The organism is Streptomyces sp. NPDC046925 (genome assembly GCF_040644915.1).
Lineage (GTDB): Bacteria > Actinomycetota > Actinomycetes > Streptomycetales > Streptomycetaceae > Streptomyces.
This window is the reverse complement of sequence record NZ_JBEYWZ010000005.1, coordinates 226,873-283,360: the sequence shown is the minus strand read 5'-3', so window position 1 is coordinate 283,360 and position 56,488 is coordinate 226,873. Positions and strand designations below refer to the sequence as shown.

Below are 56,488 nucleotides of genomic sequence, written 5' to 3'. Positions count from 1 at the left end.
GCCGACGAGCGAGGAGACGACGATGCGCTTGCGGCTGGGCCTGTTGCTGGGCTTGTTGCCGGGCTTGGACATGGGTGTGCCTCCTGAATGCGGAAGGGGCTGGAAGATGTGATCAACGCTAGGGCGCCACGCACCCCCACGGCCTCGGGCCACCGGACGATTGCCGTCTCGAACCAGAGATAGAGAAGCGGCCGGACGACATCGACCGCTCGCCGGATCCGGGCCGCTCACCTGCGGACATAGCCTTGATCCGTCATGTATCGAGTCATGTGCCGAAACGACGACGGCCGGCTGTCCCCTGCCTCGCTGTCCCCGGCCCCGCTGTCCCCGGTCCTGCTGATCTGCGCCCAGGCCGTGGTCTGGCCCGGCGCGGCGCTGGTGCGCGGGGACCTGCCGTCCGGGCCCGCCCTTCTCGTGGCGGCGCTGGTCGCCGGAGTGGTGACCGCCGCGCTTGCCCTCCGCCGTACCCGCCCGGTGGTCGCCCTCGTCGTGGTCGCCGCCGCCTGCGCGCTTGGTGCCGGGCCGCTGCCCGCCGGGGCGACGGCGGTGCTCGGAACGGCGGGCGTCGCGCTCGCCCTGTGCGCCGTGGCGATCGAGCGCGACACCTTCACGGCCGTGCTGTGCGTGGTGGCGCTCGCCGTCTGGCAACTGCTCCAGGGCATCACCCTGCACGGCCTCACCGACCCCGGCGGACTCGACCTCGTACTGACCGCGCTGCTCTACGCGGCCGCGTGCGGCGCCGGTCTCCTCGTACGGCGGAGGAATCGCGCACGGCTGGCCGCCGGGGAACGGTTGAAGCGGGCCGAGGCCGAACGCCACCGCCTCCCGGCAGTCGAGCGGCGCCGTATGGAGCGGGAGTTGCACGACGTGAGCGCCCATCACCTGACGGCGGTGGTGGTCACGGTCGGGGCGGCGCTCGGACTGCGCGAACGGCGCCCCGAACTGGCCGCGGAGGCAGCGGAGTTCGCGGTCGACACCGGCCGTGAGGTCAGCCGGGCGCTGGGCGCGGTGCGCGCGCCGGCGCCCTCGCGGGGAGAGCTTCCGTCGCCGGAGGACCGGCTGCGGGGCCTGGTCGCGGGCTTCGGCCGCCTCGACCAGGAGGTGGCCCTGGACCAGCGGGTGGACCCGGAGGTCGGCCCGCTGCCGGACGGCGCCGTCGCGGACGCGGCGTACGGAATCGTCCGCGAGGCACTGACCAACGTGGCACGGCACGCTCCGGGCGCGCAGACGAAGGTGCTGTGCCGGTACGGCGAGACCCGTACGGACGTGGTCGTCACCAGCGCGCCCCCGCGTTCCGGTTCGGCGGCGCGGGCCCACGGCGCCGGGCTGGGCGGTGGACGCGGCCAGGGGTTCCTGCGGTCCCGGGCACGGGAAGCGGGCGGCACACTGCACAGCGGGCCGACGGCGGAAGGCGGCTGGGAGGTGCGTGCGGTCCTGCCCGGCCGTACCGCGGCCCCGGTGGAGCGGCCGGAGACGCGCAACTACCGCCTGGCGCAACTGACGGCGGCGGCCGGACTCGTCCTGCAACCGCTGCTCCCGGCACTGGTGATCAGGGATGACACGGCATCGAACGCGCAGCACGTGTCCGCGGGCGTGCTCTTCGCGCTCCTCGCGGCGGCCCAGGCGGTCGCGCTGCTGTGGCTGCGCCGTGCGCCCCGTACCGCCGTCGGCGCCCTGCTCGGCCTTGCCCCGCTGTGGCCGGTGGCGATGGCTGCGGGGGACTACACCGGGCCTGCGGTACTGCCGCCTGCCCTGAGCATGGTCGCCACGCTCGTCGCCTGCGCGGCGCTGGTCGCGGGGCGGGCGCTGGTCGCGGGGCCGGTGCGGGTGGTCGGTGACGTGCGTGCGATCGCCCTATCGGCCGTGGTGGTGCACGCGGGGGTCGCGACCGCCGCCGTCCTGGTTCGCGGGACGACGGCTCCCGCCTGGGCGGTCGCCGTGTGCGCGACGGCCGGGGCGGCCCTGGCGGTGGGCGCGGCCTGCTGGACCGGGGGCCTGGCACGCCGACGTGACGCGGCAGCCAGGGACGTACGGGAGGAACGCCTCGCCGCTTGGACCGAGGAGGCCGTCCGGGACGCGTGGGCCGAGCGCCGCCGGATCGCCGCGGGCCTGGAGACCACGGTCCTCGCACGCACCGCCGACATGGTCACGGAGGCGGAGGCGGGCAGGCTGGAGGAGACGGCGGAACGGGCCCGGGAGGCCTTGGCGGCGATGCGAGCGCTGCTCGATGCGGTGCGGGGTGGCGGTGAGGGTGAGGGTGAGGGTGAGGGTGAGGGTGAGGGCGAGGCGGAAGGCGGACCGGAGGGTGCCGACGGGCGACGGCCGCAGCCGACCGTCCAGGCCCTGGACCTCCTCGCCCACCAGGTCAGGGCAACGGGCCGCGACGTGGAGATACGGCTGACCGCCCGAGTGCCGGACCGCCTCCCCACCGCCGTGGACCTGGCCGCCTACGCCGCCGCCGAGGCCCTGCTCGCGGCCGGCGGCGATGAGCCCGCGGTGCTCGAACTGGACTCGGAGGGCGATACGTTGACGCTGACGGCCACCGGAGTGCCGAGTTCCGCGGTCCCTGCCGTACGGGAACGGCTGGCGGTCCGGGTCGAGGCGCTGGAGGGCACTCTGACCACGACCCCGGCGGGCGCGTTCCGCCTCGGCTGGCCCCTCACGCCGCCCGACGAGAAGAGCGAACGATGAGCCTGAAAGTGCTGGTCGTCGACGACCAGGGCATCGTACGGGCGGGGTTCGCCGCCGTGATCGACGCCGAGGACGACATGACGGTGGTCGGCGAGGCGGCGGACGGAGTCGAAGCGGTGCGGTTGGCCGCTGACCTGGTGCCTGACGTGGTCGTCATGGACGTACGGATGCCCGAGCTGGACGGTATCGCCGCCACGCGGATCATCACGGGCCGCGAAAACGCACCCAGGGTCCTGGTCCTGACGACCTTCGACCTCGACGCGTATGTCTTCGACGCGCTGCGCGCGGGGGCCTCGGGGTTCCTGCTCAAGGACGTACACGCCGCCGAACTGCTCCAGGGCATCCGGGTGGTGGCGGCGGGCGAGAGCGTGCTCGCGCCGTCGGCGACGCGCAGACTGATCGGCCACTACGCGTCAGGAGCCGAGCGGGCCCGCCCCGGCAGCGACAGTGGCGGCCCGCAGGACCTGGCCACCCTGACCGGCAGCCAGCGCAACGTACTCACGCTGCTCGCGTCCGGCCTCAACAACGCGGAGATCGCCGAGGACCTCGGCATCACCGTCGGCACGGTGAAGTCCCACGTCAACGCGCTCCTGCGGAAACTCGGCCTGCGCGACCGCGTGCAGGCCACGATCCTCGCGTACGACCTGGGCCTCACCCGCCCGAACCCACCGGGCGGCCACCTCTGAAGTGCCGACGCCCGCACGCAGCGACCACCGCAACGGAGGAGCCACCACCATGCCCGGCAGCCCCGGACCTCGCCGTTCCGTTCGCCACCGCTTCCGCCGCCCCACGGTAGGCACGGCCGTAGCCCTCGCCTACCTGGCGATCTGCGCCGCGCTGCTGGTATGGGCACTGGTGGTAACGGCGACCGACAGCTCGGACGAGTCCATGGCGGGAGTGATCCCCCTGCTCGCCACGGCCCCGGCAAGCTTCGTACTGCTGCTGCTCCCGGGCGGCACCGCGATGGTGATCGTGGCGGTGGCGGCAGGGGCGCTGGTGAACGCGGCGATCATCAATTGGTGCGCGCGAGCACTGAGCAGGGGGAGCGGGCGATAGAAGAGGCACGGCTGGCGAGAGGGAGGGTGCGACTCACTGCTTGCCGGTGCCGACAGGGTCGACGAAGACCTCGCCGTCGGCGCCGACCGGGAGGTTGAGGTCGGTCGAGAGGGACTTGGAGTGGGTCTCGTTGGGCGGGGTGACCTCGATGGCGCTGACGAACACGCCGTCGTCACCGTCCTTCTTCGGCGGGGTGTGCAGGGTGAAGCGGGTCGTCTCACCGGTGTTGAGCACGACGGCCGGGGCGGAGACCTTGCTGCGCTCGGCGCTGAGCGGCCCGGAGGCGTCCTCGGACCGCAGGTCGACGCCGGGGAAGCCCTTGAGGGAGCAGGTGTCGCTCGTGTTCTTGAGGCTGACTATGAGATCGCCCTCGCCCATGCCGTGGGCGGTGCCGAACTCCAGGTTGGCGGTCTTGCAGTTGCCGGTGGTGACCTGCCCGCCGCCACTGCCGGTACCGCTGCCGCTGCCGCTGCCCTTGGAGGCTTCGGTGGAGGCGTTGTCGCCGCCGGAGCCCGAGCCCGAGGAAGAGGATCCCGAGTCCGAGGAAGAGGATGAGGAAGAGGCCCCGGAGTCCTTCGAAGCGCCACCGGCGTTGGAGTCCCCGTCGCCGTCGCCATTGCAGGCGGTGAGCGAGAGACCGGCGGTGAGGACCAGGGCGGCGAGGGTCATCTTCTTGGCGCGCATCGTTTCTTCCTTGCGGTCGGTGCCGAGGGTCCGGCACGAGCGAGCGTTACTGATCAAGAGGACCCACTTGCCGGTAGGAAACGTTCCACTCACCGGCCCACTAATACGTGCCTGTTACAAGCACCCACAAGAAACCCCACCTGGGACAACCCCGTAACCGAATGCCCCTTGCGCCAATTTGCGACAGCAGACTCACGAAACGAGCTCCGCGTCGGCACCCAGCACTCGAATCCCTTGACCTCAAGCGAGGTTGAGATTCCAGCATGGTGCGCATGGATACCGAGAACGCGGACATCAAGGCCATCGAAGAGATCGTGGCCACCGTCGAGCAGGCCCAGCGAGCCAAAGACGCCGAGGGCTTCCTCGCGCTCTTCCACCCCGACGCCCTCTGGACGACCGCCCACGGCAAGGTCCTCATCGGCTTCGACGCCATCGCGGAGTTCACCCGCGCCGTACTGCCCAATGCAGAGTGGGACGGTGAGGTCACGTACGAGGCAGTGCACATCCAGTTCCTGCGCCCCGACGTAGCGGCCGTCAAGATCCGCCAGATCTACCACGCGCCGGCCGGCGACACAGAGGGCGCCCCGCTCTACATCATGACCAAGCAACCCAACGGCAACTGGCTCCTGCACGCCGCCCAAAACACAGAGGTCCAAGCCGCCTGAAGCAGCCCACCAGCAAAGCCAACACACACCTTCCACACGGACGTTGAGGCATGAGGAGGGGGCCGGAGCCGGGTTACCCGAGACCTTCGCAGGGAAAGATCTCGCAGGCATCTCGGTGAGCTGAGTCGGAGGGGGCTGCTCATGAGCGACACAACACGGTCACGCCAGGCCGAGACAGAGCCGGAACCGGAGTCGGAGCCGGAGCCGGACCCGGAACCGGAGTCGGAGCCGGAACCTGCGTCGGAGTCGGAGTCGGAACCGGAGCCGGAGTCGGAACCTGCGTCGCCGCCCGAGCGCGCCCCCAACCGTTTCAGCGACGGCCCCCCTGACCCTCTCGCCTCACAGCTGGCCAAGATCAACAGGGGGGAACGCATCCCGACTCCCGGAGACAACCCGGACGGCGAGGACCGCGACCCCGAGGACGAGCAACATCGGGAACACGACAGCAACGGCCGCTTTGCACAGCGTCGTAAGCGGAAGAACTGACGCGCAGAGCGGACGGCCAAGAATCCCCGGGTTCATGACCGGTTCAGATCTGGCCGAGGTCGATCTCCGCTGCGAAGGGGGCGGTGACCTTCAGGGTGCCGGTGAACACGTCCCCTTCGCGGTACGTCCTCGTCGCGGGATCGAGCAGGTACGTATACACCAGCGGTGTGCCCGTCGCGGCCTGCTCGATCCGCCAGTAGAAGCCGATCCCGGCCCTGGCGTACTGGTCCACCTTCACGATCCGGTCGGTGGTCTCCGAGCCCGGCGACACCACCTCGACCACGAGCAGAACGTGCTCGGGCCGGGTGGGCGTGATGTCGATCGTGTCCGCACGGTAGACGATGACGTCGGGGCGGCGATTGGTCAGCGGGACGTCCTGCAGCCGGACGTCGAAATCAGTGTCGGCGTTCCAGTCCGGGCCGGCCGCGGAGTCCAGCTCGTTCGCCAGGAGCCGGGCCAGTCGATTGTGCCGCTTGGACGCGCTGGGACTCACGACGACCATTCCGTCCACGATCTCGATGCCGGCGCACTGCTCCTCGGACCACGACTCGTACTCCTCCGCCGTGATCTGCTCGTGCATCCATGCCGGGGCCACCATCTCGGCAGTCATGACACGCCTCCCGGACGCTGTGCGGCGGGCCCGATCCCGCTGTGCTCAGCGTACTGTCCGCACGGCGCAGACGTGTCGGACGCGGCGGGTGCGTTCACCCGGCCGTTCCCTCTACGGGTGCCAGACAACACGAAATCCCCAGATCTTCGATCTGGGGATTTCTATGGAGCGGGTGACGAGAATCGAACTCGCACTCTCAGCTTGGGAAGCTGCGATCACTTGACGCCGGTCGGGGCGGTGACGAGGGCGAACGGTTGGGGCGCGGTCTCGTCGGACCTGACCGCGTTCACCGTAATTCCCCGCTGTTCCCTGCCCGATCTGGTGCGCTTGTGGTGCGAGCCGCAAAGCATGAGCGATGGTCCTCGTGGGCGGACACGTTGTCAGTGCTGATGACTAGGGTCTCGAACGCGCGGCCGACTTCCGAGGTGTCCAACTCTGTAGAGCAGCTGCATTCCCGACTCTGTATGGGGGCGGCCTGGGTACGGCCCGGGACCTAACCGACGGTCGGGCTTCGTCGATGGCTAAGAAGAGACCTGTCAGCGCCGTCTCTTGTACCTCTCACCTGCCGCAGTGGTCCGCCGGCGGGCCGTGCGCGTATCGGTCAGAAGGGAGGTTCGAGATCGCCGCGGCCATCGCTGTGTGGCCCCCAGTCCCGGGGCTCCTCCCGAAAAGGCTCAGGGGTGGGGGCGTCGTGGCCCCATGCTTCGAGTGCCTTCCGGGCAACATGCCGGTTGGGGTTGTCGCTGCCGGTGTCCAGGATGGCGCGCGCGTGCACGGCGAGGTGATCGCGGTGCTCGGCGAGCGCGGGGTGCTCGGCGAGGATGAGCGCGGCGATAACGGCGGCTTCGCGCACGTCCTCGTGGCTGTCTCGGAGGAAGGGCGCGACGGCCCGATAAAGCATCGGGCGCAGATCCCGGAAGGCCGCCACGATGGTGCCGGGGGTGAGAAAGCCAGGGAAGTACTGCTCTGTGCGGCCCACAATCTCATCGGAGGCGTCGTAGGCCGTGGAAACCAACCAGTTCAACAGCGTCGCGCGGATGGGGACGTTGCGATAGGGCCGGAGGGTCATGGCCGCCGGGTGGGTGAGGATGCCGGCAACATACATGGCGACGGGGGCGGTGGCCTCGTAGATGGTGTTCTGGTGGCCGACCAGCTCACCTAGCTCCGACAAAGCGGAAACCTGAACCTTGGGATCGGGCTCCAACAGCCGTGCCAGAACCTTGGGAAGGTCCTCACCGCTCCCGAAAGCCGTCTGGAGCGAATCCCAATCAGTCTCCGCCAGGACCACCTGGTAGGGCGGCAAGTCAGGCTCGTGGGGCGTCTCGACGTTGGGAAGGCTGTGGTTCACAGGCCAAACCTAGACCCAGACCCGCCGGAGGAGCGGGCCGAAGGCAGGAGCGTCGCCCGGAGCGGAGCCGGGGCAGGAGCCCGGGGCGGACGACCCCGCGACCTAGTGGTGCGGTGGCTGCCCGCCGGTCCAGACAACAAAGAACCCCCGGGTCCATGACCTGGAGGTTTCTATGGAGCGGGTGACGAGAATCGAACTCGCACTCTCAGCTTGGGAAGCTGAGGTGATCTACGGGCGGTTGCTCGGCTGACCTGGGGCGGAGCCGATGTCGGCGCCGGACCGCTCGTCGGGTTGGCACCCGGTGTTCCCCGTGGTTCCCCGCAAGGTCTGGCACGGGTATGGCACGTCTACTCTCAGAGGAGCTGGTGCCGTTCCCTATCTGCGGCGGTGTGTTGTGGGCTGCGTACGGGGTCGTTCACCCTACGTTCGTGGGTGGCCAGCTGCCCAACCTGCGGACTGGACGGGGCCTCTCCCGTATGGCCTTGAACGGGTCCGAATGAGCCGAGGGCTGAGAAGGTGCCGCTCTCCGAGTGGGACGCAGTGCCCGACTGTTTCCCGCGCCCGGCGCCTGCCCGTCTCGACGATGCCCATCATGCCTTCGGTTGTGAACGCCTTTGGTTGCCGCGCTCTTGGCGAGGTGTGAAGTGATGACCCGTCGTATCTGGTTTCTCCGCAGCACTTCTCACTGTGGTGTGTGGTAGGTCACACTTGGGGCCTGGTCGAAGCAAGGGGGGACCGTGAGCAGTTCGCACCTCAACGCGCCTATCCACGCCCGCATGTACGCGAAGACCCTGCACAAGGTGATCTGGGTCGCTGCGATCGTGGTGTCGGCTGGCCTTCTGGCGCCGCCACTGTTCTTCATTGCGGCTAAGAAGCGTGTCGTCAGCATGGCCGTGCCAGCGATCTACGCGGTCATCATCTATGGCTCGGTCATTGTCGCGACGATCCTCGGTAACTCGAAGAACTGGGAGGGGCTCGTTCTGGCAATCACTCTGATCGTCGCTGCCGTACACGCTGCCATCCTTGACACGCAATGGAAGCCGGGCCGGTGACCGCCTAGGTGCCATGGCGATATGTGCGGACCCGGCGACGGTAGTCGATCACGCATCGACACCTTGGGGGAATGCGCGGTACAGGTTGGCGTGCGGAAAGGTGAGGCGTTTACGCCGGGCCTCGTCATCCGTTGATGGCAGCGTGTGAATTAGAGGGGCTTTCGAATGGAATTGGCTAGTCTGATTGTAGCGATTTTCGCTGCTCTCATTTCGCTACTAGCCGGGTATGCCGCCTGGCGGGCGAACCGCCCTAAGCCGAAGATGGCCGGTTTAATAACGATGGGGTGGAGGCAGGAAGTCGCTATGAATGTAGTTGGTGAGATGTGCGGAGATGCTATAGGTCTGCACGTAATACTCACCAACGCGTCATCCCACCCCATACATCCGCTTCATTTTGAACTTGAGGTGTCAACAGGAGGAGTGTGGCTAAAAGGGAAAAGAATGCAAAACTACCAGACTACGTTACCTGAGCTAAGGTTCAGCGGTTATGCCGCGAGTCTAGATTACAGCCATTTGGTTGACTGGCCTCCACGCGCGGTGAATCATGGGGCGCCGCTGATGGGATTCATCTATTACGTAGTTCCTGGGTTGGCTCCTAGCGCAGTGATCAAGGAGTATCGCATTACAGTGACGGACGTATTTGGTGGGGCTATCACCTTTAAAAAAAGCCAGTTTGACCTCGATGCTTATCACGGGAGAGAAGGTTCCCACACCACGCTCGAACTCCTAACGCAGGCCGGAGTTCCGGTGCGCAGAGTGTAGTCTCATCCTGGAGCAGTGCTAGGAGAATGAAAATCCTCCACTGTATTGGTGTGTCACATTTCCTGAAATCCGAGTTTGATACCTTTCCAGGTAGATGTGGTCAGGATGAACTTCAACTTGGAATCCATCATGGCAGAAAATTCCTCGCGTGATCACGATGGCACTTGGTGTGTGGAATTCCATCTCTGCCAGGATTTTGCGTAGGCCGCCACGAATTGTCAGCCTTTTCCCGACCAGTTCGATGTCCCACGTGCTGGCAGAGAATACCAGCTCGTTTTCTTCGATGTCGACGAGGGGATTTCCATCGCGATCGAAAACGCGAAGAGTGAGCAGAATTTGCTCGTCTTCCTTTTTGACTTGGAATACGGGGTAATCTCTAACGGCTAGTGGGGTTACCAGAGTATCGTGCTCGAAGTTCGAGACGAATCGATTCGTTCCCATATTGATCAGGCATGAGTTTCCGGAATACCTCAACGGTAGGTTCTTGGAGATTCCGAATTTTTTATTGTGAGGATTCTTGTCAGCCGAGACGACATCGGATACGGGCAGAAGCCCCCTGGTCTTCTCGCTGTGATGAGTTGGGCAGAGAAGTGTGATCTCTTCAGCGTTGTGCTTCTTTGTCTTCGCCCATTCGGTCATGTGTTCATATTCGTACAGTGGGAGTCCGCAAATTACACAGCCGAAACCACACCTTTGCCGAACTTGACGCTTGATAGGTTCAGGGATTTTCCTGCTCACGGTCACGGGGTGAATCCTCACTCGCGATGTGCTGGCTTGACAGTCGAACAGTGCGCCCGCTGGGACGCGCTTATTCCGGACTCCTTGGGAGTTCGAGGGGAAGAAACATACGCGGTCGGCGGAGCGGCTTTGGGCTGGAGCTGCTTTGGGGCGAGTGATCATGGCCCCTTAAGCTTCCGGCGAGTCGGGCAGTCTGTGGACCTGCCCGTTAAAGCACGACGTTGGGGCCATGATCTTAGAGGCTCGCCCCAAAGTGGCTGCGTAAAGCCGTGGAGCCGACCGCCCCAGCCACGATGTACCCCTTCTCTGAGGCCAGTTGGCCGCCAGCTCTTGTCGCGCGGCCTGGTGGACCGGGCCGGAGCGGGGCGGAGACAGGAGCGGCGGCCCAGGGAGCCGGGCCGCGCGCGGGGAGCGGAGCGAGCCGCCTTGAACCAGTAGAGAAAGTTGTAACTCAGTCCGTCTGCTGGGGCTTCAAGTCGTATGCGCACGGTGGGAGTTCCGCGGCCTGGTGGCGGGCGAGAGGCAGGAAGAGTACCGGGCGGATCGTCCAGGTGATTCGGGTGTCTGCGTGCGTCACGGAAATCGTGCACGGCTGCATGCGGAGGAGCTCTATGCGGGTGTGGATGCGGCCCTCGTCCAGCCACGACCACGCTTCATCCGCGGCCTCGGCGTCCAGTGCCGGTGTGATGGTGCGGAGTGCGATCGCCACCCACCTGTCGGCCTGCTGTGCCGAGTAGGCGTCGAACGATCCTCGTAACTGCGACCCGGACCGCTGCTGTTGCTCGGTGGTCGTCTCCGTCCAGCACTCGCACCAGTAGCCGCGGCGGGGCCTACTCATCCGCACGGTTGGCCCCCAGGCCGGCGCCCGTGTAGAGCGCCGCGGTCACCGTGTGGCCCTCGTCGCTCTCGTGGACGACGACCTTGTGCGCGATCGCGCTGACCATGTCCAGGCCCCGGCCGTGTTCCGCCTCCTCGTCTTGGTGCTCGACCTTCGGGGCAGTGCCCGTGCCTCCGTCGTCCGTGACCGACAGCGTGATCACCTGCGGCGCTACCGCGATGGTCAGGTAGAAGCTGTCCGACTGGTGTCCGCTGGCCGTATGCAGGATCGCGTTGGCGCTCAGCTCGCTCACGATCAGTTCGGCGTCGTCAGCCAGCGGCCCCCGCAGGATGTCTCTCGTCCAGCGACGGGCCCGGCTGACCTCTTCAGGGAAACCTGGGCAAGTGAGGCCCCAGACTCGGATAGTTCTCGTATACTCGTGCATACAAGTTCCTTCGTGCTGGTAGGCCGCCATGTGCAGCGGGTTCGGGCTAGACGAGTTTGACGCCGTCGTGGGCGCGGATGGCCGGCGGGGAAGCCGCGTCGAGTGCGTCCAGGACGCGGATCGCGTATGCCTCGTCGGCGAGTTCGGTGACTTCGTCGCGGGTGGCCCAGCGCAGAGCTCGGGTCTCGTCGCCGGTAGTGGGCGTGCCGTCGGCGGCCTCGCAGCGGAAGACCATGGAGACGATCAAGCCCGTCATGTTCTTGTAGATGCCGGTGAGGGTCGCAGGAAGTGCGATCTTGATGCCGGTTTCTTCGAGGACTTCGCGTTGCAGTGCCTCGGGGATGGTTTCCTCTCGTTCGAGGACGCCGCCCGGGGGCTCCCAGTGGCCGTTGTCGCGGCGCTTGATCAGAAGGGCCCGGCCCTGGTCGTCGACAATGACTCCGGCGACGCTCACGGAGTGCGGACGGTCAGTGCTCAAGGTCCTCGGCCCTCCCGGATGGCTAGGCTTTCCACCGTAGCAACAACACTCGCCCACTCGTCTAGATATCTAAAGGAGTACGCGTGACGTCACTCCCGAGCCTGCTCGGCGATCTCGACCCCATGAGCGATCGTGCGGTCTTCCGGCAGATCGCCGACCAGCTGCGCGAGGCCATCGGCCGTGGGCGATTCAAGGAGGGCGAAAAGCTGCCCTCCGAAGCCGAACTCGTCGAGCATTACGGCGTCTCCCGGATGACTGTTCGGAACTCCTTCTCGGTTCTCACGGGTGAGGGCCTGGTCCATGCCGAGCATGGAAGAGGCGTATTCGTGCGGCCCCGGTCGCCCGTCCGGCGTCTGGCCTCCGACCGCTTCGCCCGGCGTCACCGTGATCAGGGCAAGTCCGCCTTCATCGTTGAGGCCGACGCTGCGGGCGGGCATCCGCAGGTCGACAGCCTGGAGGTCAAGGAAGAGAAGGCCACGCAGGACATTTCCACCCGGCTCGGGTCGGTGCGGCGCGTGCTGGCTCGTCGGCGTCGGTATCTGCTCGACGGGCGGCCGGTCGAGTTCGCCACCTCCTACCTCCCGCTCGACATCGCGCGCGGTACGCAGATCGCCGAACCCAACCCCGGCCCCGGTGGTATCTACGCCCGCCTCGAAGAGCTGGGGCATCACCTCGACCACTTCGAGGAAGAGATCCGGGCCCGGATGCCCGCGCCCTCGGAAGTGAAGACGCTCCGGCTGGCTCCTGGCGTGCCCGTGATCCATCTGGTCCGCACCGCATATGACACCGAAGGGCGGGCCGTGGAGGTCTGCGACACCGTCATGGCGGCGGACGCATACGTGCTGTCGTACCAGCTCCCGGCCACGTAAGACCCTGAGGGCCGTGGACGCGACAATTCGTCGGGCCCGGCGAGCAGCTTCGGCCGACCAGCCGGGAGGCCAGCCGCGCGAGGGCCCTTCTGGCGCGCACCTGGCGCGGATTTGGCACGCGGCGAGTGATCAGCAAGGACAGCAAAAAGGCCCAGGTCGCTGACCTGGGCCTCAAGTGTGGAGCGGGTGACGAGAATCGAACTCGCACTCTCAGCTTGGGAAGCTGATGTTCTACCACTAAACTACACCCGCGAAAGACACCGTCTGTGGCGGTGTCGTAACGTCGCACACTCTACCCCATTCCAGGCCCCGGACGCTTTTGCCCCGGGGCCCTCGTGCTGTCCGGGGCCTGGATGGCTCTGCGGGGCGCGGGAGTTGGGGCGTACGGTGAAGAGCCGGAGTGCCGCGTGCAGGAGCGCCCTATTCGTCCCGTAATGTGGCCTCTCGTCGTCGCCTCGCACGCGAGCATCATGCGGCGAGCCACGAGCTCAACTACGGCTTTGGGGAAGGGACTCGAGGACTTGATGGAGCGCACCGTCGTCCGATGTGCCGAAGGGCACGTGTTCAGCACTGCTTCGTTCCCGATGCAGAAGGCCGACCGGCTCGGACCCGGCCGCCTCATCCGCTGTCCACGCTGCGCCCGATTGCGGCATGCCGTGCCGGTCGCGTCGCAGAAGCGGTAGCGATGCGGCGGTAGCGAGCCGCGGGGGACGCGGAGGAACGCCGGGAACGCGGGCGAACGCGGAAAACGCCGGAAATACAGAGAACCGCAGCGCGCGGGGAAGTCCGATTGGGGCGGGCCCGCGCGCTCTGCGTATCCTCGGTGCGTGCTTCTCTCAGACAAGGACATCCGGGCCGAGATCGACGCCGGACGAGTGCGGATCGATCCGTACGACGAATCCATGGTGCAGCCCTCAAGCATCGACGTGCGGCTCGACCGCTACTTCCGGGTGTTCGAGAACCACCGCTACCCCCACATCGACCCCTCCGTGGAGCAGGCCGACCTGACGCGGCTCGTCGAGCCCGAGGGCGACGAGCCGTTCATCCTGCACCCCGGCGAGTTCGTGCTGGCCTCCACGTACGAGGTCATCAGCCTGCCCGACGACCTCGCGAGCAGGCTGGAGGGGAAGTCCAGTCTGGGGCGGCTCGGGCTTGTGACACATTCCACGGCCGGGTTCATCGACCCCGGTTTCTCCGGGCACGTGACGCTTGAGCTCTCCAACCTCGCGACGCTGCCCATCAAGCTCTGGCCCGGCATGAAGATCGGCCAGCTGTGCATGTTCCGCCTGACGTCGCCCGCCGAGGCGCCCTACGGCTCGGAGCGGTACGGATCGCGTTACCAAGGGCAGCGCGGGCCGACCGCCTCCCGTTCCTTCCTCAATTTCCATCGGACCCAGGTGTGACATCCAGCATGAGTGACGTGCGCGAGAACCTTACGTACGAGAAGTTCGGCGGCGCGGTGCGCGAGCTCGCGCAGGCGATCGCCGACGACGGCTACCAGCCCGACGTCGTGCTCTCCATCGCCCGCGGGGGCGTCTTCGTCGCGGGCGGGCTCGCGTACGCGCTCGACTGCAAGAACATCCACCTGGTGAACGTCGAGTTCTACACCGGCGTCGGGACCACGCTCGAGATGCCCGTCATGCTCGCGCCCGTCCCGAACGCCATCGACTTCACCGACAAGAAGGTGCTCATCGCCGATGACGTCGCCGACACCGGCAAGACGCTGAAGCTCGTGCACGACTTCTGCCTCGATCATGTCGCCGAGGTGCGCAGCGCCGTCATTTACGAGAAGTCGCAGTCGCTCGTGAAGTGCGAGTACGTCTGGAAGCGCACCGACGATTGGATCAACTTCCCGTGGAGCGTCGAGGCTCCCGTCGTGAAGCGCGCCGGGCAGGTTCTCGACGCCTGATAGGCCGTGCGCCTGAGAGACCGTGCGCCTGATAGGCCCTGCGCCTGATAGGCCGTGAGAAACGTGAGATAGGGGCGGGCCCCGGCGGATACTCCGCCGGGGCCCGCCCCTATCTCGCAGGATGCGTCAGAACGTGCCCAGCTTGATGATCGAGAGCAGTGCGAGCAGCTGGATGGCCGACGCGCCGAGCGCCTTCGGCCACGGCAGGTCGTGCGACTTGCTCACCATCATCGTGAGCAGCGCGCCCGCCGCGACCCAGGTCACCCAGCCGAGCAGCTGGACGAAGGACTGGCCGCCGCCGAGGAACATGGCGACGATCACGCGGGGCGCATCCGTGATCGACATGATCAGCATGGAGAGGCCGACCGTCGGCTGCCAGGCGCCGTCGCCGCCGAGCTGGCGGGCGAGGGTGTGGGTGACCACGCCGAGGATGAAGGCACTGATCGTGATCGCGATCGCGGTCGTCAGGACGTACGGGACGGCCGTGGAGATCGTCGCGTTGATGGCGTCCTCGCGGGCGCCGTCGAAGCCGAAGATCGCGAGCAGGCCGTAGAGGAACGTCACGATGAGGGCCGGGGCCCACATCGCGTAGTCCCGCATCTGGAGGAAGGTCGGACCGGGGCTCAGCACGATGCCGCGCAGGAGGTCCTTCCAGTGCAGGCGCGGGCCCACGGGAGCGGGGGCCTGGCCGGCGCGGTAGGTGTCGCCGTGGTTGTACGGGTCCTCACCTACGGAGAAGGCCTGGGTGTGACCGGGGTTGTTGGCGGCGTACGGATCGAAGCCGCCCTGGCCTCCGCCCTGACCCTGGCCGCCGTGCCCCGGGTCTCCGTGGCCGCCGCCGAAGTACTCCGGCTCGCCGTGGTTGCCCTGGTGGCCGCCGGCCTGCGGCCACTGCTGCCCGCCGTAACCACCGCCATGGCCGCCGCCCTGGCCACCGCCCTGACCCTGGCCGTAGGGCGGCTGACCGCCGTACTGCTGGGAGGGCGGCTGAGGGTAGCCGTACGGCTGCTGCTGGCCCCGGGGGGCCTGCTGTCCGTACGGCTCCTGCCGCGGTCGTTGTTGGGGGCGTGCTTGCGGGGTGCGGTTGTCCCGGCCGCGTCCGATCCTGAATCCAGCCACGAATCGAACGTACCTGGTCTGGAGGGCCGGGGTAGTCCCTCCTCGGGAGGAGAGCGGCTTTGCCGCTGACCTGTGACAACCCTTAGGGGGACCCTGAGGGGTTTACCCCAGGGTCCCTGGGGTCCATGGGGTCCCTGAGACCCCTGGGCTCCCGCAGACCCCTGAGGTCCCCGGCCCCCCCGAGGTCAGCGACCGAGCACCGCTCCGTACGCCAGCGGATCCGAAGAGGCGGGCGCGCCGATGGAGTTCGGGGTGATGGCCTTGCTGCCGATCGCCTTGGCGCCGGGCAGGCCCCAGACACCGCCGGACGAGGAGTTCTCGCCGGGGGAGGCGACGGACAGGTCCGGGACGCCGTCGCCGTTGTGATCGCCGAAGGCGAGGGCGGCGCCGAAGAGGTCGCCCGCCTCGGCGACACCCGGGATGTCGGAGGAATCCTGCTGGTAGGCGATCGCGCTGGCCGCGCCCCCGGCATCCAGGATGCCGTTCGTACCGCCCTTGAGGACGGTGACGCTGCCCGCACGGGACTCGCTGCCGATGGCCTCGCCGGGGGCGCCCGCGACCAGGTCGTCCTTGCCGTCGCCGTCGATGTCGGCGGCGGCGAGGGCGTTGCCGAAGTCGTCACCCTTTTCGGCGACGCCGGGAACGCCGACGGTGTCCTGGTTGAGGGTCTGGCCCTCCCATTCGAGGCCGTCGCCCTTCCCGTAGTGGATGTGGATGCCGCCGCCCTTGGCGAGCTCCTCCGGGCCGCAGGGGTCGTCGATGTTCTCGTCGGCGATCTCGCGGCAGTTGCCGAGGGCGAGGTCGTCGCGGCCGTCGCCGTTGAAGTCGCCCGCGGCCAGCGCGTTCGCGGCGCTGTTGTCGCTGCTCCAGGTGAGGTGGAACTTGTACTCGTCCTTGCTGTAGGCGAAGAGCTGGACGTGCGACTGGGTGTAAGGCTGGTTCTGGGTGTAGAAGGCGGCGGCGAGCTCGGGGCGGCCGTCGTCGTCGAAGTCGCCGGTCGTCATGACGGGGGCGCGCCCGCCCATACGGTCGCCCATGACGGGTTCGGTACGGGCGGCCAGGGGGTTGAAGTTGGCGACGATCTGGTCCTTGCCGCCGATGGCCAGGTCGACGTCCGTGTCACCGGTGAAGTCGGCGGCGGCGAGGGAGATTCCGTACGCGTCCTTCGCCTTGGCGCCGCGGGCCGCGGTGTTGGCCACGGCGAAGCCGTCGCCGGTGCCGTACAGGACGGTGACGGAACCGGCGTCGGCCTTGTCGTCGATGTCCTCGCCGGGGGCGCCGATCACGAGGTCGGCGTACTGGTCGTCGTCCACGTGCGCGGCGACGACGGAACCCCCGAACCGGTCACCGGCCTCCGGGGTGCCGGGCACCTCGACGGTGGCCTGCGTGATGCGCCGGACGCTGCGCGGCTCCCCGCTCTTCGCGCCGAACACGACACTCACCCAACCGGCCTTGGCCTTGCCGTCGACGGTGCCGTTGGGCAGGCCGACGAAGAGGTCCTCGTACCCGTCGCCGTTGAAGTCGGCGGTGAGCGGCGCGGCGGCGGACGAAGGCGCGGACACGGGCGCGGGCGCGGCGCTCGCGCCCGCCGCGAAGGGGAGGGTGAGGCCGGTGGCGGCCAGAGCGGTCGCGGTGGCGGCGACGGCCAGAGTGCGGGGGCGCAGGGGCACGGGGGTCTCCAACTCGGTCGTATAGAAGAGGAGTTACGAGGATTCACGAGGTGATATGAGGTGATACGAGGAGTTGCGCGGCGGCATCGATCGCGGGCCGCTCGGTCGAGCGGACCGGGCCCGCACGGAGGGGTGCGGGCCCGGCGTTCGGGGGTGAACCGGTGGCTCAGTCCGCGAAGTTGGTGCCGAGGCGGGGGGTGCCGCTGGAGGAGATGCCGACCGTGGACGTGTAGGTGCCGGTTGTGCCCTTGAGGGTGCCGTCGGTGTGGGAGGTCAGGGTGTAGAACGCGCCGTTGGAGCCGTTCTCGCCCGATGCTCCGGCGATGACGTCGCCCCGGCCGTCGCCGTTCAGGTCGTCGATGTGGACGTCGTGCCCGAAGAAGTCGTTCTTCTCGTTGGAGTTGGGGACGCCGGGCGAGTTCTGGCTGTAGAGGGCGGCGCCCTTGGTGGAGAGGCCTGAGCCGTCCGCCGCGCCGTAGATGACGGTGACCGAGCCCGCGTCGGTGACGCCGTCCAGGTTCTCGCCGGGGGTGCCCACGACCAGGTCGAGGTGGCCGTCGCCGTTGATGTCGCCGAGGTCGAGTTCCGCGCCGAAGGAGTCGCCGGTCTCGCCGCCGCCCGGGACGCCCGCCGTGTCCTGGGTGATGGCCTGGCTGTCGCCGTACGGGCCGTTCGCGTTGCCCTTGACGACGTACACCGTGCCGCCCTTGTGGGCGCCGTCGATGCCATCGTCCCAGGTCAGGCCGATGATGACGTCGCCGTAGCCGTCGCCGTCCGTGTCGCCCACGTCGGTGATGTAGCCGGCGGGCAGGCGCTGGACGCCGTTCGTGGTGACGCCGTTCGCGCTGCCGGGCAGCCAGAGGTTGGCGTTGTAGTCGTCCGCGGTGGAGTAGCCGTCGACGAGCAGGTCGTCCTTGCCGTCGCCGTTGACGTCCCCGGAGTGCAGGTTGAAGGCGCCCGCGCCTTCGCCGCTGTGGATGGGCGGGAGCACGGAGTAGCGGCCGCCGGTGGCGCCGGAGCGCTTGATGCCGCCGTCGAAGATGTCGATGGTGGCGGCGCCCGAGGCGGCGGCTACGGCGAGGTCGTCCTTGCCGTCGCCGTCGAAGTCACCCGCCTGGAGGGGGCCGCCGAATCCGTCGTGCTTGGTGGGGCGCGGGTCCGTGATCGTGGAGCCGCCGGAGAGGCCGCTGGGGGAGCCCCACAGGACCTGGACCGTGCCGCCGTCCGCGTCGCTGCCGACGTCCTCGCCGATGGCGCCGACCGCGAGGTCGTCGTAGCCGTCGCTGTCGAAGTCTCCGTACGCGGTGTCGGCGCCGAAGATGTCGCCCTTCTCGGCGGTGCCGGGGACGCCTGCGCTGTTCTGGCTGTAAGTGACGTGGCGCTGCTGGGTGCCGCCGTACGTGACGACTACCTGGCCCGCCTTGTCCTTGCCGGACACGTTGGCGTGGGGGGCGGAGGTGGCGAGGTCTGCCGCGCCGTCGCCGTTGAAGTCGGCGTCGTCCGGTTGTGTGGCGGGGGCGGCGGGGGCTTTGGGGGCCGCGGTTGCGGTGGTTGCGGTGGTTGCCGTGAGGGTGAGGAGTCCGCCTGTGAGGGCCACGGCGGTGGCTGTTGCCGTGGCCAGGCGGCTGGGTCTGTGGGAGGGGGTGCGCTTGTGCTTGGGCATGCGTGCTGCTCCTGGGGGTGGGTGGGTGGTTGGTTGCTTGGTGGGGTGGTGCTTGGTGCGGGTCCGGGAGGGGGGCGGGGCTTGGGCTTTTTTTAGTCCCCAACCCCGCCCCTTCCCGAAAACTCGCTGGCGCGAGGGCCTTGGGCTTGCGTGCCCTCATCACCGGCTTCGCCGAGTTCGTCCTCAAACGCCGGACGGGCTAAAACGACCGCCGGGTGGGCTGAAACGACCGCCGGGTGGGCTGAAACGACCGCCGGGTGGGCGGGAAGCAAGGACGAACACGGGCCAAGAGGGACCGCTCAGCTCAGCGCAGCGTTCTGCCGAAGTCCGCGTCCCTTCCGCCGACCCCGAAGTCCGAGCCGTTGAAGGATGTTGCGTACGACGAGGTCAGGCCCGTGGTCGTGCCGCGCAGGAGCCAGACTGCGCCGGCGTTCTGCGTCGTGCCGATGTCCTCGCCGGTCGCGCCGATCGCCAGGTCCGCCTTGCCGTTCTTGTTGATGTCCTTGAGGCGGACGGACGAGCCGAAGCTGTCTTTCGCCTCGGCGACACCGGGTACGCCCGCGGTCTCCTGGTGCCAGGCCTTGCCCGAAGTGAAGGCGCCTGAAGAGGACTTGAGGAGCGTGACGCTGCCTGCCCCGGCGATGTCGCCCACCGTCTCGCCGGGCGCGCCCACCGCGAGGTCCGGGAGGCCGTCGCCGGTCACGTCACCCGCGGCGACGGACGAACCGAAGCTGTCGCCCGCCTCGTCGGCACCCGGCACTCCCGCGCTCGCCTGGTTGTACGTGACCGGGGCGCCGAACTTCCGGTCGCCGCCGAACCGCACGGTGAACGAACCGCCCTTGCCGCCCGCCCCGTCGGAGGAGTTGCCGGTGATCAGGTCGTCGCGTCCGTCGCCGTTGACGTCCCCGGCGGTGGCCGCGTCGCGCGTCGCCGTCGGGTCGGCGCCCTCGCCGAGGACCTCGGCCTGGTAGCCGTAGTCGCCGGCGCCGCCGTTCATGTGGGCGGTGTACGCGCCTCCGTCCGCGCGCTCCCCGTACAGGACGAAGCCGATGCCGTCCTTGACCTTGAAGTTGCCGCCGACCATGCCGTCCAGGCGTACGCCTTCGGGCAGGAAGTCGACTTCGAGGCCGTAGACCTTGCCGTTCTCGCCCGCCCCGGAGTAGTAGAACCAGTTGTCGCCGCTGATCACGGCCAGTTGGGGCGAGCCGTCGTCGTCCAGGTCGTTCCAGGTGGTGGCCTCGCCGAAGCGGCCCGCGGTGTCGGCGGGGGCGTTCAGGACCCTGCCGCCCGTGGTGAGGCCGCGCGAGCCGCCCCAGACGATGGTGACGGAGCCGGACGGCTTGCCCGTCACCTTCTCGCCGGGGGCGCCGACGATGAGGTCGGCGTAGCCGTCGTCGTTCACGTCGCCGCTGGTGATGTTCTCGCCGAACTCGTCCTCGGCCTCGGTGACGCCGGGTATCCCGGAGGAGTCCTGGGTGATCGTGGCCGCGCGGCCGGTCCCGACGCCGGAGGCCGAACCGAAGGTCACCGTAACGGAGTTGGTGGCCGGGTTGCCGATCGCGAGGTCGCGGTAGCCGTCCCCGTTGTAGTCGTCCTTGAGGGTGGACGCGGCGCTCGCGGTGCCCGCGAACGGCAGCGTGAGCCCCGCTGCGGCGAGAGCCGCGACGCTCGCGGTGATGGCCAGGTTACGTACGCGCACGTGAGGCTCCCGGGAGTGGGGAATTGCTTCCGGGGGTGTGACATGCGGGACGTACGAATGGTTGTGCGACGGGGGCGACCAGGTGTCCGCAGGGTGAACGAGGGGCCTCCGCGTCTGGCCCTGTGCCGGCGCGTGCCGGCGCGGAACTACACCCCGTCCCCCAGCGCCAGGAACTCCGCCGTGGAGAAAGTGACCCGGGGCTTGCGCGAGACGAGGTCGCCCTTCCGGCCCGGATACACCCCCACCGTGTCCTTGCCGTCGCCGTCAGACGTCCGCAGGACGAGATCGGCCCGCTTGTCCCCGTCGAAGTCCGCGACGGCGAGCACCTGCGTGGTGCCGTCGGCGGAGGGGTTCACGAGCGCCGACGCGTTCCGGTCGATGCTCGTCGTACGTCCCCTGAAGACCCGCACCTCACCGGTGCCGCCCCCGTCCCCGCTGCTGCCGCCGCTCAGGATCAGCTCGCTCAAGCCGTCGCCGTCGAGGTCGCCGGTGTCCACGGACACGTTCTTCGACTCCATGGCGGCGCGCTGGGTGCCCGGCACGTCGTAGCGCAGGGCGACGCCGTTCGGGCCCGCGATCGCCGCGTCCATGCCCTTGCCCTTGCCGAAGCGCCCGAACGCGGTGTCCGTGCCCGCCGGGAAGAGCACCCCGGTCTCGGCGGGCCCCTTCGGGCCGCCCAGGACGAGGGCGCCCGCGGCGGCGCCGGACGCGTTCGCGGCCTTGCGGACGAGGAGGTCGTCGTAGCCGTCGCGGTCGACGTCCACGGCCTTGCCGGTGACGAGGTCGTTGCCGGGCGCGGCAAGGGGCTTGCCCGCGGCGCGCGGGGCGCCGGTCCGCTTGAACGGGCCGCGCAGGAAGGTCAGACGGGCGCCGCTCGCGTGCAGGACGAGGTCGTTCGCGCCGTCCCCGTCGAAGTCGCCGCACACCGGCTGATCGGACCAGTCGTTGCCGATCCGGGACTGCTTGGGCACCTGCACCTTCACGGCCTTGCCCGCCAGGCCCCCGGGCGAGCCGAAGAGGATCTGCAGCGGCACCGGGGGCTGGCCCTGACCGTCGTACGGCGGGTCGGTGGAGACGAGGAGATCGGTGTACCCGTCCTCGTCGAGGTCGCAGGACGCCTCCGACTCGAAGGACGCGGGCAGCTCGCCCTTGGTCCGGGCCCCGTTCTTCCTTGCGCTCAGCAACTGCCGTGCGCCGGGCCGCAGTCCGCTTCCGGATCCGTACACGACGCCGATGCCCGCGTCGTCGCCTTGGCCGTCGTGCACCAGGTCGTCCAGTACGAGATCGGGGGAGCCGTCACCGTTGAAGTCGTCGTCGACCTTGCTGCCCTTGCCGCTCGGTACGGGCAGCTGTGCCGCGCCCTTGCCCGCCATGCTGACGGGCTTGTGCCGGGCGTCGGGCTTCGCCGCGTCGTCGCTGCCTCCGCACCCGGCGAGCAGCAGCGCGCAGCTGACCACGGCTGCCGTGCCCATGACACCACCGCGCCTCGCGACAGCACCACCGCGCCTCGCGACAGCACCACCGCGCCTCGCGACAGCACCACCGCGCCTCGCTACGACATCTCCGCGCCCCGCGACGACACCGGTACGCCCCGCGTCGACGCCCTCGCGTCTGACGCCACGTATGCCACGTATCCCGGCACTCCGCATGCCCATCACCCGCCCCGACCGCCCCGACTGCCCCGACCGACAACAACCAGCACATGATGCCCCCCTCGCGCGGGACACGAAAGGCCGGTCCCGCCCTCAGGGCGGAACCGGCCTCACGTACTGCGGCTGACCGCTACTTCACCGGCTCGGGCTCCGGCTCGTCCGCGGTCTCGGACTCACCGGCGGGGTCCGCCGGGGTCTTCACGGATTCGAGCAGCAACTGCGCGACGTCCACGACCTGGAGCGACTCCTGCGCCTTGCCGTCGTTCTTCTTGCCGTTGACCGAGTCGGTCAGCATCACCAGGCAGAACGGGCAGGCCGTCGACACGATGTCGGGGTTGAGGCTGAGCGCCTCGTCGACCCGCTCCGTGTTGATGCGCTTGCCGATCCGCTCCTCCATCCACATCCGCGCGCCACCGGCACCGCAGCAGAAGCCGCGCTCCTTGTGGCGGTGCATCTCCTGCTGGCGCAGGCCGGGGACGGCGGTCATGATCTCGCGCGGGGGCGTGTAGATCTTGTTGTGCCGGCCGAGGTAGCACGGGTCGTGGTAGGTGATGAGGCCCTCGACGGGCGTCACCGGGATGAGCTTGCCCTCGTCGATGAGGTGCTGGAGCAGCTGCGTGTGGTGGATGACCTCGTAGTCGCCGCCGAGCTGCGGGTACTCGTTGCCGAGCGTGTTGAGGCAGTGCGGGCAGGTCGCGACGATCTTCTTCGCGGTCTTCGGCTTGGCCGACTCGGGCGTGACCTTGCCGTCGTCGTCGAGCTCCTCGCCGAACGCCATGTTCAGCGCCATCACGTTCTCCTGGCCGAGCTGCTGGAACAGCGGCTCGTTGCCCAGACGGCGTGCGGAGTCACCGGTGCACTTCTCGTCGCCGCCCATGATCGCGAACTTGACGCCCGCCATGTGCAGCAGCTCGGCGAAGGCCTTGGTGGTCTTCTTCGCGCGGTCCTCCAGGGAGCCCGCACAGCCGACCCAGTAGAGGTACTCGACCTCGGTGAGGTCCTCGATGTCCTTGCCGACGACCGGCACCTCGAAGTCGAGCTCCTTGAGCCACTCAAGACGCTGCTTCTTGGCCAGACCCCAGGGGTTGCCCTTCTTCTCCAGGTTCTTGAGCATCGTCCCGGCCTCGGACGGGAACGCGCTCTCGATCATCACCTGGTAGCGGCGCATGTCGACGATGTGGTCGATGTGCTCGATGTCCACCGGGCACTGCTCGACGCAGGCGCCGCAGCTGGTGCAGGACCACAGGACGTCGGGGTCGATGACGCCGTTCTCCTCGGCGGTGCCGATGAGGGGGCGCTCGGCCTCGGCGAGAGCGGCGGCGGGAACGTCCTTGAGCTGCTCCTCGGTCGCCTTCTCGTTGCCCTCCATGTCCTTGCCGCCGCCCGCGAGCAGGTACGGGGCCTTGGCGTGCGCGTGGTCGCGCAGCGACATGATCAGGAGCTTGGGGGAGAGGGGCTTGCCGGTGTTCCAGGCGGGGCACTGCGACTGGCAGCGGCCGCACTCGGTGCACGTACTGAAGTCGAGGAGCCCCTTCCAGGAGAACTGCTCGACCTGGCTGACGCCGAAGACGTCGTCCTCGCCCGGGTCCTCCCAGTCGATCGGCTTGCCGCCGGACATCATCGGCTGGAGCTCGCCGAGGGTCGTGGAGCCGTCCGCCTCGCGCTTGAACCAGATGTTCGGGAAGGCGAGGAAGCGGTGCCAGGCGACGCCCATGTTGGTGTTGAGCGCGACCACGATCATCCAGATGAACGAGGTGGCGATCTTCAGCATCGCGAAGAAGTACGTGAGGTTCTGCAGCGTGGAGAGATCCATGCCGCCGAACCACGAGACGAACGGGTACGAGATGAAGAACGAGGCCTCGTAGCCGTCCACGTGGTGCTGGGCACCCTCAAGGGCGTGCAGCGTGAAGATGCAGACGCCGACGATGAGGATGACGGCCTCGACGAAGTACGCCTGGCCCTTCTTGGAACCCGCGAAACGGGACTTGCGCCCCGGCTTGTTGTCGGGCTTGCTCAGCTGCCGGATGACGATCAGCGTCAGGATGCCGACCACCGTCATGGTGCCGATGAACTCGACGAACATGTTGTACGGGGCCCACTCACCGATGATCGGCAGCATCCAGTCGGCCTTGAAGAGCTGGCCGATGGCGTTGACGATGGTGAGGAGCAGCGAGAAGAAGCCCACCGCCACGAACCAGTGCGCGACGCCGACGACGCCCCAGCGGTTCATGCGGGTGTGGCCGAGGAACTCCCTGGCCACGGTGACGGTGCGCTGTACGGGCTGATCGGTGCGGGTACCTGCGGGGACGGACTGTCCGAGCCGCATGAACTGGTAGATCTGCACGATGGCACGGCCGAACAGCGCGACGCCGACCGCGATTAGGACCAGCGACACGATGATCGCGGCGAGTTGCATTTGGGGGCTCCTCGGGCCTGCGAGGCGAACTATTACTAAGCGGTAACTTATGCAGTCCGTCTGAGACTACCCACTTACTCAGCCGCACTGTAGCCAGCAGGGCGGTGATCTGCGTCGCTCAGGCAACCCTTGGTGTCGCCGCGCCCCGTAAGGGGCGCGGGGAACTGCGCGCCCAGCCCAGACGGACCCGCAGTCGGCAGCCGGTCCCGCAGGTAAAGCCCCTACTTGCGCGTAAGTACGGGATAAGAGTTGAGTCCCCCCGACTCACTTCTGTTGACGCAAGCGCAGCGCTCATGCATCCTTGAGCCAGATCCACTCAAGAGTTACATCTGGAGGAACCGAAATGGCACGTGCGGTCGGCATCGACCTGGGCACGACTAACTCTGTCGTCAGCGTTCTTGAAGGCGGCGAGCCCACCGTCATCACCAACGCCGAGGGCGCCAGGACCACGCCGTCCGTCGTCGCCTTCGCGAAGAACGGCGAGGTGCTGGTCGGCGAGGTAGCCAAGCGCCAGGCAGTCACGAACGTCGACAGGACCATCCGCTCCGTCAAGCGCCACATGGGCACTGACTGGAAGGTGGACATCGACGACAAGGGGTTCAACCCCCAGCAGATCTCCGCGTTCATCCTGCAGAAGCTGAAGCGCGACGCCGAGTCGTACCTGGGCGAGAAGGTGGCCGACGCGGTCATCACCGTCCCGGCGTACTTCAACGACTCGGAGCGCCAGGCGACGAAGGAGGCCGGCGAGATCGCGGGCCTGAACGTCCTGCGCATCGTCAACGAGCCGACGGCCGCCGCCCTGGCGTACGGCCTCGACAAGGACGACCAGACGATCCTCGTCTTCGACCTCGGTGGCGGCACCTTCGACGTGTCCCTCCTGGAGATCGGCGACGGCGTCGTCGAGGTGAAGGCCACGAACGGCGACAACCACCTCGGTGGTGACGACTGGGACCAGCGCGTCGTCGACTACCTGGTCAAGCAGTTCAACAACGGCCACGGCGTGGACCTCTCCAAGGACAAGATGGCGCTCCAGCGCCTGCGCGAGGCGGCCGAGAAGGCCAAGATCGAGCTGTCCTCCTCCACGGAGACCTCGATCAACCTGCCCTACATCACGGCGTCCGCCGAGGGCCCGCTGCACCTGGACGAGAAGCTCACGCGCGCCCAGTTCCAGCAGCTCACGTCCGACCTTCTGGAGCGCTGCAAGACGCCGTTCCACAACGTCATCAAGGACGCGGGCATCCAGCTCTCCGAGATCGACCACGTCGTTCTCGTCGGTGGCTCGACCCGTATGCCCGCCGTCGCCGAGCTCGTCAAGGACCTGACCGGCGGCCAGGACGCCAACAAGGGCGTGAACCCGGACGAGGTCGTCGCCATCGGCGCCGCGCTCCAGGCCGGTGTCCTCAAGGGCGAGGTCAAGGACGTCCTGCTCCTCGACGTCACCCCGCTGTCCCTCGGCATCGAGACCAAGGGAGGGATCATGACCAAGCTCATCGAGCGCAACACCACGATCCCGACCAAGCGCTCCGAGATCTTCACGACGGCCGAGGACAACCAGCCGTCCGTCCAGATCCAGGTCTACCAGGGCGAGCGCGAGATCGCGGCGTACAACAAGAAGCTCGGAATGTTCGAGCTCACGGGCCTGCCGCCGGCCCCGCGCGGTGTCCCGCAGATCGAGGTCGCCTTCGACATCGACGCCAACGGCATCATGCACGTGACCGCGAAGGACCTGGGCACGGGCAAGGAGCAGAAGATGACCGTCACCGGCGGCTCCTCGCTGCCGAAGGACGAGGTCGACCGCATGCGCCAGGAGGCCGAGCAGTACGCGGACGAGGACCACAAGCGCCGCGAGGCCGCCGAGTCCCGCAACCAGGGCGAGCAGCTCGTCTACCAGACGGAGAAGTTCCTCACGGACAACGCGGACAAGGTCCCCGGTGACGTGAAGACCGAGGTCGAGTCGGCCGTCGAAGAGCTGAAGGAGAAGCTCAAGGGCGACGACACGGCGGAGATCCGCACGGCCACCGAGAAGGTCGCCGCCGTCTCCCAGAAGCTGGGCCAGGCCATGTACGCGGACGCGCAGGCCGCCGGCGCCGAGGGCGCTGCCCCGGGTGCCGAGGGCGCCGAGGCCCCGAACATGTCCAAGGACAAGGACGACGACGTGGTCGACGCCGAGATCGTCGACGACGAGAAGCCCGGTGACGCGAAGGGCGGCGCCGCATGACCGAGGAGACTCCGGGCTTCGGTGACAACACCGAGAAGCCTGACGTCCCCTCCGGCGCCACCCCTGATGACGCGGCGTCGCAGGCCGCCGAGCCCTCCACCGAGGAGGGCCCGGCGGCCCCGGCCGGGGACGCAAGCAAGACATCTGCCCAGTCGGGTCAGTCGGCCCAGTCGGGTCAGTCCGACCGGTCCGCCCAGGACGTCGGTCTGATCGCCCAGCTGGACCAGGTGCGCACGGCGCTCGGCGAGCGCACGGCGGACCTCCAGCGGCTCCAGGCGGAGTATCAGAACTACCGCCGTCGTGTGGAGCGGGACAAGGTCACCGTCAAGGAGATCGCCGCGGCGAACCTCCTGGGCGAGCTCCTCCCGAGCCTCGACGACATCGGCCGCGCCCGGGAACACGGCGAGCTGGTCGGCGGGTTCAAGTCGGTGGCGGAGTCCATCGAGACGGTCGTCGCCAAGATGGGCCTCCAGCAGTTCGGCAAGGAGGGCGAGCCCTTCGACCCGACGATCCACGAGGCCCTGATGCACTCGTACGCCCCGGACGTCACGGAGACGACCTGCGTCGCGATCCTCCAGCCTGGGTATCGCATCGGCGAGCGCACCATCCGCCCCGCGCGGGTGGCCGTCGCCGAGCCGCAGCCGGGTGCGCAGACGGTCAAGAGCACCGCCGAGGACACCGAGGCCGCTGCTGCCAAGGACTCCGCCGAGCCGGCGGAGGACAAGGAGACCGGTGGCCCGGACGAGGGCTGACGTGACGGAGTTGTTGTGAAGCGAGAGGAGGGACGTCGAGGGTGAGCACCAAGGACTTCATCGAGAAGGACTACTACAAGGTCCTCGGCGTCCCCAAGGACGCCACCGAAGCCGAGATCAAGAAGGCGTACCGGAAACTCGCCCGCGAGAACCACCCGGACGCCAACAAGGGCAACACCAAGGCGGAAGAGCGCTTCAAGGAGATCTCCGAGGCGAACGACGTCCTCGGCGACCCCAAGAAGCGCAAGGAGTACGACGAAGCGCGTGCTCTCTTCGGCAACGGCGGCTTCAGGGCCGGTCCCTCGGGCGCGGGCGGCGGCGGTTCGTTCAACTTCGACCTGGGCGACCTCTTCGGAGGCGGCGCCCCGGGCGGTGGTGGAGCGGGCAGTGCCGGTGCCGGCGGTTTCGGGGGCGGTCTGGGTGACGTCTTCGGGGGCCTGTTCAACCGAGGCGGCACGGGAGCGGGCGGCGCGGGCACGCGTACGCAGCCCCGGCGCGGCCAGGACATCGAGTCCGAGGTCACGCTGAGCTTCACGGAGGCGGTGGACGGGGCCACGGTCCCGCTCCGGATGTCCTCCCAGGCTCCCTGCAAGGCCTGTTCCGGCACCGGCGACAAGAACGGCACGCCCCGCGTGTGCCCGACCTGCGTCGGCACGGGCCAGGTCTCGCGGGGAGGCGGCGGCGGATTCTCGCTGACCGACCCCTGCGTGGACTGCAAGGGCCGCGGGCTCATCGCCCAGGACCCCTGCGAGGTCTGCAAGGGCTCGGGCAGGGCGAAGTCGTCCCGCACGATGCAGGTGCGGATTCCGGCGGGCGTCTCGGACGGCCAGCGGATCCGGCTGCGCGGTAAGGGCGGTCCCGGTGAACGGGGCGGTCCGGCTGGCGACCTGTACGTGGTCGTGCACGTCGACGCCCACAAGGTCTTCGGTCGCAAGGGCGACAACCTGACGGTGACGGTTCCGGTGACGTTCGCGGAAGCGGCACTGGGCGGCGAGGTCAAGGTGCCCACACTGGGCGGCCCGGCCGTGACGCTGAAGGTGCCTGCGGGCACTCCCAACGGCCGTACGATGCGGGCGCGGGGCAAGGGCGCGGTCCGCAAGGACGGTTCGCGGGGCGATCTGCTGGTGACGGTGGAGGTGTCGGTTCCGACATCGCTCTCCGAATCGGCGAAGGAAGCCCTGGAGTCCTACCGCAAGGCGACTGCGGACGACGATCCGCGGGCAGAACTGTTCCAGGCCGCGAAGGGAGCATGAGATGGACGGCCGTCGTCGAAATCCGTACCAACTGACCGACGAGACGCCGGTCTACGTCATCTCGGTGGCCGCCCAGCTGAGCGGCCTCCACCCGCAGACCCTGCGCCAGTACGACCGCCTCGGTCTGGTCTCGCCGGACCGCACGGCGGGCCGCGGCCGGCGCTATTCGGCCCGCGACATCGACCTGCTGCGCACGGTGCAGCAGTTGTCGCAGGAAGAGGGCATCAACCTCGCCGGCATCAAGCGCATCATCGAGCTGGAGAACCAGGTCGCCGCGCTGCAGGCAAGGGTGGTCGAACTCTCCAGCGCCGTGGAGGGCGCGGCCGCCGCGATGCAGCAGCGCGAGGCGGCGGTCCACGCGTCGTACCGCCGTGACCTCGTCCCGTACCAGGACGTGCAGCAGGCGAGCGCGCTGGTGGTGTGGCGTCCGAAGAGGACGTCGGAGCAGTAGCTCTTGGGGCAGTGGCTCTTAAGTAATGTGAGTAGGGGCCGAGAAGCGCACGCCGCTTCTCGGCCCCTACTCACATTCTTTTGTGCTGCACATCGGGGGAGTTGAGCTGCGGATGGCCATGGTGGGCCTGTTCTGGATCGCCGAGGGCGACGTGTACGTGGGCGCGAAGCCGTCCGGTCTGGCGGCGGGGGTGCGGTTGACGCAGGAGGGCGTGGTGGCCCTTGGCGACAAGCAGGCGGCTCTGTGGCCCTGGGAGGACGTGCGTGCACTGACGGCGGAGGACGTCCCGCTCAGGTCCCTGAAGCGCCATGTGGGCGTCCTGGTGGACGCGGTGCTCGCGCTGGGCCTGGGCGGCGGCGACGAGGCCCCGACGATGACACTGCGGGTCACGGACGCCGAGGGCGACACGGACCTGACGGTGTACACGGCAGCGGCAACGGGCTACTCCGAGACGGAACACGACCTCTCCCTAGCCCTCCTGACCCGCCTGACGGAGGGCGCGGGCACCCTGTGGACCACGCTGGCGGCGATGGCGGAGTGGGGCCGCGCCCACGAGGGCGGGTCACCGGGGGCGGCCAAGCGGGAGGAGCTGCTACGCCGCTGGACCGAGCACGCCGACGCCTAGGCTCGCCGGGGGCGTGCAGTCGGGGAGAGGGACTTCAGGAGGGCGGCGAGGGGGCCGGGGGCGGTGCTCAGGACGGTGTCCGGGGCGTCGCTTTCGCGGAGGCGGATGGTGCCGTCGGGGGCGGTGGCTATGTAGAGGCATTCGCCCTCGGGGCCACCGCTGAACGACGACTTCTGCCAATGCAACTCAGGCACCGTGGCCTCCTAAAGGGTGTAGAGCAGGTGTTGGATGAGGCCCAGCGAGTCCTTCACTGAGTGTGCTTCGGGGGCCAACGATACGTCGATGGGGGCGAGGGCGTTTTCGGCCAGCCGCTCGAACAGCGAGCTGTACAAGGTCAGTTGGTCGCGATCACCGAGGTAGTGAGGGCCAGTGGCTTGCTCCAGGATGAGAGTGGACAACTGCGGCACCTTGGGAGTGACGTGCACGAAGTTGCCGCTCAAGGCCGCGTACGCCTGCGCGCTGAACGGATAGACCTGGATGGTCACGTTGGGCAGGCGAGACAGCTCGATGAGCCTCAGTAGCTGCGCACGAACTACCTCGGTGCCACCGAACCGCATGTGCAGGGCAGCCTCGTGGATCACGGCGTGGACGGTTGGCGGGTCCTCGCTGGTGAGGATGTGCTGCCGCTCCATCCGGAAGTCCAGGGCGCCCTCGATGCTTTCGAAGCCCAGCTTGGGACTGGCGAAGATGGCCTGCGCGTACTCAGGTGTCTGGAACAAGCCGGGAATGAACAGTGACTGGTGCGTCCGCAGCTCTACGGCGCTGGCTTCCAGTTCCGCCAAGTTGAGCGAGACCTGCCGCATGCGTTTCTTGTAGGCGCTCCACCAGCCTTTGCCCGTGGACTCGGACAGCTCCACCAGGGCGTTAATGTACGCCCCATCTGTGCAGCCATATACGGCGGTGAGTTCGCGGAGCCGCTCCGTCAGGATGGTCGTCTTCGCGGTCTCGATCTGACTCAGCTGGCCTCTGCCCATGCCGACCTGCGCGGCAGCCTCGCCAGCAGTGAAACCTGCCTGTTCGCGCAGTTGTTTGAGCTCGGCGCCGAGCCGTCGCTGCCGTTCGCTGATGATGGTGCGCAGTCCCACGGGTGTCTCCTTGATGGCGTTCCCAAAGTCTGCCTCGATCGGGGGAGTTGGTCCATCAAAGACCCCGATTAGGTTGTCAATTGACGCCTCATGCTCCTACTCTAAGTGTCGCACCAGTTACTCACTGGAACCGTCCAACTCCCCCTGCCCACAAGCCGAAAGGCACCCACCGCGCCGCCCAAGTGCGCGTGGGCAACGCCATCGCCCGGCAAGGGGCGTGCGCCACTTCCCCCACCCCTCCCGACGGGAGCAACCGTCATGCCCTCAGACCGCCCCCGCATCGCCCACCGACACGCCCAACTGGTTTACGACTACAGCCTGTTCACGCCGGGCGACGCGACCGCTCCCAAGGTCGGCAGAGACTTCGTACGCACCGTCCTGCGCACCTTGGACAGAGAGCCCCTGGTCATGCCGGCGACCCTCTGCACCTCGGAACTCATCACGAACGTGCACCTGCACACCAAGGGCTCCGCGATGCTCCGCATCCTGCTGACCCTCACCCGCCTACGGGTAACGGTCTTCGACGAGAGCCCGGACCCGCCGGTCGTGGCGCACCCCGCCGCAGGGGTGGCCGCCTGCTGGGGACGAGGGCTGGCCCTCGTCGCGGAACTGGCCGACACGTGGGGCGTCGCGGAGGACAGGGCGGGGCGGTACGCGAAGGGGGTCTGGTTCGAACTGGGAGAGGCCGTGCCCGGAGGACCGATTCGCCCTCACCGCATCGGGTGAGCGGGACGCCGTTTCCCCTGGTCGGCCCCATGTACGTACCTACGGTGATCGCGTTGCTTGTGCCGCAAGGACGCCAAGCCCACGCTGGCAAGGAGGTGCGCCACCATGACCGCTCTTGCTGCTGGGAGGCCCAGGATCATGCCTGAGACCCGGACTGACTCTGTCCCGTCCGCGACCGGTCTGTCCGAGGACATCGAGGTGCTGTGGCAGGCATGGAAGGCGATGGAACTCCCCGAGGGCTACCGCGCTGAGATTATCGAGACAGCCATCGAGGTGTCGCCGACCGGGCGCTATGCACAGACCGAGACGATCAATTTGCTCCGGGACGAACTGGTGATGTTCCTACGCGGCGGAGACTTCGTCGTGCGCAACGACGGAAACGTCATCCATGAAGGGCAGGTATGGATTCCTGACCTCTATGTCTGCCCGAAGGACAGGGAGCGGTACCTGACCGACGACGGCCTGGGAGTCACCGCCGCGGCCGTCCGCCTCGTAGTCGAGGTCGTTTCTCCAGGGCAGCGCAACCAGGACCGGGACCGGGTGAAGAAGCGCCGCGAATACGCCCGCGCGGAGATCCCCGTATACGTGATCATCGACGACTACGACGGCGAAGGCACCGTCACCGTCCTGACCGAACCGCAGCCGGAGAACGCGGACTGGGTAGGCGTCCACCGGGTCCCGTACGGAACCGAGGTCGCGATCCCCGAAGGTCCCGCCAAGGGCTTCACGATCGGTGAGGCGATCACGGGGGCGCGGCGCGGGTAGCTAGCACTGCTCCGCTCGTCGGTGGAGTCAGCGGCCACTTTCCCCGGAATCCGGCGCGTTCGCTTCCAGAATTCCGGACTGTCCAATCAGATAGCCGAGTTGGGCCCTGCCTTCGCTGCCGAGGGCTTCGGCGAGTGCGGCTATGTGGACGCGTGCGGTGCGGATGTTCATGCCGAGGCGGTTGGCGATGTCGGCGTCGGTCAGGCCATCGGTGAGCAGGGTGGCGATGGCGCGTTGGCGGGGGGTGACACCGTCCTTCGGGAGGCGGTGTGCGGCGGCCGGGTGCAGCGGCGTGGCCAAGTGCCACAGGCGTTCGAACGTCGTGACGAGGAAGTCGACCACGGCGGGGTTGCGGAGTTCGAGTGCCACGGCGTCGGTGCGGTGGGCGGGGATGAACGCCACCGTACGGTCCAGGATGACCAGGTGGTCGCCGACGTCGTCGAGGGTGCGGATCTCGATGTCGCCGTTGAACTGCTCGTAGTGGGCTGGGGCGGGCAGCGGGTGACGTGTCGGGGGCAGGCAGAGGCTGCGGAGTCGGCAGCCCCGAATCAGCATGGACTGTTGGCCGGCCGGTGAGGTGGGCGGAAGTGCGGGTGTGCGGTCGCTGCCCGGTCGCACCGTCAGCATTTCCTCCGTGGCGTCGGCCATCGCCCGGCTGACGGCGTCGGTGATACGGGGAAGGCCATCCAGGACGGTGATTGCGGAGGTGTCGGAGTGCGGCGCTTGGTGGTTGCCGAGAGCCGCCAGCGGCTCGAAGGCCCTGGCCAGCCGCGCCTCGTGGTCGCGTTCCTCGGCGATGGTCTTCTCGATGCCGTCCAGGAGCCGTGGCAGGGCGACGGCGGGCGCGGTGGCGCGCAGCCACCTCACGTCGTCGATGTCGGGGTGGAGGAGCCCGTGGTCGATCAGGCAGGGGGCCGGGTCGGCGTCGTGGCGGGGGATGCGCCCGTCGAGCAGGGCGCGCTCATAGACGGCAGCGCCCGCGTCGCAGAGTGTGTCGGCGCCGTGGGCGATGTGGTGTCCGGCCATCTCGTCGTCCCTCCGGCTGTCAGTTCTGGCGCCTCAGGATGCCCGACCGGCCTATGAGGTAACCGAGCTGGGCCCGGCTGCTGCTGCCGAGCACGGAGGAGAGTTTGGCGATGTGCACGCGGGCCGTGCGGACGTTCATGCCTAGCCGAAGCGCGATCTCCGAGTCCGTGAGGCCGTCCACCAGGAGGTGTGCGATGGCTTGCTGACGGGTCGTGATGCCATTGCTCGACGGCAGTTCCTCTGCGTGCGGATACATCGGCGTGGCCAGGCTCCAGAGGCTCTCGAAGGCTGCGGCGAGGTGCTCGACGAGGCGGGGAGGCGGATCTCCAGGGCGACGCTGCGATCCTTGCTGGCCGGTATGAAGGCGACCACGCGGTCGAATACGAAGAGGCGGTCGGTGACTTCGTCGAGCGTGCGGACCTCGGTGTTGCCCTGGAGCTGATCGTGGTAACCGAACACGGACAGCGAGTGGCGTGAGGTGTGCTGGTACAGCGTGCGCATGCGGCCCCCTCGGGAGAGGGCGCCTCGCGCGTCGGGCAGCGATTTGGCGAGTATCTCGGGCGGCCGGTAGCCGCCGGGCTGGATGGAAAGGAGTTCCTTGCTGGAGTCGGCCAGCGCCCGTGCCACCGCTTTCTGGATGACGGGCAGTCCGTTGAGGACGGTGATGGCGGAGGGGCCGGCGGGGGCGGCATGGCGGGGGGCGAGAGCCATGAGCGACTCGAACGTCGTGGCCAGGCTCGCCCCGCGACTCCGGTGCTGTGCGATGCGGTGCCCGACGGTTTCGAGCAGCCGGGAGAGGGCGACCGCGGGCGCAGTGGGCCGCAGCCATGCCGGATCGTCGGCGTCGGCCCGCAGGAGCCCGAAGCGGGCAAGGCAGGGCGCCGCTTCGGCTGCCTCGCTGCGGATGCGCCCCTCGGCCAGAGCACGTTCGTATAGGGCGGTGCCCGCCGTGCACAGTTCGTCGGCTCCGTGCGCATGGGACTGCGTGGTCATGTTCCGCTCGCTCCCCGACCGGATTCAGTGACTCTTGTCCAGAATTCCGGACTGGGCGATCAGGTAACCGAGTTGAGCGCGGCTGCCGCTGCCCAGGGCCGCGGCGATCTTGGCGATGTGCGCGCGGCAGGTGCGGACGTTCATACCGAGGCGGCGGGCGATGGCCTCGTCCACGTGGCCTTCGATGAGGAGCTTGGCAATGGTGCGCTGTACACCGGTGATGCCATCGGTGGAGGGAGCGTAGGGGGCCTCTTCGACCAGGGGAGTGGCACGACGCCAGAGTTGCTCGAAGACCTTGGCCAGGTACTCGACCATGGCGGGGTGGCGTAGCTCCAGGGCGACATGGCGGTCGTCGCGGGCGGGTATGAGCGCCACACTGCGATCGAAGATCATCAGCCGGTCGATCAGCTCTTCCAGGGTCCTGATCTCCACGTTTCCCTGGGCCATGTGTGCCGCGTAGGCGAGAGTTCCCTGACTGTGCCTGGCCGTGTGCTGGTAGAGGGTGCGCATCGTGATGCCGCGGTCGAGGACCGCCTGGCCGCGCTTTATCGCCACGTTGAGAAGGTTCTCGCTCCGGCCGCCTCCGGGTTGGACGGTGAGAACCTCAGTACGGCACTCCGCTGTGGCACGCTCGATGACCTCGTTGATGCGGGCGTCGCCTTCCAGCACGGTGATCGCATGCGTGGAGGGTTCCGTCCGGGCAGTGATCGCCATGAATGGCTCGAATACGTCGGTCAACTCGACGGCGACTCTGCGGCGCTCCTGGATCTCCCGTTCGAGAGGGTGGAGGCGCTGGGAAAGGGCGGCGGACGGGGAAACCGGGCGGAGCCAGTTCGCGTCGTCCGGATCAGGGTGCAGAAGAGCGAAGTCCAGTAGGCAGGGTGCGTTCTCAGCCTTGGAGCGCGGCAGGCGGCCGTCGCTCAGTGCGAGGGCGTACAACCTGGAACCTTCGTCACAAAGAGGGGTTGCGGGGTGAGGATGTGTCGTTTTCGCGCCCGATGTCACCAAATCTCCACCCCCCAGGGTCCTGAACGTGCAAGAACATGATGCATCGTCTCTGTGGCTTTGACGTGCTCGATTGAGACATCGTCTTGTTGAGCCGGGGGAGAGGAACCTACCAAGTGAGGACGAAGCCGACCATGTTTAAGCGCATGCTTCGCTCGGTGCTTGTCACCACCTTCTCCGCAGGGCTGGTCATGGGCATGGCGAACAGTCTTGATCTCGCCTGGGGAAGTCACCCGCACAGCACGGGCACGAGTGCCGTCTCGGCCCTCCCGGGCGACCTCGCATGGGGCGTCGCCCCGGCGGGAGCAGGCGCATGAGTACTCCCCCGGACGACCGCACCTTCCGCCGAGAAATGGCCACCGCCTACCGCTCCGGTTGGCACTTCATCGATCTCGCCACCGCGATACCCCACGCAGGCGACTCGCTGATGGTCACGCTTCTCGGTGAGCCGGTGGTCGTCACCCGTGACGAAGAGGAGGAGATCCGGGCCTACCGGTGCCTCCGCAAGCCGCGAGGCGCCCCGCAGCCCGTGCGGTGTGCCATTCGGTACGGGATGGTCTTCGTTAATCTCGACCGTCGTGACCACCAGCTCGTCGGAGACCCCGGCCGGCCCGGTGAGAAGCAGGAACAGCAGAGCCAGAGCACTACAAGAGCCATCACAGCCACCCCCCGCAGCGCCTGACGCGATCCCCCGTCGTTGTACATCGCGCAGGTGCTTCCCCCAGCAGCGGCGCCACCGTGGACCTGAACACGGTGGCGCCGCTGTGGTGTGTGCGGGGAACGGCGAGGTGTCGCTATGCCTCGCCCGGCTTCAGCCCACGTGAGCCCATCGCCCGCGTCAGCGCGATCTCGATGACCGCCCTGTTCGGATTCACCCTCGGCGGCTTCCCGTACCGCTCCTCGTAGCGCCGCTCGCCCTCCGCGACCTCGGCCGCCTCTGTGCGTACGCGCGCGATCCCCTCCAGCGTCGCCCAGCGCGGCCCGTCGACCTGGCAGACCGCCACCCGCGCCCCGGCCGCCCCGTCGCCCGCCTCCGTCGCCGCGAGTACGTTCCTGACCTTCGTGCTCGACCTGCTCGCGAGCACGCGGGCCACACCCGCCTCCGGGTCGTACGTCACGCAGACCGGCACGACGTGCGGGGTGCCGTCGGGGCGCGGTGTCGTCAGCGTGCACAGATGCCGTTCACGCCAGAAGCTGAGGTAGGCGGGTGTGGGGTGGTGTGGGTCGATGGCCATGCAGGGAACTTAACCGGCCGCCGGACGAGATCTCCCTCCGGCCGCCCGACGAGATCTCCCTCCGGCCGCCGGACGTGACCCCCCCCTCCGCACCCACCTCTACCTTCCTTGAGTGGAATAGACTCAACTTTATGTACGCTGTTTAAAGCAGGTGGGCCGGGTCACCCGAGCCACCGGGTCATACGGATCGCAAGGAGGAGACGACTCACGTGGACGCCGAGCTGACCAACAGGAGCCGGGACGCGATCAACGCGGCCAGCAACCGGGCCGTACAGGAAGGCCATGCCGACCTGACCCCCGCGCATCTGCTGCTCGCCCTGCTGGAGGGGCAGGACAACGAGAACATCACCGACCTGCTCGCCGCGGTCGAGGCCGACCAGGCCGCCGTCCGCGCCGACGCCGAGCGGGCACTGGGCAGCCTGCCCAGCGTCACGGGTTCCACCGTCGCGCCGCCGCAGCCCAACCGCGATCTGCTCGCGGTCATCGCCGACGCCTCGCAGCGCGCGAAGGAGCTGGGCGATGATTACCTCTCCACCGAGCATCTGCTGATCGGCATCGCAGCGAAGGGCGGCGCCGCGGGCGAGGTCCTGGGCAAGAACGGGGCCAGCGCCAAGAAGCTGCTCGACGCGTTCGAGAAGGCAAGGGGAGGACGCCGGGTGACCACACCGGACCCGGAGGGCCAGTACAAGGCCCTGGAGAAGTTCGGGACTGACTTCACCGCCGCCGCCAGGGACGGAAAGCTTGATCCCGTCATCGGGCGTGATCAGGAGATCCGGCGCGTGGTGCAGGTCCTGTCCCGGCGCACGAAGAACAACCCCGTCCTCATCGGCGAACCCGGCGTCGGCAAGACCGCCGTCGTCGAAGGGCTCGCCCAGCGCATCGTGAAGGGCGACGTCCCCGAGTCTCTCAAGAACAAGCGGCTCGTCTCGCTGGACCTGGGTGCCATGGTCGCGGGTGCGAAGTACCGCGGCGAGTTCGAGGAGCGCCTCAAGACCGTCCTCTCCGAGATCAAGGAGAGCGACGGGCAGATCATCACTTTCATCGATGAGTTGCACACCGTCGTCGGAGCGGGGGCCGGGGGCGACTCCGCCATGGACGCCGGCAACATGCTCAAGCCCATGCTTGCCCGCGGTGAGCTGCGGATGGTCGGCGCGACCACCCTCGACGAGTACCGCGAGCGGATCGAGAAGGACCCGGCCCTGGAGCGGCGCTTCCAGCAGGTCCTGGTCGACGAGCCCACCGTCGAGGACTCCATCGCGATCCTCCGCGGGCTCAAGGGGCGCTACGAGGCCCATCACAAGGTCCAGATCGCCGACAGCGCGCTCGTCGCCGCCGCCGCGCTCTCCGACCGGTACATCACCTCGCGTTTCCTGCCCGACAAGGCCATCGACCTCGTCGACGAGGCCGCGTCGCGGCTGCGGATGGAGATCGACTCGTCCCCCCTGGAGATCGACGAGCTCCAGCGCTCCGTCGACCGCCTCAAGATGGAGGAGCTGGCTCTCAGCAAGGAGACCGACCCGGCGAGCAAGGAGCGCCTGGAGCGGCTGCGGCGCGACCTCGCCGACAAGGAGGAGGAGCTGCGCGGGCTCAACGCCCGCTGGGAGAAGGAGAAGCAGTCCCTCAACCGCGTCGGTGAGCTGAAGGAGAAGCTCGACGAGCTGCGCGGCCAGGCCGAGCGCGCCCAGCGCGACGGCGACTTCGACACCGCGAGCAAGCTGCTCTACGGCGAGATCCCCACGCTCGAACACGACCTGGAGGTCGCTTCCGAGGCCGAGGAGGAGGTCTCCAAGGACACCATGGTCAAGGAGGAGGTCGGCCCCGACGACATCGCCGACGTGGTCGGAGCCTGGACCGGCATCCCCGCCGGGCGCCTCCTGGAGGGCGAGACGCAGAAGCTGCTCCGTATGGAGGAGGAGCTGGGCAAGCGCCTCATCGGCCAGACCGAGGCCGTGCAGGCGGTGTCGGACGCGGTGCGCCGCACGCGCGCCGGGATCGCCGACCCCGACCGGCCCACCGGGTCCTTCCTGTTCCTCGGCCCGACCGGCGTCGGCAAGACCGAGCTGGCGAAGGCCCTCGCGGACTTCCTCTTCGACGACGAGCGCGCCATGGTCCGCATCGACATGAGCGAGTACGGCGAGAAGCACAGCGTGTCCCGCCTCGTCGGCGCCCCGCCCGGCTACGTCGGGTACGAGGAGGGCGGTCAGCTCACCGAGGCCGTGCGCAGGCGCCCGTACAGCGTGGTGCTGCTCGACGAGGTCGAGAAGGCGCACCCGGAGGTCTTCGACGTACTGCTCCAGGTGCTCGACGACGGGCGTCTCACCGACGGGCAGGGGCGGACGGTGGACTTCCGCAACACCATCCTCGTCCTGACCTCCAACCTCGGCAGTCAGTACCTCGTCGAGCCGACGACCTCGCCGGAGGAGAAGAAGCAGCAGGTCCTGGACGTCGTACGGGCGTCCTTCAAGCCGGAGTTCCTGAACCGGCTCGACGACCTCGTGGTCTTCTCCGCGCTCGACAAGGACGAGCTCGCGCACATCGCCAAGCTGCAGATCGACCGCCTGGCGAAGAGGCTCTCCGAGCGGCGGCTCACGCTGGACGTCTCCCCGGAGGCGCTTGCCTGGCTGGCGGACGAGGGCAACGACCCGGCGTACGGCGCCCGGCCGCTGCGCCGCCTCATCCAGACGTCCATCGGCGACCGCCTCGCCAAGGAGATCCTCTCGGGAGAGGTGAAGGACGGGGACACGGTGCGCGTGGACACCTTCGGGGACGATCTGATCGTCGGTCCGGCGGCCGGAAACACCACGGGAAATACCGCGGGAAATGCCACCGGAAAGACCCTGTGAGGGGCTTCGGGACGGCATAACCCGGTCACATCGGGGGCGGGGGTTGCGGGCCCCCGCCCGACATGGGGCAGGATGGCGGAATCCGTACGAAGGGACTAAGCACGTGAGCATCGACCCGTCCTCGATTCCGAATTTCGGGGGACAGCCCGAACCGCAGCAGGGCGATGGACCGGCGGGCCCCGTTGTCCCCGACCAGGACCTGGTCAAGCAGCTCCTGGACCAGATGGAGCTCAAGCACGTCGTCGACGACGAGGGTGACCTCGCGGCGCCGTGGGAGGAGTTCCGTACGTACTTCATGTTCCGCGGCGAGGGAGACCAGCAGGTCTTCTCGGTGCGGACGTTCTACGACCGTGCGCACGGCATCGAGGAGAAGCAGCAGCTCCTCGAGGCGATCGACGACTGGAACCGCCGCACCCTGTGGCCGAAGGTCTACACGCACACCCACGACGACGGCACCGTCCGCCTCATCGGCGAGGCGCAGATGCTGATCGGCACGGGTGTCTCCCTGGAGCACTTCGTGTCGTCGACGGTCAGCTGGGTGCGGGCCGCGATCGAGTTCGACAAGTGGCTCGTCGAGCAGCTCGGCCTTGAGGCCGAGGTCGACGGCACCGAGGGCGAAGACAAGCCCGGCGACCAGGCCTAGTCACCGCACGACTGGTCACGTCGGTACGTCACAGCGAGAGCCCGGCCGGGACACCCCGGCCGGGCTCTCGCATGTCTGCCCGCGACTGCTACAGCGACTTCAGCCGGGAGACGGCCTCCGCGAGGACCTCGTCCTTCTTGCAGAACGCGAAGCGCACGAACGGCGCCCCGGCCTCCCGGTGGTCGTAGAAGACCGCGTTCGGGACGGCGACCACGCCGATGCGCTCGGGCAGGGCCCGGCAGAAGGCGAAGCCGTCGGACTCGCCCAGGGCGCTGATGTCGGTGGTGACGAAGTACGTGCCCGCAGGTCGGTAGACGTCGAAGCCGGCCGCCGTCAGACCCTCGCTCAGGAGGTCCCGCTTGGCGCGCATGCCCTCGCGGAACGAGGCGAAGTACGAGTCGGGCAGCGCAAGGGCCTCCGCGATCGCGTACTGGAACGGCCCCGATGAGACGTACGTGAGGAACTGCTTCGCCGAGCGGACCGCCGTCACGAGCTCCGGCGTGGACGTGATCCAGCCGACCTTCCAGCCGGTGAACGAGAACGTCTTGCCCGCGGAGCCGATCGTCACCGTGCGCTCGCGCATGCCGGGGAACGAGGCGAGGGGGATGTGCTCCGTGCCCTCGCCGTCGTCGAAGACCAGGTGTTCGTAGACCTCGTCCGTGACCACGAGGAGGTCGCGCTCGACCGCGAGCTTCGCGATCTCGGTGAGCTCGGCGCGGGTCAGGACGGTGCCGGTCGGGTTGTGCGGGGTGTTGAGGAGCAGCAGCCGGGTGTGCGGCGTGATCGCGTCGCGCAGCTCGTCCAGGTCGAGGCGGAAGCGTCCCGCGGCGGCGTCCGGGCGCAGCGTCACGGGGACGCGCTTGCCGCCCGCGAGGGCGATCGACGCCGCGTACGAGTCGTAGTACGGCTCCAGGGCGATGACCTCGTCGCCGGGCTCGACCAGCGCGAGCAGCGAGGCCGCGATCGCCTCGGTGGCGCCCGCCGTGACCAGGACCTCGCGGTCGGGGTCGTACGCGAGGCCGTACCGGTGCTGCTGGTGCGCGGCGACCGCCGTACGGAGCTCGGGGATGCCGGGGCCCGGCGGGTACTGGTTGCCGCGGCCGTCGCGCAGGGCACGCACCGCGGCCTCGCGGATCTCCTCGGGACCGTCCGTGTCGGGGAAGCCCTGACCGAGGTTGATGGCGCCCGTTTTCACCGCGAGGGCGGACATCTCGGCGAAAATAGTCGTACCGAACTCGGCGAGGCGGCGATTGAGCAGCAAGCGCCCGCTCCCGGATGTGGAGGTCATGGCCGCCATCCTGCGCCGAACCTTCGGACTTCCTCAACTCACGGCCGGGGGGTGGGGCCTGAAGTGATGCCCGAGACATGTCCTCTGAGCTGCGGCATGGCCTGGACGTTCAGTCCGGAACGTCCTGTGGCAGCGAAGGTTGCGCAGCCAGCGAACCTCGGTCATCGACAGACTCTGTCCACGGCATGGGGCTGCGCCCGCAACCGAGCCGCCCCATGCGGGCATGTACCGGGTATGAAGACCCCGCACCCGCTCCGCCGTATCGACGGTGCAATCGCGCGATGCTACGACGTATGGGACACGTTGACACCCCTGGACTGGCGGCGGAGCAGAAAATTTACGAACGCGATTTCAGGACGATGCTTCGAGTGGCAATGAAAAGATGCGGCTGATAGGCGAGATTAAAGAGGTGCATGAGCTAGTTGCGGTCAATTCGGCAAACATTGAATATCTGACTCGCGAACTGCGGAGGCTCGCCGAAATGGAGCTTCGCCTATTTGCCCAATTGCGCGACATTGACAGAAGTCTTGATGGGCAAGATTGGGAATCCTCTCCCCAATCTGAATAACGACGGGTTCGTCGCCCTGTACGTCGCCCACAGCGTGGGCGATCTCTGGATTAACGCGGCGTAGGCCGTGTCCACCTTCTTTCGTGTCTCGGTCAGGGGCTGGTACGTGGTGCTCGCGTTCGGTCATTAGTGTCTCGGTAGTCCAGCGTCAACGCTTCGCTCCGGATTGCATCTCTGGGGGTGATCGTTGCATGACGTCCGGTGCCCGGTCGGTCAGTCCCAATCGGACGGCGGCTGGTCGACTCGGCCCCCCTTGTGCGGCGTGTGGATGTAGTCCTGCGCACCACTGGGCAGTGCGGCGACGCAGGCCGATGAGCAGGCGTTCACCAGCAGGGGCAATACGTCAGTGGCCACACGCAGTGAAATCCACATCTGCCGGAGCCCAGCCTGTTCGATCGGACGGTCGCAAACGCTGCATCTGTGGATGGCTGTCGTGCCCCAGCGTCTGGGATCGAGGTCTTTCAGGGCAAGCTCCGTGACGGAGTCCAGGTCAGGCTGCAGGCGGGGAAAAGGCGGTCGCAACTTGTAGTTGCCGTGCACGAGCCTGAGCCGGGTGCACAACCGGGCCTGGCTGGTGCGTGCACTGTACGAGCGACTCGACCGGCTCCGGGCCGCTGCGCCCGTCAGCGAGGCGGTTGCCGCGCCCTCCTGAGCCTCCCGCCGGCATCATGCCCGGGTCTCCCCTGGCAGCCACCTCGGCCCCTAGTCCGTACGGCCGCAGGGAATCAGCGCGATGAATGGCACGTCGTCGGCCGAGAGTCCGAGATCGTCGGGGCGCAGTCCGGCAGCGGCGAGCTGATCGGCCGGGCGCAGGTGAGGGAACTCGGCGCGCAGTTTCATCAGGTCGCCGAGGACGGGTGAGATGCGGTCCATGACGTCCGGCCGCTGCTCGGCGAACCATCGGATGGCGTTGGACTCAGCCTGTGCTGCTTGCAGGGATGCGAGGTGATCGCGGGCAGCCGCTGCCTCTTGGCGCACGCGGTCGAGGGTGTCGAAGGCTTCGGCTTCTTCCTCCTTGGCTTCGCGGAGACGATGGCGGACGACATCGTCCGGCATAGATAACGATCAGATTTCTGAGGGAGTAACTGGATCATTAGTTGCTAGCTTCATATCTGAACGGAAGACTTTCACAAGTCAAGATGGGGACAGACTTCATGAACAAGCTTGCCCGCGCTATGGTCGGCGCTGCTATCGCCACCGTATCGGTAGCCGGAACGCTGGTCACTGCCAGCACGTCGTCCGCCGCTACGTGGGATCACGTATGGTCCGGGGACGGGGTCAGGGTCTACATCAAGGAGAACAACGACTACATCTCCGTGTGCGACACGTCCGGGAATGGCCACTCGGCTGCCCTGGTCACCTACAAGTACACCATAACGGTCAGCAGCGGGAAGGGAACGTGCCAGCATCGCTCTGCCAGCCAGGGCAGTAAGTACAACCTTCCTGAGAAGCAGAACATCGAGGTGTCCTACGCCGGAACGGGCGGTCGCAGCGACACGTACTACTGGAAGCAGTCGGGCTTCTACAACGATCACTGATCGTGGAGCTTCCGCATAAAGGATGGCTGCTTGACAAGACATTTCGTTGAGTAGTCGCCTTCATGCATAGACGCTGTTTCGTCGGCAGGGGAATTCGGGTGGGTGGTCACGTCGGCCCAACGAGACGGCGGGCATGGCGTATCGGGCAGTCGGAGGAGGTAGGGAGATTGCCGCCGGGGTCCACCCGAGCACTGGCGGGCGGAGCGAACGGAGCGCGAGGAGTCGAGCCGCTCCACGGGCAATGCGGCCCCTGCCGTGGGCCTGATGATGACGTTCGCCCCGGTCGGCGCTTGGACCATCACATTGGCGCGGTTCACCGTCCACCCCTGGGACCGGAATACGTGAGTCCCGGAGTCTGTGACTCCGGGACTCACGGGATGTGGGCGCAGGCCAGGCGGTCTTGGCCCTGGAGGGGCGCCCCCAGCCCTGCGCACGTTCGATCGCGGTGGTGACCACGCTGGAGTGCCCCAGCAGGTCCCGCAGGATCAGCAGCGGGTCGGCTTTCAGCAGGTAGAGCGCGAGCCCGGACGCATCGCCGGTCACTGCGGCGAGCTGGGCGGCCTGCCGGTAGTGGCCCTCCACCAGCTTCTCCAGGGTGGCCATGGCGAAGGTGTGCCGGCACCGGTGCGGCGCGACATCCGGGAACCGCGGCCCGAAGCGCTCACGGATCCGGCGGGCCGTGCGGCGAAACAGCGTGCCCCAGTCCACAAACGGTCGCCCGTCGTAGCTCAGCGCCAGAAACAGCGAGCCTCCCTCCGGGCCGACCAGCCGCAGCCGTTCCTCCGGCCGAAGCGCCGCCCAGCGTGTGCGCCGACCATTGACCCGGCCGCCGTAAAAGTCCGCCTCCTCCACCACCAGTGGCCTCTCCGGCCGCCACGCCCCCCCGCGACATCTCCCTGTCCAGGTCGATGTAGGAGTGCACCGCCGCCAGTGAGGAATAGTCGATCCATGTCGTGCGGAACTTCCGCCCCTTGGCCGCCAACTCCGGGACCACCCACGGGATCGGCACCTCGGTCGGCTCGGCGGGCAGCGGCGGAACCTCATGAACCAGCAGGTGGGTGAACTCCCGGCTCCGCATCCCGGTGCCCAGCACCAGACCACCCACCGCCGCGTTCCGGCCCGGGAACCGGCCGCGGAACGTCGCGTCCTCCAGCCCATCCGGGCCAAGCCCGGCCAGTCCGTAGCGGAACAGATCCGCGAAGTCCGGCTCCAGGTACTGCACCTTCACGTGCGGCTTTGGCCGCCGCAGCCGGGCCCGGTTGTGCCGGGTCTCCACCAGCCGGCCCTGCACCATCCGCTTGCCGGTAGCCACCGTGAACGGCACCGCCGCGGCCAGGCCCTCATGCTCGGCCCAGTCATAGAACCGGCTCAGCGCTGTGACCTGCAACTCCCACGATGAGAACTCCAGCCGCTCGTCCATCGGCCCCGACAGCCGACGCTCCGCGTACGTACCGAGCGCGGCCACCAGCTCCTGCCGCGTACCGAACACCGCGACACGGCGTCGCTGCAGATGCACAAGCCAGTCCCGGGCCGCCAGCACGCCCGCCACGAATTCGGCGACGGCGCCCCGCTCGACGGCAGCGTACGAAGCCAGGCGTTCACCGCCCGCGTCGCCCGCGGACCCCCCTGGTCCTCGAACAGGAAGTCGTCGTCGAACAGCACCGGCATCCGCTCAGGGATCAACGGCTCGCCATCGAGCCCCCAGGACTGCCAGCCCTCGGAAGAAAAAAGTGCACCAACACGCGGCGGGACGGTACGTCCGCGACACGACCCTCATCAACTGCTAACCACACGTCCGATCAACGGGAGTTGAGGAATGTGAGACACGCCAAGAAAGCAGCGACAAACTGCCCGACCAGGTGTTCGCCGTTCGGGCGGCTCTTCTGGAGCCGTATCGGGCGATGGTCGACGTTGGCGCCGGGTGCGGCCTGCGTCAGGGCGAGGTGTTCGGGTTGGCGGAGGATGCCATCGACGCCGACGGGCAGACACTCCACGTGGTCCGGCAGATCAAACATGTGGAAGGGCGCCCGGTGTTCGCTCTCCCCAAGGGCGGCAAGAAGCGGGACGTGCCTTTGCCCGACTCCGTCGCGCGAGCTCTCCGGGCGCACATGGACGCCCGTAAGCCCGTGGAGATCACGTTGCCGTGGGATACGCCGGAAGGGCCGAAGGTGTCCGCCCGTCTGATCTTCACCGCTGAGCAAGGGGGCATGGTGTGGCGCAGCAACTTCAACGCCAAGGACTGGAAACCCGCCCTCGCCAAAGCGGGACTCATCCCGGAGGTTGACGAGGGGGAACGCTACGCGGGAGCCCGCGAGCACGGCATGCACGCCCTGCGGCACTTCTACGCCTCCGCCCTGCTGGACGCGGGCGAGAACATCAAGGCCATCAGCGAGTACATGGGGCACGCTGATCCGGGGCTGACGCTGCGGGTGTACGCCCATCTGATGCCGGACAGTCGGGAGCGTGCCCGCCGCGCCATTGACGAGGTCTTCGGAGCCTCCCGTTCGGGTGATGACGGCCCACAGACGGCCCAGAGAGGTGCCGACGACCCCTCAGGAACCCCTTTGGGCTGGTCAGGGGACACCACCCCCTGAGAACCCTCTGAAGTTCCTCAACTCTGCTTTGGGCCGACGGCCACGGGGGCATTCCCCTTTCACGCAAGTGCAACACGAACAACACGGAAGAACGCGGACCCACGGGGGGCCTGCTTCGGGGGAACGGAAAGGGGCGTGAAGGTCATGATCTTGGTCTTCGTGATTGTTGCGGTGGCTCTGGTTATCGGACTCGCAGTGTTCGCCGGTCGCGGAAGCGGCAGCGGCACGTACTCCGGGTCGGCCGGCTCGTCGGGTTCCGGTGGTGGTTGGTGGGCCGGCGGTGGTGACGGCGGCGGCGGCAGCTCCTGCGGTGGGGGGTCGTCCTGTGGCGGCGGCTCCTCCTGCGGCGGTGGCGGCGGTGGCGGATGTGGCGGTGGCGGAGGCAGCTGACACGGGGCAGCTGGTCCGTCCATTGTTTGAAGTGCTCGGCATGAGGCAACTCGTGCCGGGCACTTCGTCGTTGAGTCATTGAACAGTTGAACTGTGCAGCCCCCGCGGGGGTGGAAACCCTCCGAAGTTGGGTAAAAACGCTGTGGCAGTGCAGCAGTCCATGATTCCCTCTTAACCGTCAGCGCCGCCCTCGAAACGGACTAATTGGACAACAAGGACGTCTCGTGGGTACGAGCCGGCATTCCGACCTCCCGGTCGCCGACGACCGGGTGCGCCGGCACCACTTCCATTGCGTGTTAGCGGAGCCGACCCATGCTCACGACCCTGAAGACTGTCTATACCGACACGTGCGCCGCGGACCTCGCCTGGACCCTGGGGCGTGAGCCGCTGCCCGCGCTCGCCACACTCGAACTGCAACTCGCGGACGCCAGGATGGAGTTGCGGTTACTGGGGGCCTCGCACCAAGTGCTCCTCGAAGAGGAGCAGGGCAACTGCTCCGAGACCGTCGCCTGCATCCCCGGCAGCAGTACGCCGCTCCCGCTCGGCGTCTCCAAGCGCCTCGGCGACTGGGAGTACGAGTTCGCCGCGCGCGTCGAAACCCTCTCGCGCGGCCAGTTCGCGGGCCGCGCACAAGAACTGCTCGCCCTGGTGGCCGAGCATCCGCACGGACTCGCCGGGGTCTTCCCCGGCAGCCCGCACGCGTTCACCGCGATGCTGGCGCAGCGGCACGAAGGTGCGGTGCAGTGGCGCACCTGGCACGCCTATCCGCAGGACGGGCAACTCGTCGCGACCCGTACCCGCGTAGGGGTGAGGGTACCCGCGATGCACCCTTGTGGGTGACCGGACGTATGGGTTCGGTGACGTAGCGTTCCCAAGGTGATCGAGCCGTCAACACCTTTACCCGTGACACCCAGGACGGGACGGTTGCTCGTCCTGGCGGGCGTCTTCATCTGCGCGGCCTGCGGTCTCGTGTACGAACTGGAACTCGTCGCCCTCGCCTCGTACTTGATCGGAGACTCCGTCACCCAGGCGTCGGTGGTCCTCTCGGTGATGGTCTTCGCCATGGGCATCGGCTCCCTGCTCGCCAAGCGCCTGCGCTGCCGGGCCGCCGCCGGATTCGGCCTGGTGGAGTCGGCGCTCGCGCTGGTCGGCGGCCTGAGCGCCATGGCGTTGTACGCCGCGTTCGCCTGGACCGGCGACAAGGGCGAGGTCTGGGAAGGCGGCTCGCGGTATCTGCTCGTCGCGTTCTCGCTCGCCATCGGCCTGCTCATCGGCGCCGAGGTCCCGCTCCTCATGGTGCTCATCCAGCGGATCAAGCGGCAGGACCCCAGCGGCGCCGTCTCCGACCTGTTCGCCGCCGACTACGTGGGCGCGCTCGTGGGCGGCCTCGCCTTCCCCTTCCTGCTGCTCCCCCTGCTCGGCCAGCTGAACGGAGCGCTGATCACCGGCGCCGTCAACGCGGTCGCGGGCGGCGCCCTCGTCTTCGGCCTGTTCCGGCACGACCTGAGCGCGCGCGGCCGCTGGGCGCTGCTCGTCGCGAACGTCACGGTGCTCGGCCTGCTCGCGTCGGCCGCCGTGCTCGTCGGCGACTTCGAGGCGGCGGCGCGGCGTGCGGTCTACGGCAAGGACGTACGGATCGCCGTGCACACCGACATCCAGGAAGTGGTCCTCACCGGCGGCAGGAACAGGACCCTCGATCTCTACGTCGACGGGCACCTGCGCATCAGCGGCCGGGACGGGAACCGCTACCACCGGGCGCTCGTCGACCCCGCGATGAACGGTGGCAGGCACGCGCGCGTGCTGGTCCTCGGCGGCGGAGACGGCCTCGCGGCGCGCGAGGTGCTGCGGCACCGGGGGGTGCGGCGGGTGGACGTCGTCGAACTCGACCCCGGTGTCGTGCGGTTGGCGCGCCGCGATCCGGCGCTGAGCGAACTGAACGGACAGGTGTACCGCGATCCCCGGGTGCGGGTGGTGCACGCCGACGCGTTCCGCTGGCTGCGCTCGCCCCCTCGTACGTACGACGTGGTGATCTCCGATCTGCCGGACCCCGTCAGTACCGCGAGCGCCAAGCTCTACTCCCAGGAGTTCTACGGCCTCGTGCGGCGGACCCTGGCCGTGGGCGGCCGGCTCGCCGTGCACGCCGGACCTGTCGCCGACCGGCCCCGCGTCTTCTGGACGGTGGAGGCGACGCTGCGGGCGGCGGGGCTGCTGACCGAGGCGTATCGCGTGGAGGGCGCGTCCGCCGACTGGGGCTTCGTGCTCGCGGCCGGATCGCCCCCGTCCCGCACGGTCCTCGAACCACGCCGGACGGCGGCGCCGCTGCCGGCGGGCGTCATGTCCGCCGAACGGACGCGGGTGCAAGGGCTGACCCCCTCCACGCTGGTACACCCGCGGTACGCGAACTGACGAACTGACGTACATGTTCTCGGCCACGTGGGTAGGCTCGACTGCCATGGAGCATGAGGTGTTCGTTCCGGTTCCCGCCGACCGTCTTCAGCAGGTGCTGAGCGACCCCGAGCAGGTCGCTGGGGCGGTGCCCGGACTGCAGCGCGACGCCGACGAGTCCGCCCGTCCGCTCTCCGGCCGGCTCAAGGTGCGGGTCGGCGGTCACACCATCACGTACCGCGGTGCGGCGCGGGTCGCCGCGCGGGGCGACGGTGCCTTCGCCATCGAGGGTGAGGGCGTGGAGGTGCGGGGCGGTGGCTCCGTGAAGCTCTCCCTGACGGTGCGGCTCGACCCCGCCGAGGACGGCAGCGGGACCCGGCTCGTTTTCGCCGGGACGGGCGCGGGGGAGGGGCGGGTCGCCGAAAGTTCTCCACAGGCTGTGGAGAACGCGGTGCGCAGGCTTCTCGACCGGTTCGGGGAGGGGCTTGGACGCGGGGCCGCGCCTGAGCCCGCGGCGGTCGAGCCGGAGCCCGAGCCTGTGGTCATCGCGCCCGTGGAGCCCGTCGAGCCCGCTTCCGTCTTCGAGACGGAGGTCCCGGCCTCCTCGCTCGACGCGGATTCCGAGGACGATCTCGATGTCGACGACGTCGAGGTCGACGTCGAGGACATTCTGGCGCCGCCCGCGGAGGCCGCGCATGCTCGGCGGACGATGATCGGGCGCAGCGCGGAGGAGGTCGACCACGCGCCGCCCCGGGGGCGGTACGCGCCCGCGCCCGCGGCGGAGTCCCTCTCGTCCCGGGCCACCCTGCGGTGGGCCGCTCCCGCGGCCGCGCTGGTGGTGGCCTCGGCGATCGTCGCGGGGCGGGCGTTGCGCCGTAGGCGGTAGTCGTCGGGGATGAAGAAAGACCTCTGCCCGTAGGGTCGACCCCGTGAGTAGTGAAGAGAGCGTGACGCTGACCGCGGGTGACGCGGAAGTTGAGCTGCGGCCGGGGAACGGCTGCCGGGTCGGGAGTCTTCGGGTCGGCGGCGCAGAGCTGCTGCGGCAGGGCGAGCGCTACGGCTGCTTCCCCATGGCCCCCTGGGCCGGCCGCATCCGCGAGGGAAAGTTCCGCAACGGCGGCACGACCCACCAGATGCCCCTCAACTCCCCGCCCCACGCCATCCACGGCTTCGCGAGGGACGCCGCATGGCGCACCGCCCGCGCCACCAAGACCGAGGCCGCGTTCACGTACGACCTCACCGCACCCTGGCCCTGGGAAGGCCGCATCACGCAGATCTTCGCCCTCACCGAGGACTCCCTCACCCTCACCCTCGGCATCGAGACGTACGGCGACTCCTTCCCCGCCCAGGCGGGCTGGCACCCCTGGTTCAACCGCAACCTGGGAAGCGGCGAGGACGTACGCATCGACTTCGCCCCCGCCTGGCAGGAGGAGCGCGGCTACGACCACCTCCCCACCGGCAACCGCATCACGCCCCTCCCCGGCCCCCGGGACGACTGCTTCGGCATGCCCGACGGCGTCGACGTCACCCTCACCTGGCCGGAGCAGATCGAGCTGAAGGTGCAGAGCCGCGAGCCGTGGGTCGTCGTGTATGACGAGCAGGAAGCCGCCGTGTGCGTGGAGCCGCAGACCGGCCCGCCGAACGGTCTCAACACCCTGCCCCGCCTGGTCACCCCCATCGACCCGCTGGAAGCGTCGACGACCTGGACCTGGACGCGGCTCTGAGCTGCCGGACGCGGCTTTAAGCTGACAGGCATGACTGACGACGTACGTGGCGCCCTGCTGCAGCAGATCAAGGACAAGGCCGTGGTGCACGGCAAGGTGACCCTCTCCTCGGGTCTCGAAGCCGATTACTACATCGACCTGCGCCGCGTCACCCTCGACGGCGAGGCCGCCCCCCTGGTCGGCCAGGTCCTGCTCGACCTCACCGCCGACCTGGACTTCGACGCCGTCGGCGGGCTCACCATGGGCGCCGACCCCGTCGCCGGCGCGATGCTGCACGCCTCCGCCGCGCGCGGCAAGCGCCTCGACGCCTTCGTCGTGCGCAAGGCCGCCAAGGCGCACGGCATGCAGCGCCGCGTCGAGGGCCCGGACATCAAGGGGCGCCGCGTTCTCGTGGTCGAGGACACCTCCACCACCGGTGGCTCCCCGCTCACCGCCGTCGAGGCCGTGCGCGAGGCCGGTGCCGAGGTCGTGGGCGTCGCGACCATCGTGGACCGCGCCACCGGCGCGGGCGAGAAGATCACCGAGGGCGCCGGGGTGCCGTACCTCTTCGCGTACTCCAAGGACGACCTCGGCCTGGACTAGGGCCGGGCTGTATCCGGTATGCGGCGGGCGGCCTGAGCCGCCCGGCGGATCTGGAAAGATGGGGGCGACGATGACGTCGCCCCCTTAGGTCAGGGCCAAGCACACACCCGCACATCACAAGGAGCGGACACATGCCCATCGCAACCCCCGAGGTCTACGCCGAGATGCTCGACCGGGCGAAGGCAGGCAAGTTCGCCTACCCGGCCATCAACGTGACCTCCTCGCAGACGCTGCACGCCGCACTGCGCGGCTTCGCGGAGGCCGAGAGCGACGGCATCATCCAGATCTCCACCGGTGGTGCGGAGTTCCTGGGCGGCCAGTACAACAAGGACATGGTGACGGGCGCCGTGGCCCTCGCCGAGTTCGCGCACATCGTCGCCGCGAAGTACGACATCACCGTCGCGCTGCACACCGACCACTGCCCCAAGGACAAGCTGGACACGTACGTCCGTCCGCTGATCGACGTCTCCGCCGAGCGCGTCAAGGCCGGTCGTAACCCGCTCTTCCAGTCGCACATGTGGGACGGCTCCGCCGAGACCCTCGCCGACAACCTGGCCATCGGCCAGGAGCTGCTCGCGAAGGCCGCCGCCGCGAAGATCATCCTCGAGGTCGAGATCACCCCGACCGGCGGCGAGGAGGACGGCGTCACGCACGAGATCAACGACGAGCTGTACACGACGGTCGACGACGCGCTGCGTACGGCGGAGGCCCTCGGCCTCGGCGAGAAGGGCCGCTACCTCCTGGCCGCGTCCTTCGGCAACGTCCACGGCGTCTACAAGCCGGGCAACGTCGTCCTGCGCCCGGAGCTCCTCAAGGACCTCCAGGAGGGCGTCGCCGCGAAGTACGGCCTGCCCGCCGGCTCGCAGCCCTTCGACTTCGTCTTCCACGGCGGCTCCGGCTCGACCGCCGAGGAGATCGCGACCGCCCTGGAGAACGGCGTCGTGAAGATGAACCTCGACACGGACACGCAGTACGCCTTCACGCGTCCCGTCGCCGACCACATGTTCAAGAACTACGACGGCGTCCTGAAGGTCGACGGCGAGGTCGGCTCGAAGAAGACGTACGACCCCCGCACCTGGGGCAAGGCCGCCGAGGCGGGCATGGCCACGCGCGTCACCGAGGCGTGCGCGAACCTGCGCTCCACGGGCACGAAGCTGAAGTAAGCCCTGCCGCTGTCGCCGAAGGGCCCGCTACCCCCTCCCGGGAGGGGGTAGCGGGCCCTTCGCGTCGGCCGATGGCGCAGACTGGAACCCATGGCCATTCACAAGGATCTGCTCGGGGGACCGCCCCCGACCCACCTGCCCGACGACCCGGAGCCGCGCGAGCTCCTCGCGAACGGCGCGGCGCCCGCCGACGTCGCCGCGAAGTACCCGACCTCCTCGCTCGCCTGGGCGCAGCTCGCCGACGCGGCGTTCGAGCGGGGCAGCGTCGTCGAGTCGTACGCGTACGCCCGTACCGGCTACCACCGCGGCCTCGACTCGCTGCGCCGGGCCGGCTGGAAGGGGCACGGCCCGGTGCCGTGGGAGCACGAGCCGAACCGCGGCTTCCTGCGGGCCCTGCACGCCCTCGCGCGCGCCGCGCAGTCGATCGGTGAGCAGGAGGAGTACGAGCGCTGCTCGGGCTTCCTGAGGGACTCCTCCGAGACGGCCGCCGACACCCTGGGTTAACCCCCGAAGACGTACGTGACCTGCCTGGACGCCCCTGTGACCAGGCAGGTCTTGCCGTTTCCCCGGATGTTGCGGAGGATGCCGGTGGGGACCGGGGCCCCCGTGTCGGTAACGGCAGGGGCGGACCGCTACCCGGAGTACGTATCAAGGAGATCGCGATGTCCCAAGAGGCGGACACCCCGAACCTCGACTTCGCAGGAACCACCCCTTACGAGGACTACGTCCAGGCCGACGTCCTCACACACCTCCAGCATCTGCGCTCGGACGACCCCGGCGAGATGGTCTTCCTGGTGACCACCCAGGTGATGGAGCTGTGGTTCACGGTCATCGTGCACGAATGGGAGACCGCGTCGCGCGCCCTGCGCAGTGACGACGTCCCCGTCGCCGTGGCCGCACTCAAGCGCAGCCTGCGCGAGCTGGAGGCGCTGAACGCCTCCTGGCGCCCGCTCGCCCAGCTGACCCCCGGGCAGTTCAACTCCTACCGTTCGGCGCTCGGCGAGGGGTCCGGATTCCAGTCCGCGATGTACCGCCGCATGGAGTTCCTGCTCGGTGACAAGTCCGCGTCCATGCTGGTGCCGCACCGGGGCGCGCCGCGCGTCCACGCGGAACTGGAGAAGGCGCTCCAGGAGCCGAGCCTGTACGACGAGGTGCTCGCCCTGCTCGCCCGCCGCGGTCACGCGGTCCCGGAGTCCGTCCTGCAGCGTGACCTGACGCAGAAGTACGAGCCGTCCCCGCAGGTCGAGAAGGTGTGGACCGACCTCTACGCCGGGGACGAGAGCGACGAACTCGCGCGTCTGGGAGAGGTGTTGACGGACGTCGCCGAGCTGGTGTGGCGCTGGCGCAACGACCATCTGGTGGCGACGCGGCGCGCGATGGGCTCCAAGACGGGCACCGGCGGCTCCGCGGGCGTGGCCTGGCTGGAGAAGCGCGCGACGAAGAACGTCTTCCCCGAGCTGTGGACTGCGAGGAGCCATGTCTGAGGGCGGTACCGGCAACGGTTTTGGGCAGGCGTCCTGCGGGGCGGGACGGGTGGGCAAAACCCACGACGGCGGCGAGCGCGACCTCCGTGCGCAAGCGGAAAAGATGGACGCGGGCGACGAACTCAGCGCGAAGCGCAAGGAGTTCGTGCTCGATGACACCGTCTACCTGGACGGCAACTCGCTGGGCGCCTTGCCCGCGAACGTCCAGGCACGCGTGGCAGACGTGATCACACACCAATGGGGGCAGCTGCGCATCCGCTCCTGGGACGAGAGCGGCTGGTGGACCGCCCCCGAGCGGATCGGCGACCGCATCGCCCCCCTCGTGGGCGCCGCCCCCGGCCAGATCGTGGTCGGCGACTCGACGAGCGTGAACATCTTCAAGGCCCTCGTCGCCGCCGTACGCATGGTCCGTGACACGGACGAGGGGCGCGACGAGATCGTGGTTGACGCGACGACGTTCCCCACGGACGGGTACATCGCCGAGTCCGCCGCGCGCATGACGGGGTGCCGTCTGGTGCCGGTCGCCCCGGCCGACGTCCCCGGCGTCCTCGGCCCGCGCACGGCGGTCGTCCTGCTCAACCACGCCGACTACCGCACCGGGCGCCTGCACGATCTGCCCGGCCTGACGTCGGCCGTGCACGACGCGGGCGCCCTTGTGGTGTGGGACCTGTGCCATACCGCGGGCGCGCTGCCCGTCGGGCTCGACGCGCACGGCGTGGACCTCGCGGTCGGCTGCACCTACAAGTACCTGAACGGGGGTCCCGGTTCACCTGCCTACATCTACGTACGGGCGGATCTCCAGGCCCGTTTCGACTCCCCGCTGCCCGGCTGGAACTCGCACGCCGAGCCCTTCGGGATGCGGCCGGAGTTCGAGGCCGCGGACGGTGCCCTTCGGGGCCGGGTCGGTACGCCGGACATCCTGTCGATGCTGGCCCTGGACGCGGCGCTCGACGCCTGGGACGGGGTATCCGTCGAGGCCGTACGGGCCAAGTCCCTCGCGCTCACGGACTTCTTCGTCGAGTGCGTGCGGGCCTACGTCCCCGAGGGCCGCGTCGAGGTGCTCACCCCGGCCGCGCACGGGGAACGCGGCAGCCAGGTCGCCCTGCGCTGCGACGACGCGGGTGACGTGATGCGACGGCTCATCGAGCAGGGCGTGGTCGGCGACTTCCGGGCGCCGGACGTACTGCGCTTCGGCTTCACGCCGCTGTACGTCGGCTTCGCCGATGCGGAGCGGGCGGCGTCCGTCCTCGCGCGAACCCTTGACGGGAGCGCGGGGTAACGATCCCGCCGCCGGTCGGGCGGGCTGGATTTCCGGCCCGCCCCGAGCCGGTTCCGGGAAGGGGCGGGGTAGGGGAAGATCAAGAGACCAGTACCCCCACGCACCCGCAGAGAGGTTGTCGCATGCCGGACGACGCCGACGCCGTGGCCCGCGATGCCGCCGAGGCCGAAGCCGCCTTCTCGCACCCCGCGGTGACGCCCGACGCCATCGCGGCGTACGGCGAACACCCCGACCAGGTGGTCGACTTCTACGAACCCCGCAGCGGCACGGGGGGCAGCGCGCCCCTGGTGGTCGTCCTGCACGGCGGAGCCTGGCGCGCTCCGTACGACCGGCGGCACATCACGCCCTTCGCGGACTTCCTGGCCAGGCGTGGCTTCGCCGTGGCCAACGTCGAGTACCGCAGGGGGAGTCCGATCCCCGCGCAGGGAGGCGGCCCGGCCGCGGGCAGCTGGCCCGAGACGTTCGACGACGTGGCCGCCGCCTTCGACGCGCTGCCCGCCCTGGTGGGCGACCTGCTGCCGTCGGCCGACATCCGCCGCACCGTCGTCACGGGCCACTCCGCGGGCGGGCACCTCGCGCTCTGGGCCGCCGCCCGGCATGTGCTGCCCGTGGGCTCTCCCTGGCGCATCGACCGTCCCGCACCCTTCCGGGGCGCCGTCGCCCTCGCGCCCATCGCCGACTTCCGGGTCGCTCAGGAGCTGGGGGTCTGCTCGGACGCCGTGGTGCAGTTCCTCGGCGGCAAGGAGAACGTCGACGAGCGTCTGGCGCACGCCGACCCGGCGGCCCTGCTGCCCACCGGCATCGCCACGACTGTCGTCCAGGGCCGTACCGACATCGTGGTGCCCCAGGCGGTGGCCGAGGCGTACGCCGACGCGGCGGCGAAGGCGGGCGAGGTCATCGGCGTGACGCTGCTGGAGGACGTCGGGCACTTCCCGCTGATCGACCCGGCGGCGGACGCGTGCGCGGTGGTGGCGGAGGAGATCGCGCAGCTGGCGTTCTGACGGGCGCCCGCGGGAGTCGTACGTACGGGAGTCGTGCGTAAGG

53 protein-coding genes, 1 tRNA gene and 1 pseudogene (1 of these 55 cut by a window edge) are annotated in these 56,488 nt (G+C 68.6%); 31 read left to right on the top strand and 24 right to left on the bottom strand.

Annotated features, from left to right (window positions below; translation table 11 throughout):
* Window positions 1–72 carry the start of a DUF5707 domain-containing protein gene (locus ABZ906_RS22760; protein ID WP_361385325.1) on the bottom strand. Its footprint begins 435 nt before the window's first position, so 72 of the gene's 507 nt are visible here — the first part of the coding sequence; it begins with the start codon at window positions 70–72; the stop codon falls past the left edge of the window.
* Window positions 73–267: 195 nt separating this feature from the next.
* Between ABZ906_RS22760 and ABZ906_RS22755 the strand changes: the two genes are divergently transcribed.
* The 3 genes from ABZ906_RS22755 to ABZ906_RS22745 are packed head-to-tail and all read left to right on the top strand — an operon-like array spanning window position 268 to window position 3,747.
* A complete protein-coding gene (locus ABZ906_RS22755; protein ID WP_361385322.1) occupies window positions 268–2,691 on the top strand; it encodes a histidine kinase in 2,424 nt (807 codons plus the stop codon).
* Window positions 2,688–3,377, top strand: a complete 690-nt coding sequence (locus ABZ906_RS22750) for a response regulator transcription factor (protein ID WP_361385319.1) — start codon at window positions 2,688–2,690, stop codon at window positions 3,375–3,377. Before ABZ906_RS22755 ends, ABZ906_RS22750 begins: the two co-directional genes overlap by 4 nt.
* 1 nt (window position 3,378) lies before the next feature.
* Complete coding sequence (locus tag ABZ906_RS22745) at window positions 3,379–3,747, top strand: hypothetical protein (protein WP_361385316.1); 369 nt, start codon at window positions 3,379–3,381, stop codon at window positions 3,745–3,747.
* 33 nt (window positions 3,748–3,780) lie between these two features.
* Here the strand turns inward: ABZ906_RS22745 and ABZ906_RS22740 are convergent, their stop codons facing one another.
* On the bottom strand, window positions 3,781–4,431 hold the full coding sequence (locus tag ABZ906_RS22740) for a DUF4232 domain-containing protein (protein ID WP_361385313.1): 651 nt from the start codon (window positions 4,429–4,431) through the stop codon (window positions 3,781–3,783).
* A gap of 263 nt (window positions 4,432–4,694) precedes the next feature.
* On the opposite strand from ABZ906_RS22740, the gene ABZ906_RS22735 reads away from it, so the two are divergent.
* Entirely contained in the window at window positions 4,695–5,096 is a 402-nt protein-coding gene (locus ABZ906_RS22735; RefSeq protein WP_361385310.1) for an SgcJ/EcaC family oxidoreductase, read from the top strand.
* Window positions 5,097–5,625: 529 nt separating this feature from the next.
* Here ABZ906_RS22735 and ABZ906_RS22730 read toward each other — a convergent pair.
* Together ABZ906_RS22730 and ABZ906_RS22725 are read right to left on the bottom strand one after the other, a co-directional pair.
* Window positions 5,626–6,192 (bottom strand): Uma2 family endonuclease, encoded by a 567-nt coding sequence (locus ABZ906_RS22730; RefSeq protein WP_361385307.1) that lies wholly within the window; start codon window positions 6,190–6,192, stop codon window positions 5,626–5,628.
* A 601-nt stretch (window positions 6,193–6,793) separates the two neighbouring features.
* Window positions 6,794–7,540 (bottom strand): hypothetical protein, encoded by a 747-nt coding sequence (locus ABZ906_RS22725; protein WP_361385304.1) that lies wholly within the window; start codon window positions 7,538–7,540, stop codon window positions 6,794–6,796.
* 737 nt (window positions 7,541–8,277) lie between these two features.
* On the opposite strand from ABZ906_RS22725, the gene ABZ906_RS22720 reads away from it, so the two are divergent.
* Both ABZ906_RS22720 and ABZ906_RS22715 read left to right on the top strand, forming a co-directional pair.
* Complete coding sequence (locus ABZ906_RS22720; protein ID WP_361385301.1) at window positions 8,278–8,592, top strand: hypothetical protein; 315 nt, start codon at window positions 8,278–8,280, stop codon at window positions 8,590–8,592.
* A gap of 165 nt (window positions 8,593–8,757) precedes the next feature.
* A complete protein-coding gene (locus ABZ906_RS22715; protein ID WP_361385298.1) occupies window positions 8,758–9,354 on the top strand; it encodes a hypothetical protein in 597 nt (198 codons plus the stop codon).
* Window positions 9,355–9,372: 18 nt separating this feature from the next.
* Here the strand turns inward: ABZ906_RS22715 and ABZ906_RS22710 are convergent, their stop codons facing one another.
* The 4 genes from ABZ906_RS22710 to ABZ906_RS22695 all read right to left on the bottom strand — a co-directional run bounded on the left by ABZ906_RS22710 (window position 9,373) and on the right by ABZ906_RS22695 (window position 11,808).
* Window positions 9,373–9,993: a hypothetical protein gene (locus tag ABZ906_RS22710; RefSeq protein WP_361385295.1), complete on the bottom strand. Its 621-nt coding sequence runs from the start codon at window positions 9,991–9,993 to the stop codon at window positions 9,373–9,375.
* Between the two features lie 550 nt (window positions 9,994–10,543).
* Window positions 10,544–10,930, bottom strand: a complete 387-nt coding sequence (locus ABZ906_RS22705; protein WP_361385292.1) for a hypothetical protein — start codon at window positions 10,928–10,930, stop codon at window positions 10,544–10,546.
* Complete coding sequence (locus ABZ906_RS22700; RefSeq protein WP_361385289.1) at window positions 10,923–11,354, bottom strand: ATP-binding protein; 432 nt, start codon at window positions 11,352–11,354, stop codon at window positions 10,923–10,925. The genes ABZ906_RS22705 and ABZ906_RS22700 overlap by 8 nt, the downstream gene beginning before the upstream one ends.
* Window positions 11,355–11,400: 46 nt before the next feature.
* Window positions 11,401–11,808, bottom strand: coding sequence for an NUDIX hydrolase (locus tag ABZ906_RS22695; RefSeq protein WP_361385854.1), 408 nt, complete (start codon window positions 11,806–11,808; stop codon window positions 11,401–11,403).
* 107 nt (window positions 11,809–11,915) lie between these two features.
* Here ABZ906_RS22695 and ABZ906_RS22690 point away from each other — a divergent pair, with 107 nt between their 5' ends.
* Window positions 11,916–12,701, top strand: coding sequence for a GntR family transcriptional regulator (locus tag ABZ906_RS22690; protein ID WP_361385286.1), 786 nt, complete (start codon window positions 11,916–11,918; stop codon window positions 12,699–12,701).
* A 178-nt stretch (window positions 12,702–12,879) separates the two neighbouring features.
* Here ABZ906_RS22690 and ABZ906_RS22685 read toward each other — a convergent pair.
* Window positions 12,880–12,953: transfer RNA gene (locus tag ABZ906_RS22685), tRNA-Gly, on the bottom strand.
* A 575-nt stretch (window positions 12,954–13,528) separates the two neighbouring features.
* On the opposite strand from ABZ906_RS22685, the gene dcd reads away from it, so the two are divergent.
* Both dcd and ABZ906_RS22675 read left to right on the top strand, forming a co-directional pair.
* Window positions 13,529–14,104 carry a dCTP deaminase gene (gene dcd, locus ABZ906_RS22680; RefSeq protein ID WP_030682615.1) on the top strand — a complete coding sequence of 192 codons (576 nt, stop codon included), beginning with the start codon at window positions 13,529–13,531 and terminating at the stop codon, window positions 14,102–14,104.
* Between the two features lie 8 nt (window positions 14,105–14,112).
* The gene (locus tag ABZ906_RS22675; RefSeq protein ID WP_361190712.1) at window positions 14,113–14,610 is read left to right on the top strand and encodes a phosphoribosyltransferase; all 498 of its coding nucleotides are present in this window, start codon (window positions 14,113–14,115) and stop codon (window positions 14,608–14,610) included.
* Window positions 14,611–14,736: 126 nt separating this feature from the next.
* On the opposite strand, the gene ABZ906_RS22670 is transcribed toward ABZ906_RS22675, so the two are convergent.
* The 6 genes from ABZ906_RS22670 to ABZ906_RS22645 form a co-directional block, all read right to left on the bottom strand.
* The gene (locus ABZ906_RS22670) at window positions 14,737–15,729 is read right to left on the bottom strand and encodes a Yip1 family protein (protein WP_361190714.1); all 993 of its coding nucleotides are present in this window, start codon (window positions 15,727–15,729) and stop codon (window positions 14,737–14,739) included.
* A gap of 185 nt (window positions 15,730–15,914) precedes the next feature.
* A complete protein-coding gene (locus ABZ906_RS22665; protein ID WP_361385283.1) occupies window positions 15,915–17,399 on the bottom strand; it encodes an FG-GAP-like repeat-containing protein in 1,485 nt (494 codons plus the stop codon).
* 166 nt (window positions 17,400–17,565) lie between these two features.
* Window positions 17,566–19,062 (bottom strand): FG-GAP repeat protein, encoded by a 1,497-nt coding sequence (locus tag ABZ906_RS22660; protein WP_361385281.1) that lies wholly within the window; start codon window positions 19,060–19,062, stop codon window positions 17,566–17,568.
* A 304-nt stretch (window positions 19,063–19,366) separates the two neighbouring features.
* Window positions 19,367–20,761: a hypothetical protein gene (locus ABZ906_RS22655; protein WP_361385278.1), complete on the bottom strand. Its 1,395-nt coding sequence runs from the start codon at window positions 20,759–20,761 to the stop codon at window positions 19,367–19,369.
* 146 nt (window positions 20,762–20,907) lie between these two features.
* Window positions 20,908–22,233, bottom strand: coding sequence for a VCBS repeat-containing protein (locus ABZ906_RS22650; protein ID WP_361385275.1), 1,326 nt, complete (start codon window positions 22,231–22,233; stop codon window positions 20,908–20,910).
* A gap of 310 nt (window positions 22,234–22,543) precedes the next feature.
* Window positions 22,544–24,829 carry a (Fe-S)-binding protein gene (locus ABZ906_RS22645; protein ID WP_361190726.1) on the bottom strand — a complete coding sequence of 762 codons (2,286 nt, stop codon included), beginning with the start codon at window positions 24,827–24,829 and terminating at the stop codon, window positions 22,544–22,546.
* 343 nt (window positions 24,830–25,172) lie between these two features.
* On the opposite strand from ABZ906_RS22645, the gene dnaK reads away from it, so the two are divergent.
* The 5 genes from dnaK to ABZ906_RS22620 all read left to right on the top strand — a co-directional run bounded on the left by dnaK (window position 25,173) and on the right by ABZ906_RS22620 (window position 30,128).
* Window positions 25,173–27,047, top strand: a complete 1,875-nt coding sequence (dnaK, locus tag ABZ906_RS22640) for a molecular chaperone DnaK (protein ID WP_361190728.1) — start codon at window positions 25,173–25,175, stop codon at window positions 27,045–27,047.
* Window positions 27,044–27,799, top strand: coding sequence for a nucleotide exchange factor GrpE (grpE, locus tag ABZ906_RS22635; RefSeq protein ID WP_361190731.1), 756 nt, complete (start codon window positions 27,044–27,046; stop codon window positions 27,797–27,799). The genes dnaK and grpE overlap by 4 nt, the downstream gene beginning before the upstream one ends.
* A gap of 41 nt (window positions 27,800–27,840) precedes the next feature.
* Complete coding sequence (dnaJ, locus tag ABZ906_RS22630; protein ID WP_361190734.1) at window positions 27,841–29,052, top strand: molecular chaperone DnaJ; 1,212 nt, start codon at window positions 27,841–27,843, stop codon at window positions 29,050–29,052.
* Between the two features lies 1 nt (window position 29,053).
* A complete protein-coding gene (locus ABZ906_RS22625; protein ID WP_361190737.1) occupies window positions 29,054–29,503 on the top strand; it encodes a helix-turn-helix domain-containing protein in 450 nt (149 codons plus the stop codon).
* An 82-nt stretch (window positions 29,504–29,585) separates the two neighbouring features.
* Complete coding sequence (locus ABZ906_RS22620) at window positions 29,586–30,128, top strand: hypothetical protein (RefSeq protein ID WP_361385272.1); 543 nt, start codon at window positions 29,586–29,588, stop codon at window positions 30,126–30,128.
* Here ABZ906_RS22620 and ABZ906_RS22615 read toward each other — a convergent pair.
* Together ABZ906_RS22615 and ABZ906_RS22610 are read right to left on the bottom strand one after the other, a co-directional pair.
* Window positions 30,125–30,322, bottom strand: a complete 198-nt coding sequence (locus ABZ906_RS22615) for a DUF397 domain-containing protein (protein WP_361385269.1) — start codon at window positions 30,320–30,322, stop codon at window positions 30,125–30,127. The genes ABZ906_RS22620 and ABZ906_RS22615 overlap by 4 nt on opposite strands.
* A 9-nt stretch (window positions 30,323–30,331) precedes the next feature.
* Window positions 30,332–31,213 carry a helix-turn-helix transcriptional regulator gene (locus ABZ906_RS22610; protein ID WP_361385266.1) on the bottom strand — a complete coding sequence of 294 codons (882 nt, stop codon included), beginning with the start codon at window positions 31,211–31,213 and terminating at the stop codon, window positions 30,332–30,334.
* Window positions 31,214–31,471: 258 nt separating this feature from the next.
* Here ABZ906_RS22610 and ABZ906_RS22605 point away from each other — a divergent pair, with 258 nt between their 5' ends.
* Both ABZ906_RS22605 and ABZ906_RS22600 read left to right on the top strand, forming a co-directional pair.
* Window positions 31,472–31,939 carry an ATP-binding protein gene (locus tag ABZ906_RS22605; RefSeq protein WP_361385263.1) on the top strand — a complete coding sequence of 156 codons (468 nt, stop codon included), beginning with the start codon at window positions 31,472–31,474 and terminating at the stop codon, window positions 31,937–31,939.
* Window positions 31,940–32,044: 105 nt separating this feature from the next.
* Window positions 32,045–32,704 (top strand): Uma2 family endonuclease, encoded by a 660-nt coding sequence (locus tag ABZ906_RS22600; protein WP_361385260.1) that lies wholly within the window; start codon window positions 32,045–32,047, stop codon window positions 32,702–32,704.
* A gap of 27 nt (window positions 32,705–32,731) precedes the next feature.
* On the opposite strand, the gene ABZ906_RS22595 is transcribed toward ABZ906_RS22600, so the two are convergent.
* From ABZ906_RS22595 to ABZ906_RS22585, 3 genes are all read right to left on the bottom strand, one after another.
* On the bottom strand, window positions 32,732–33,730 hold the full coding sequence (locus ABZ906_RS22595; protein ID WP_361385257.1) for a helix-turn-helix transcriptional regulator: 999 nt from the start codon (window positions 33,728–33,730) through the stop codon (window positions 32,732–32,734).
* A gap of 141 nt (window positions 33,731–33,871) precedes the next feature.
* Complete coding sequence (locus ABZ906_RS22590) at window positions 33,872–34,723, bottom strand: helix-turn-helix transcriptional regulator (RefSeq protein WP_361385254.1); 852 nt, start codon at window positions 34,721–34,723, stop codon at window positions 33,872–33,874.
* Between the two features lie 24 nt (window positions 34,724–34,747).
* Window positions 34,748–35,731: a helix-turn-helix transcriptional regulator gene (locus tag ABZ906_RS22585; protein WP_361385251.1), complete on the bottom strand. Its 984-nt coding sequence runs from the start codon at window positions 35,729–35,731 to the stop codon at window positions 34,748–34,750.
* Window positions 35,732–36,041: 310 nt separating this feature from the next.
* Here ABZ906_RS22585 and ABZ906_RS22580 point away from each other — a divergent pair, with 310 nt between their 5' ends.
* Window positions 36,042–36,410 (top strand): hypothetical protein, encoded by a 369-nt coding sequence (locus ABZ906_RS22580; protein ID WP_361190763.1) that lies wholly within the window; start codon window positions 36,042–36,044, stop codon window positions 36,408–36,410.
* Window positions 36,411–36,522: 112 nt separating this feature from the next.
* Here ABZ906_RS22580 and ABZ906_RS22575 read toward each other — a convergent pair whose 3' ends face one another.
* On the bottom strand, window positions 36,523–36,963 hold the full coding sequence (locus ABZ906_RS22575; protein WP_361385248.1) for a pyridoxamine 5'-phosphate oxidase family protein: 441 nt from the start codon (window positions 36,961–36,963) through the stop codon (window positions 36,523–36,525).
* Between the two features lie 209 nt (window positions 36,964–37,172).
* Here ABZ906_RS22575 and clpB point away from each other — a divergent pair, with 209 nt between their 5' ends.
* Together clpB and ABZ906_RS22565 are read left to right on the top strand one after the other, a co-directional pair.
* Window positions 37,173–39,806 (top strand): ATP-dependent chaperone ClpB, encoded by a 2,634-nt coding sequence (gene clpB, locus ABZ906_RS22570; protein ID WP_361385245.1) that lies wholly within the window; start codon window positions 37,173–37,175, stop codon window positions 39,804–39,806.
* 103 nt (window positions 39,807–39,909) lie between these two features.
* Window positions 39,910–40,449, top strand: coding sequence for a YbjN domain-containing protein (locus ABZ906_RS22565; RefSeq protein ID WP_361190771.1), 540 nt, complete (start codon window positions 39,910–39,912; stop codon window positions 40,447–40,449).
* 88 nt (window positions 40,450–40,537) lie between these two features.
* Here the strand turns inward: ABZ906_RS22565 and ABZ906_RS22560 are convergent, their stop codons facing one another.
* Both ABZ906_RS22560 and ABZ906_RS22555 read right to left on the bottom strand, forming a co-directional pair.
* Window positions 40,538–41,746 (bottom strand): pyridoxal phosphate-dependent aminotransferase, encoded by a 1,209-nt coding sequence (locus tag ABZ906_RS22560; protein ID WP_361385242.1) that lies wholly within the window; start codon window positions 41,744–41,746, stop codon window positions 40,538–40,540.
* 1,261 nt (window positions 41,747–43,007) lie between these two features.
* Entirely contained in the window at window positions 43,008–43,361 is a 354-nt protein-coding gene (locus ABZ906_RS22555; protein WP_361385240.1) for a hypothetical protein, read from the bottom strand.
* Window positions 43,362–43,459: 98 nt separating this feature from the next.
* On the opposite strand from ABZ906_RS22555, the gene ABZ906_RS22550 reads away from it, so the two are divergent.
* Window positions 43,460–43,843, top strand: a complete 384-nt coding sequence (locus ABZ906_RS22550; RefSeq protein WP_361385238.1) for a hypothetical protein — start codon at window positions 43,460–43,462, stop codon at window positions 43,841–43,843.
* Between the two features lie 661 nt (window positions 43,844–44,504).
* Here the strand turns inward: ABZ906_RS22550 and ABZ906_RS22545 are convergent.
* The gene (locus ABZ906_RS22545; RefSeq protein WP_361385235.1) at window positions 44,505–45,392 is read right to left on the bottom strand and encodes a hypothetical protein; all 888 of its coding nucleotides are present in this window, start codon (window positions 45,390–45,392) and stop codon (window positions 44,505–44,507) included.
* A 298-nt stretch (window positions 45,393–45,690) separates the two neighbouring features.
* Between ABZ906_RS22545 and ABZ906_RS22540 the strand changes: the two are divergent.
* The 11 genes and pseudogenes from ABZ906_RS22540 to ABZ906_RS22490 form a co-directional block, all read left to right on the top strand.
* Window positions 45,691–46,437: pseudogene (locus ABZ906_RS22540) on the top strand (site-specific integrase); the annotation flags it as partial.
* Window positions 46,438–47,139: 702 nt separating this feature from the next.
* A complete protein-coding gene (locus ABZ906_RS22535; protein ID WP_361190775.1) occupies window positions 47,140–47,667 on the top strand; it encodes a DUF2617 family protein in 528 nt (175 codons plus the stop codon).
* Between the two features lie 63 nt (window positions 47,668–47,730).
* On the top strand, window positions 47,731–49,233 hold the full coding sequence (locus ABZ906_RS22530) for a polyamine aminopropyltransferase (protein WP_361385232.1): 1,503 nt from the start codon (window positions 47,731–47,733) through the stop codon (window positions 49,231–49,233).
* Window positions 49,234–49,279: 46 nt separating this feature from the next.
* Window positions 49,280–50,098, top strand: a complete 819-nt coding sequence (locus ABZ906_RS22525; RefSeq protein ID WP_361190781.1) for an SRPBCC domain-containing protein — start codon at window positions 49,280–49,282, stop codon at window positions 50,096–50,098.
* Between the two features lie 43 nt (window positions 50,099–50,141).
* Window positions 50,142–50,936: an aldose 1-epimerase gene (locus ABZ906_RS22520; RefSeq protein ID WP_361385229.1), complete on the top strand. Its 795-nt coding sequence runs from the start codon at window positions 50,142–50,144 to the stop codon at window positions 50,934–50,936.
* Between the two features lie 30 nt (window positions 50,937–50,966).
* Entirely contained in the window at window positions 50,967–51,518 is a 552-nt protein-coding gene (pyrE, locus tag ABZ906_RS22515) for an orotate phosphoribosyltransferase (RefSeq protein WP_361190787.1), read from the top strand.
* 131 nt (window positions 51,519–51,649) lie between these two features.
* Window positions 51,650–52,681, top strand: coding sequence for a class II fructose-bisphosphate aldolase (fbaA, locus tag ABZ906_RS22510; protein WP_361190789.1), 1,032 nt, complete (start codon window positions 51,650–51,652; stop codon window positions 52,679–52,681).
* Between the two features lie 90 nt (window positions 52,682–52,771).
* A complete protein-coding gene (locus ABZ906_RS22505; RefSeq protein ID WP_361385226.1) occupies window positions 52,772–53,185 on the top strand; it encodes a DUF3151 domain-containing protein in 414 nt (137 codons plus the stop codon).
* 158 nt (window positions 53,186–53,343) lie between these two features.
* Window positions 53,344–54,165 (top strand): tryptophan 2,3-dioxygenase family protein, encoded by an 822-nt coding sequence (locus ABZ906_RS22500; protein WP_361190795.1) that lies wholly within the window; start codon window positions 53,344–53,346, stop codon window positions 54,163–54,165.
* 103 nt (window positions 54,166–54,268) lie between these two features.
* Window positions 54,269–55,444, top strand: a complete 1,176-nt coding sequence (gene kynU / locus ABZ906_RS22495) for a kynureninase (protein ID WP_361385851.1) — start codon at window positions 54,269–54,271, stop codon at window positions 55,442–55,444.
* A gap of 122 nt (window positions 55,445–55,566) precedes the next feature.
* Complete coding sequence (locus ABZ906_RS22490; RefSeq protein WP_361190797.1) at window positions 55,567–56,445, top strand: alpha/beta hydrolase; 879 nt, start codon at window positions 55,567–55,569, stop codon at window positions 56,443–56,445.
* The last annotated feature ends 43 nt before the right edge of the window (window positions 56,446–56,488 follow it).

Excerpts from the sequence above, each read along its gene's own strand:
- ABZ906_RS22525 (WP_361190781.1), top strand. The coding sequence starts at position 49,280 with ATGGAGCATGAGGTGTTCGTTCCGGTTCCCGCCGACCGTCTTCAGCAG.
- ABZ906_RS22560 (WP_361385242.1), bottom strand. The coding sequence starts at position 41,746 with ATGGCGGCCATGACCTCCACATCCGGGAGCGGGCGCTTGCTGCTCAAT.
- ABZ906_RS22535 (WP_361190775.1), top strand. The coding sequence starts at position 47,140 with ATGCTCACGACCCTGAAGACTGTCTATACCGACACGTGCGCCGCGGAC.
- ABZ906_RS22605 (WP_361385263.1), top strand. The coding sequence starts at position 31,472 with ATGCCCTCAGACCGCCCCCGCATCGCCCACCGACACGCCCAACTGGTT.
- ABZ906_RS22755 (WP_361385322.1), top strand. The coding sequence starts at position 268 with ATGTGCCGAAACGACGACGGCCGGCTGTCCCCTGCCTCGCTGTCCCCG.
- ABZ906_RS22595 (WP_361385257.1), bottom strand. The coding sequence starts at position 33,730 with ATGGCCGGACACCACATCGCCCACGGCGCCGACACACTCTGCGACGCG.
- ABZ906_RS22650 (WP_361385275.1), bottom strand. The coding sequence starts at position 22,233 with ATGGGCACGGCAGCCGTGGTCAGCTGCGCGCTGCTGCTCGCCGGGTGC.
- fbaA (WP_361190789.1), top strand. The coding sequence starts at position 51,650 with ATGCCCATCGCAACCCCCGAGGTCTACGCCGAGATGCTCGACCGGGCG.
- ABZ906_RS22600 (WP_361385260.1), top strand. The coding sequence starts at position 32,045 with ATGACCGCTCTTGCTGCTGGGAGGCCCAGGATCATGCCTGAGACCCGG.
- ABZ906_RS22505 (WP_361385226.1), top strand. The coding sequence starts at position 52,772 with ATGGCCATTCACAAGGATCTGCTCGGGGGACCGCCCCCGACCCACCTG.
- ABZ906_RS22700 (WP_361385289.1), bottom strand. The coding sequence starts at position 11,354 with ATGCACGAGTATACGAGAACTATCCGAGTCTGGGGCCTCACTTGCCCA.
- ABZ906_RS22740 (WP_361385313.1), bottom strand. The coding sequence starts at position 4,431 with ATGCGCGCCAAGAAGATGACCCTCGCCGCCCTGGTCCTCACCGCCGGT.
- ABZ906_RS22590 (WP_361385254.1), bottom strand. The coding sequence starts at position 34,723 with ATGACCACGCAGTCCCATGCGCACGGAGCCGACGAACTGTGCACGGCG.
- ABZ906_RS22730 (WP_361385307.1), bottom strand. The coding sequence starts at position 6,192 with ATGACTGCCGAGATGGTGGCCCCGGCATGGATGCACGAGCAGATCACG.
- kynU (WP_361385851.1), top strand. The coding sequence starts at position 54,269 with ATGGACGCGGGCGACGAACTCAGCGCGAAGCGCAAGGAGTTCGTGCTC.
- ABZ906_RS22750 (WP_361385319.1), top strand. The coding sequence starts at position 2,688 with ATGAGCCTGAAAGTGCTGGTCGTCGACGACCAGGGCATCGTACGGGCG.
- dnaK (WP_361190728.1), top strand. The coding sequence starts at position 25,173 with ATGGCACGTGCGGTCGGCATCGACCTGGGCACGACTAACTCTGTCGTC.
- ABZ906_RS22490 (WP_361190797.1), top strand. The coding sequence starts at position 55,567 with ATGCCGGACGACGCCGACGCCGTGGCCCGCGATGCCGCCGAGGCCGAA.
- ABZ906_RS22675 (WP_361190712.1), top strand. The coding sequence starts at position 14,113 with ATGAGTGACGTGCGCGAGAACCTTACGTACGAGAAGTTCGGCGGCGCG.
- ABZ906_RS22715 (WP_361385298.1), top strand. The coding sequence starts at position 8,758 with ATGGAATTGGCTAGTCTGATTGTAGCGATTTTCGCTGCTCTCATTTCG.
- ABZ906_RS22555 (WP_361385240.1), bottom strand. The coding sequence starts at position 43,361 with ATGCCGGACGATGTCGTCCGCCATCGTCTCCGCGAAGCCAAGGAGGAA.
- ABZ906_RS22625 (WP_361190737.1), top strand. The coding sequence starts at position 29,054 with ATGGACGGCCGTCGTCGAAATCCGTACCAACTGACCGACGAGACGCCG.
- ABZ906_RS22735 (WP_361385310.1), top strand. The coding sequence starts at position 4,695 with ATGGTGCGCATGGATACCGAGAACGCGGACATCAAGGCCATCGAAGAG.
- grpE (WP_361190731.1), top strand. The coding sequence starts at position 27,044 with ATGACCGAGGAGACTCCGGGCTTCGGTGACAACACCGAGAAGCCTGAC.
- ABZ906_RS22660 (WP_361385281.1), bottom strand. The coding sequence starts at position 19,062 with ATGCCCAAGCACAAGCGCACCCCCTCCCACAGACCCAGCCGCCTGGCC.
- ABZ906_RS22705 (WP_361385292.1), bottom strand. The coding sequence starts at position 10,930 with ATGAGTAGGCCCCGCCGCGGCTACTGGTGCGAGTGCTGGACGGAGACG.
- ABZ906_RS22580 (WP_361190763.1), top strand. The coding sequence starts at position 36,042 with ATGAGTACTCCCCCGGACGACCGCACCTTCCGCCGAGAAATGGCCACC.
- ABZ906_RS22645 (WP_361190726.1), bottom strand. The coding sequence starts at position 24,829 with ATGCAACTCGCCGCGATCATCGTGTCGCTGGTCCTAATCGCGGTCGGC.
- ABZ906_RS22550 (WP_361385238.1), top strand. The coding sequence starts at position 43,460 with ATGAACAAGCTTGCCCGCGCTATGGTCGGCGCTGCTATCGCCACCGTA.
- ABZ906_RS22710 (WP_361385295.1), bottom strand. The coding sequence starts at position 9,993 with ATGACCGAATGGGCGAAGACAAAGAAGCACAACGCTGAAGAGATCACA.
- ABZ906_RS22500 (WP_361190795.1), top strand. The coding sequence starts at position 53,344 with ATGTCCCAAGAGGCGGACACCCCGAACCTCGACTTCGCAGGAACCACC.
- ABZ906_RS22575 (WP_361385248.1), bottom strand. The coding sequence starts at position 36,963 with ATGGCCATCGACCCACACCACCCCACACCCGCCTACCTCAGCTTCTGG.
- pyrE (WP_361190787.1), top strand. The coding sequence starts at position 50,967 with ATGACTGACGACGTACGTGGCGCCCTGCTGCAGCAGATCAAGGACAAG.